We start from the raw sequence: 57,671 nt of genomic DNA on the forward strand, positions 1-57,671 counted from the left end.
CGGCTATATTCCTTACTGTTGCGCTCTCCCCTCAAGGAGAGAGCACGGGATCAATGTTTTTTAAAACTCTGGGCTTATTTGCCGCGAGCTTCGATTACGGCCTGAGCAACGTTGTTTGGCGCATCATCATACTTCAGGAATTCCATGGAGTAAGATGCACGACCTTTGGTCAGTGAACGCAGTTGAGTTGCGTAACCGAACATTTCAGACAACGGAACTTCAGCGTGAATCTGAACGCCAGTAGCGTTAGATTCTTGACCTTTCAGCTGACCACGACGACGGCTAAGGTCACCGATAACGTCACCGGTGTTCTCTTCCGGAGTTTCAACTTCAACCTTCATGATAGGCTCAAGCAGAACTGGTTTCGCTTTCTTAAAGCCATCTTTGAAGGCAATAGAAGCGGCCAGTTTAAACGCCAGTTCAGAGGAGTCAACGTCGTGGTAAGAACCGAAGTGCAGACGCACGCCGAGATCTACTACTGGGTAACCCGCCAGAGGACCAGACTTCAGCTGTTCCTGGATGCCTTTATCAACAGCAGGGATGTATTCCGTTGGGATCACACCACCTTTGATGTCGTTGACGAACTCGTAACCTTTCGGATTCGAGCCCGGCTCCAGTGGGTACATGTCGATAACAACATGACCGTACTGACCACGACCACCAGACTGCTTAGCGTGTTTACCTTCAACATCGGTAACTTTCGCGCGAATCGCTTCACGGTAAGCAACCTGAGGTTTACCAACGTTAGCTTCAACGTTGAATTCACGTTTCATACGGTCAACGATGATGTCGAGGTGAAGCTCACCCATACCAGCGATGATAGTCTGGTTAGTTTCTTCATCAGTCCATACGCGGAATGATGGATCTTCTTTAGCCAGACGACCCAAAGCCAGACCCATTTTTTCTTGGTCAGCTTTGGTTTTCGGTTCAACAGCGATAGAAATTACCGGTTCAGGGAATTCCATACGCTCCAGAATGATCACATTGTCCTGATCACACAGGGTATCACCGGTAGTCACTTCTTTCAGACCAATAGCTGCAGCGATATCGCCCGCGCGAACTTCTTTGATCTCTTCACGTTTGTTAGCGTGCATCTGAACGATACGGCCCAGACGCTCACGTGCTGATTTCACCGGGTTGAACACGGTGTCGCCAGAGTTAACAACGCCAGAGTAAACGCGGAAGAAGGTCAGGTTACCAACAAACGGGTCAGTTGCGATTTTGAACGCCAAAGCAGCAAACGGCTCGTTGTCGTCTGAGTGACGAACAGCCGGAGTGTCTTTACCGTCGTCCAGCATACCGTTAATCACAGTAACGTCAGTTGGAGCTGGCAGATATTCAACAACCGCATCCAGCATCGCCTGAACACCTTTGTTCTTAAATGCAGAACCACAGGTAACCAAGATAATTTCGTTGTTCAGTACGCGCTTACGCAGAGAAGTTTTGATCTCTTCTTCAGTCAGCTCTTCGCCACCAAAGAATTTCTCCATCAGTTCGTCAGAACCTTCAGCAGCGGCTTCAACCAGTTTCTGGCGCCATTCTTCGGCCAGTTCCTGCATATCAGCTGGGATCTCTTCGTATTCGAAGGTCACGCCCTGATCGGCTTCATTCCAGTTGATGGCTTTCATTTTCACCAGGTCAACAACACCGGTGAATTTCTCTTCCGCGCCGATTGCCAGTTGCAGAGGCACCGGAGTTGCGCCCAGACGTTTTTCGATCTGGTCAACAACTTTCAGGAAGTTAGCACCCATACGGTCCATTTTGTTAACGAACGCGATACGTGGAACTTTATATTTGTTTGCCTGACGCCATACGATCTCAGACTGTGGCTGAACACCACCAACAGCACAGTAAACCATTACCGCACCATCAAGAACACGCATGGAACGTTCAACTTCGATGGTGAAGTCAACGTGCCCTGGGGTGTCGATGATGTTGATGTGGTGTGGTTCGAACTGTTTGGCCATACCAGACCAGAAACAGGTGGTCGCAGCAGACGTGATGGTAATACCACGTTCCTGCTCCTGCTCCATCCAGTCCATAGTGGCTGCGCCATCATGAACTTCACCGATTTTGTGGTTTACACCGGTGTAGAACAGAACACGTTCGGTAGTAGTAGTCTTACCGGCGTCGATGTGAGCACTGATACCAATGTTACGGTAACGCTCAATGGGTGTTTTACGAGCCATTTGATTCCTCTATATCCTAGGACGTTCATTTAAGTAACCCAAAGCGGGCAGCTCACATGAAGCGCCCGCTTGGTGACTAACACTCCGAAGGGATTACCAACGGTAGTGAGCGAACGCCTTGTTGGCTTCAGCCATACGGTGAACGTCTTCACGTTTCTTAACTGCAGTACCTTTGTTCTCTGCAGCATCAGAAAGTTCGTTCGCCAGGCGAAGAGCCATGGATTTATCACCGCGTTTACGAGCAGCTTCTACGATCCAACGCATTGCCAGAGCATTACGACGAACCGGACGTACTTCTACTGGAACCTGATAAGTAGAACCACCAACACGGCGGGACTTAACTTCGACAGTCGGACGAACGTTGTCCAGAGCGACTTCGAAAGCTTCCAGTGCTTGTTTACCAGAACGCTGAGCCAGGGTCTCCAGCGCGGTATACACGATAGATTCAGCAGTAGATTTCTTACCATCTACCATCAGAATGTTTACAAATTTGGCCAGCAACTCTGATCCGAACTTAGGATCTGGAAGAATTTTACGTTGACCAATGACGCGACGACGTGGCATGGGAATACTCCGTTGTTAATTCAGGGTTGTCCAAAACTCTATTGAGTTTGACATTTATTTAAAACGTTTGGCCTTACTTAACGGAAACCATTAAGCCTTAGGACGTTTCACGCCATACTTGGAACGAGATTGCTTACGGTCTTTAACGCCGGAGCAGTCAAGTGCACCACGAACGGTGTGGTAACGAACACCTGGCAAGTCTTTTACACGACCACCACGGATCAGGATCACTGAGTGTTCCTGCAGGTTGTGACCTTCACCACCGATGTAGGAGGTAACTTCAAAACCGTTAGTCAAACGCACACGGCATACTTTACGCAGTGCGGAGTTTGGTTTCTTAGGAGTGGTAGTATATACACGAGTACATACGCCACGTTTCTGCGGGCAGGCTTCCAGCGCAGGCACGTTGCTTTTTGCAACTTTGCGAGCGCGTGGTTTGCGTACCAGCTGGTTAACTGTTGCCATTAAATAGCTCCTGGTTTTAGCTTTTGCTTCGTAAACACGTAATAAAACGGCCTCATATAATATGAGGACGCAGAATTTTAGGGCTGAGCCGAAAAGGTGTCAAGAAATATACAACAATCCTGGATTTTACCAGGAAATATGTTGTTCGTGTTTAACCGTCAATGCAACGAAGTCAGTATAGCTGACCTTGCCTACACCGGTTGAAATTTGAGTAGTTAAGCCGCGAGCCTCGATATCTTCCTGCAGAGCATACACAGTAATGGGGGCTGAGAGCAGTAAATCAAGGGCTTTGGTCCCTGAGAGGGCTGCAATGACCGCATCTTGCCGTAATAAAAGTTCATCACCATGCTTCACACAGCGCAGCAACGATTCAAAATCGGTCTGAAAAGGTGAGTGTTGTAAAATATGCAGCATGTCGCCTCAGAAGGTTAGCACCACATCAAATTGATGCAGCATTTCGCACAATGCATCAGGCTCAAGCGGTTTAGCATCGAGAACCCAGTTTCTTTCTGGCGATAACCCTCGTTCACGGATCGAAGTCGCGCAGAGATAACACTGCTCGATATCGTACAACGGCAGCACGCGGAATGTCGCGATGTAGTCTCTGGAGAGGATAAGGCCTGGTTGCTGATCTGGTATCAGTTGCATAACCCCGTCGCCAATGAAAAACACGCCGATGTCTTCGGTTAGTGCTGATGTGGCAAGTAAGGCATCAAGCCCTTCACGCCCGCTGGCGCTTCCATGTGGTGCTGATTGAAATACGAATGCTACACGCTTCATCAGAATTGTACCGTCCGATCACAGCTCAACGAAGCCTGAGCCAGTGCCCCTAACCCACTAAGGGTGAAGCCAGGCTGCATATTATGACAAGGTAAACCGAGCTGTTTAGCTTGCTCTGCGTCAGTAACACCGCGACGCAGCGCCGCTGCAACACAGATATGCAATTCAACACCATGCTGTTCATTGAGTTGCTGCCACGCGCGAACAATATCAAATTCATCATTTGCAGGGGATGTAAGAAGGTTTGCGTTATAAACACCTTCGCGGTAGAAGAACACGCTTTCTAATGTGTGCCCTTGAGCAATAACGGCCTGAGAAAACTGCAACGCACTACTCGCCTGCTGCGTACCATAAGCTGGTCCTGTCACCAGGATGGCAAAACGCATTACTTATCCTGCCCCTGGAAATCACCGTTTTTGAATTGACGGATATAGAGATAAACCGTGTGCTTAGAAATATTCAAACGATCGGCAACCTGGTTAATCGCATCTTTGATATCAAAGATACCTTTCTCGTAAAGGTTCAGCACAATCTGCCGATTCTTGGCGTTGTTGGACACATTGCGATCGGCATTCACTTCTTCAATCGTGAATTCCAGCGCCTGCATAACCAGATCTTCAACTGAGGATGCAAAGTTCACCGATGAAGCCACTTCAGGCGTTTCTGGCGGAATAAACGTCGACATAATTTGCGAGAATGGAACATCAAGATTGATGTTGATACACAATAAGCCGATAACACGTTCATCACGGTTACGAATGGCAATAGTCTCTGACTTCATCAGGACACCGCTTTTTGCACGGGTGAAATAGCATTTGGAAACGCTACTATCCGCACCAGTCATATCATGCAGCATACGTAAGGCAAGATCGGTAATCGGCGAGCCAATTTTGCGCCCAGTGTGTTCACCATTTGCGATGCGAATAGCGGAACACTTCAGATCTTGCAGCGAGTGCAACACAATTTCACAGTGAGAACCAATCAGCATCGCTAACCCGTCCACCACCGCTTCGTAGGATTTTAATATTTCAAAGTCGGTTTGTTCGAAAGGACGCTGGTCCAGTAAATCAAGCTCACTGGTTTCATTGGTTAAAAGCGAATTGGACATTTAAAGATACCACCCTCTACAGAGAGCCTGTCGCGCTTAAATGGTGTCAGGGCAGACTCATACTCGTTGTTGCGCAGCCTGCTAAGGTAATACAGCGTAAGAGGCGCTTTCCAGCTTTTATTATATCCTGCCTCAAATAAAAAACCGCCGCCCCTGAGGACGGCGGTTAATAATGCCTTATTTGCTCTTAGCTGCATCAGCTTCTGGAGCGGCTTCTGGTTTCGCGTCTGCTTTAGGCGCTGGTTTAATATCCAGCAGCTCAACGTCGAATACCAGTGTGGAGTTAGCCGGAATTCCCGGAACGCCAGTTTTACCATAAGCCAGTTCTGGTGGAATAACCAGTTTGATTTTCCCGCCTTTCTTCAGGTTTTTCAGGCCTTCAGTCCAGCCTGGGATAACACCGTCAAGACGGAAAGAGAGTGGCTCGCCACGGGTGTAAGAGTTGTCGAACTCTTTACCGTCGATAAGCGTACCTTTGTAGTTCACAACAACAGTGTCGCTGTCGGTTGGTGCTTCACCTGTACCGGCTTTGTCGATTTTATACATCAGGCCAGTAGAAGAAGTTTTAACACCTTTCTCTTTTGCGAAAGTATCACGGAAGGCTTTGCCTTTATCCGCGTTTTCTTTAGCGTCTTTTTCCATTTTCGCTTGAGCGGAAGACTTCACGCGAGCTTCGAAAGCTTGCAGAGTCTGCTCAATTTCCTGATCGGATAATTTGCTCTTGTCAGCAAATGCATCCTGAACGCCGGCGATAAGCTGGTTCTTGTCCAGCGTGATCCCCAGCTTTTCTTGTTCTTTCAGAGAGTTTTCCATATAACGGCCCAGCGAAGCACCTAATGCGTACGCAGATTTCTGGTCGTCATTTTTGAATGCTGCGTTGCTTGCAGCTGGTGCCGCAGGGGCAGCAGCATCTTTAGCAGCAGCCGGAGTCGCAGGGGCAGCGAACGCCGGAGCGCTCAGGGCAACGGCCATCGTGGTCGCCAGTAGCGTTACTTTAAACAGTGATTTCATCCATTTCTCCAGGGCCGGGGCCTCTAACCCCAAGGTTATTATCAACTAAGAGACGTACTATAACGTCGTGGAAGAAATCTACACAATCTCTCCGCGCCTTATCGAGACAAATTCAGACTCTTTTTGTATAAAGAAGTTTCGTCCTGAGCAAAACGACGCTGTACCGTGCAGAATTTTTCAGTAGAATCGCCAGAAATTGTCCATCCGCAGGCCAGGAGTATTAGCCATGCAACAGAAATCGACCGAACAACGGCTAGAAGAACTTGAGAGTCGTCTTGCTTTCCAGGAGATTACTATAGAAGAGTTAAATCAGACGGTAACGGCTCATGAATTAGAGATGGTCAAACTGCGCGAGCATTTCCGCTTGCTAGTTGAAAAACTAAAAGCCAGCCAGCCTTCGATGGTGGCATCAGAAGCCGAAGAGACTCCACCTCCGCATTACTAGTTACCAAAAGAAAAGGCGTGTCAGTGACACGCCTTTTTTTATCTTTCGCAGATTAGTGGCAACCGCAACCGCCATTACCGCCACAACCGCCTTTACCATGTTCATGTTCATGGTCGTCGCCGTGACCGTGACCACCACAGCAACCACCTTCATGGTCGTGATCGTGGTGATGATCATGTTCGCCGTGAACGTGGCCATGAGCCAGTTCTTCAGCAGTTGCTTCGCGAATTGCGATAACTTCTACGTTGAAGCTCAGGTTTTGACCTGCCAGCATGTGGTTGCCATCAACAACAACGTGCTCATCTTCAACGCCAGTAATTTCAACTGGTACTGGGCCCTGGTCGGTGTCAGCCATAAAGCGCATACCAACTTCCAGCTCATCAACGCCCATGAACACGTCTTTAGGAACGCGTTGCACCAGGTTTTCGTCATACTGGCCGTAAGCGTCATTTGCGCCAACATTCACGTCGAAACGATCACCAACAACGTGACCTTCCAGCGCAGTTTCCAGACCTGAAATCAGGGAGCCGTGACCATGCAGATAGTCCAGCGGCGCACTCACCGGAGACTCATCAACCAACACACCGTCTTCTGTACGTACCTGGTAAGCCAGGCTGACCACCAGGTCTTTTGCTACTTTCATGATATCTCCTGAGCGAGCGTGAGAAAAAAAACTGGCGCCGATTGTAGCGGAATTTAGCGCCGGTGTACCCCTAAGCTTAAAAAAAGCTGGAGCATCTCGCTAGTCCGGATGAAAAATCCCAATGACTTGCTCTTGTTCGCGAACATGCTCACGAACTTGCTTATCCGCCTCACGCATTTGGTGGCCGCACTTAACACACTCAACAATATCGACATTATTCTCACGCCACATCGCGAGGGAATCTCGCTCCTGGCATTCGGGGCAAACAGCCCCGGCAATAAAACGTTTACGCACCGGCATTCGCTTCACCTTATTTATTCAAATTCATCCCAACCATCGAACTGCCGACGCTCTTGCTGCATCTCGCGTTCGAAAATCTCTTCTAACTCACGACGCGCTTCACGCACCCTGGAAATTTGTGCGTTATCAGTATGAATCGGCATTAACTCACGCAGCATGCTCATATCCAGACGGCGGAAATGAAGCTGCGCGCGGTGCGCCTGATGAGGATGCATCCCCAATGTCATCAGCGCCTTGCGACCTAATTCGAGCGCACTGGAGAAAGTTTCACGTGAGAACTGTGTCACTCCAGCTTGCAACAATTCATGCGCTTCTACACGACCACGGGCTCGCGCCAGTATCGCCAGGTGTGGAAAGTGTTGTTGACACAAATGGACGACTTTCATTGTGTCTTCCGGCTCATTACAGGTGATAACGATAGACTTTGCGGTCTCCGCTCCTGCCGAACGCAGCAACTCAAGCTCCGTGGCATCGCCGTAATAGACTTTATAGCCATATTTACGCATCAGACTGACTGAGCTAATGTCTCTCTCAAGAACAGTAATGCGCATTTTGTTCGCCATCAGCAAGCGGCCAATCACCTGCCCAAAACGCCCAAAGCCGACAATAATGACTTGCGGCTGATCGTCTTCAACGTAAGGCTTTTCATCGTTTTCGTCGTCAGCAACATTAAATCGCCGCGCCAGAATGGCATCAACGCCTTTCATCAGCAGTGGCGTGGTCATCATTGAAAGTGTAACCGTCACCAGCAACAGTGGCATTTGGTCACCGCTGAACAGCTTTTGTGATGAAGCCGTAGAGAAAAGTACGAATGCGAACTCCCCGCCTTGGCTTAGCACGCCTGAAAACTGTAGTCGCTCGGAGCTGCGCAAACCGAAAAACCACGACAGGCCATACAGTACGCCGGCTTTAACCGCCACCAACACCACTACGCCTAAAACAACCCAGAAGATATGGGTGTAAAGCACGCCGAGATTTAATGCCATGCCAACGGAGATAAAGAACAAGCCGAGCAATAATCCTTTAAAAGGATCAATCGCGATTTCCAGTTCGTGCCGGTATTCGCTTTCTGCCAATAACACGCCGGCAATAAACGTCCCAAGCGCCATTGAGAAGCCCAGCGCATCCATAAATAATGCTGACCCCAACACCAACAGTAATGCCGCCGCTGTAAAGACTTCGCGCACGCCGGAACCCGCAATAAAGCGAAATACCGGTTTCAGCAGATAACGCCCGCCAACCAACATCCCCGCAAAAGCCAGTACTTTGAAGCCGATCTTTATCCAGTCGGTATGCCCGCCGTCATTACCGGCCAACAACGGCACTAGCGCAATCGCCGGAATGACCGCCAAGTCCTGAAACAGCAACACAGAAAAACCAAGCTGCCCAGACTCGTTGCGATTCATACCTTTATCACGCATCAGCTGTAGCGCCATCGCCGTTGATGACATCGCCAGGCCAATCCCGCCAATTACCGCGGCTTGCCAGGAAAACTGAGTCAACATCAGCAGCCCAGCCAGGATCGTGGCACTGAGTAATACTTGTGCCGCACCGACACCAAATATCGAACGCCGAAGTTGCCAAAGTTTGGAAGGGTTCAGTTCCAGCCCGATGATAAACATCAGGAATACAACGCCCAATTCCGAGAAGTGAAGGATTTCATCTACATCGCTGATAAATCCTAATCCCCACGGCCCAATTGCAATACCTGCCAGCAAATAGCCCAGCACTGCGCCAATCCCTAAACGGGCGGCAATAGGTACGGCAACTACAGCAGCAAACAAAAACAGCACTCCGGCCAGTAATACGTCAGAACCTTCCATCAGCGGCCTCCCGGTAATGTCGGTGAAGCCAACCATTCACCATAAGCTTTCGCATGGCTGGCAAGCTCCTGGGGAGATTGCCGACGTGCCCAGTAAACAATCATCGGGTTCATCCAGTGCATACGGCACATGGCGGCAGTGAGTTCAAAGGGACGTAAAATATCGGTCAGTGGGAAGCGGTTAAAACCATCGTGCCGATAAGCGCCTTCTGGCTCTCCGGTGGTAATCACACTACGCCAATACTTTCCCGCCAGAGCGGTACCTCCGACACCACTTGCGAAGCCACGGCTCAACACGCGATCCAGCCACTCTTTTAGCAATGCGGGGCAGCTATAGGTATAAAGCGGATGTTGAAAGACGATGACATCATGCTCTTGCAGTAATGCCTGCTCGCGATAGATATCAATAAAAAAGTCAGGATAGTGCGCATAAAGATCATGCACAGTGACATTGGCAAGCTGCTGCGCCGGCTGGAGTAAGACGCGGTTTGCGACCGAGTCTTGTGACTCCGGATGGGCATATAGCAGCAAAACTTTCGGCGGCTGCGACATCATTACCCTCCAGGGCGTCGTCATAGTGATTTTTTTGGGCTACCATGCAGCCCGACGCGGTGCCGATAGCATCACGTTACCTTAATATAATGACAATTTAACATACTCTGAACATACGGCGCTTTATGATTGTTTTCTCCTCGTTACAAATTCGTCGCGGTACCCGCGTTCTGCTGGATAACGCCACCGCTACCATCAATCCGGGCCAGAAAGTGGGTCTGGTGGGTAAAAACGGCTGCGGTAAATCCACGCTGCTGGCGCTGCTGAAGAACGAGATCAGCGCCGATGGCGGAAGTATGACCTATCCTGGTAACTGGGCGTTGGCCTGGGTAAACCAGGAAACCCCTGCACTGGCGATGCCAGCCATTGAATATGTTATTGATGGCGACCGTGAATTCCGCCAGCTTGAAGCGGAACTGGCAAAAGCCAATGAGCGCAACGATGGCCATGAAATTGCACTGGTGCACGGCAAGCTCGATGCGGTTGATGCATGGACGATTCGCTCACGTGCGTCGAGCCTTCTGCACGGTTTAGGCTTCAGCAATGAACAACTTGAACGCCCGGTCAGTGATTTTTCCGGTGGCTGGCGTATGCGCCTGAACCTGGCACAAGCACTGATCTGCCGCTCAGATTTACTTCTGCTTGATGAACCAACCAACCACCTGGATTTAGACGCCGTAATCTGGCTTGAGCGCTGGCTGAAAAGTTATCAAGGCACATTGATTCTGATTTCTCACGACCGTGACTTCCTTGACCCGGTGGTGGGCAAAATTATTCATATCGAACAAGAGTCGATGTTTGAATACACCGGCAACTACTCTTCGTTTGAAGGCCAACGCGCGACGCGCCTTGCTCAGCAGCAGTCGATGTATGAAAGCCAGCAGGAGCGTGTTGCTCACTTGCAAAGCTTTATCGATCGTTTCAAAGCCAAAGCCAGCAAAGCAAAACAAGCGCAGAGCCGGGTGAAGATGCTCGAGCGCATGGAATTGATTGCGCCGGCACACGTCGACAACCCGTTCCACTTCAGTTTCCGCGAGCCAGAAAGCTTGCCGAATCCGCTATTGCGAATGGAAAAAGTCAGTGCTGGTTATGGCGAGCGAGTGATCCTTGATTCCATCAAACTGAATCTGGTGCCTGGCTCGCGCATTGGTTTGCTCGGTCGCAACGGTGCTGGTAAATCAACGCTTATCAAACTGCTGGCGGAAGAAATCAAACCGTTGCAGGGTGATATCGGCTTGGCAAAAGGCATCAAGCTAGGCTACTTCGCTCAGCATCAGTTGGAATATTTACGCGCTGACGAATCCCCACTTCAACATCTTGCACGTATCGCACCGAAAGAGTCTGAACAGCAGTTGCGTGATTATCTCGGCGGTTTCGGCTTCCGGGGCGATAAAGTCACCGAGCAAACAGCTCGCTTCTCTGGTGGTGAAAAAGCGCGTCTGGTTCTGGCATTGGTTGTGTGGCAGCGCCCCAACCTGCTGCTGCTCGATGAACCGACCAACCACCTTGATCTCGACATGCGTCAAGCGCTGACCGAAGCGTTGATTGATTTCGAAGGCGCGCTGGTTGTGGTATCGCACGACCGTCACCTGTTGCGTTCAACTACCGACGATCTCTACCTGGTTCACGATGGCAAAGTGGAAGCGTTTGATGGCGATCTGGAGGATTATCAACAGTGGCTTGTGGATCTGCAAAAGCAGGAAAACCAGCCCGACGATTCCGCGAAAGATAACGCCAACAGCGCCCAGGCACGTAAAGACCAAAAACGCCGCGAAGCCGAATTACGCACGCTAACTCAACCATTGCGTAAGCAAATCACCACGCTTGAAAAGCAGATGGAAAAGTTAAATGTGCAGCTTGCTCAAGTCGAAGAAAAGCTGGCTGACAGCGCCATTTACGACCAAAGTCGCAAAGCAGAAATGACCGAATGCCTGCAAACTCAGGTGAAAGTGAAGTCAGCTCTGGAAGAATGTGAGATGGAATGGCTTGATGCGCATGATCAGTTAGAACAGATGATGCAGGCCGAATGACTATTTGGCCTCACTAAAAATGAGGCCAAACGACTCAATGCCAAATCAGCAGCACGCACGCAGCCGTCAGCAATCCCATAAATACGTTGAAGATTGTCCAGGCGCGGCGGCTACGAAGCAATGTGCCAATCATGCTGCCAAAGGCAATCCAGATGATGCCTGCGACAATGTTAACCAGTGCAATACCAATACTGATTAACACAACCGAGTGCAGATACTGGGAACCTGCAAGGCTGAAACTTGCTACTGCGCCTAGCGCCATCAACCATGCTTTAGGGTTGATAACCTGTAATAAACCGCCCTGCCAGAAAGGAATCGGTTCAGGTGGCGGTGCATCCGTTTCCAGTTTTTCATAGGCTGCAGAGCCGATTTTCCAGGCCAGCCATAATAGGTAAGCACTCCCGGCAATCTTCAGGATAAGGTGCAAAGCTGGATATAAAAGGATTAAGCTACCGACGCCAAACGCCACCAGCAATAGAATGCATTGCATTCCCAGCATAATGCCTATCATCAATGGTATGGTGCGCAGGAATCCGTAATTCGCCCCGGATGAAGTGAGTAGCATATTGTTTGGGCCAGGTGTGATAGCAGCAACCCAGAGAAAGCCCAGCATTGAGAAAAAAAGCGTTTCCATGAAATGGGTGTTCCACACCCCGTAAAGTTAATTAGCAAACTAAATGAAACTAACAGTGTGATATGGCTACGACAAGTCCCGCAGTATTGAATTTTAATCACGAAGAAGATGAGCAATTTCGTCCGTTGAAGGGTGTGAGTAATCCACACCTGCAAACCATGCTTCCGCGTTTGATTCGCCGTCGCCTCAATTTCAAACCTCACTGGCAGCGTCTTGACATGCCGGACGGGGATTTTGTCGATCTTGCCTGGAGCGAGGACCCGCGCCAGGCAATGCATAAACCACGGTTAGTCGTTTTTCATGGACTCGAAGGTAGCCTGCACAGCCCATACGCTCACGGTTTAATCGAGGCCGCCAGCAAGCAAGGCTGGTTAGGCGTGGTAATGCATTTCCGTGGTTGCAGTGGTGTACCTAATCGCATGAAGCGTATCTACCACTCCGGTGAAACGGAAGATGGAAGTTACTTCCTTAACTGGCTCAGTACCCGTTATGGCAAAGTGCCAACGGCGGCGGTCGGTTTTTCTCTCGGCGGCAACATGCTCGCCTGCCTGATGGCAAAACAGGGTGCCGATTGTACGCTTCAGGCCGGTGTAGTGGTTTCAGCCCCTCTGATGCTTGAACATTGCAGCGCACATATCGAAAAAGGCTTCTCACGCGTTTATCAGCACTATCTTTTAAATCTGCTGAAGAAGAATGCCGCGCGTAAGTTAAGAAGCTATCCGGGCACACTCCCGGTAGATATGCGTCAGCTTAAAGGAATGCGTCGTCTGCGCGAGTTTGACGATTTGATTACCTCAAAGATTCACGGCTTTGCTGACGCTATCGATTATTACCGCCAGTGCAGCGCTATGCCGCTGCTGCCACAAATCAAAACGCCGACGCTCATCATCCACGCAAAAGATGACCCGTTTATGGATCACCATGTGATCCCCGATAAAGCTATCTTACCTGCCAATATCGAGTATCAACTCACGCGATACGGCGGGCATGTTGGGTTTGTGGGTGGCACGTTACGGCGCCCTGAAATGTGGCTTGAGCAACGTATCCCGCAGTGGCTGTCTCAATTTTTGGACCAGTAATATGATGATTCCCTGGCAAGACTTGCCTCCCGAAACGCTTGATAATCTGATTGAATCCTTTGTATTACGCGAAGGCACAGATTATGGTGAACAAGAGCGTTCACTCGAGCAAAAGGTGGCTGACGTTAAGCGCCAACTGCAAAGCGGTGAGGCCGTGCTGGTATGGTCGGAACTCCATGAAACGGTGAATATTATGGCTCGCGGGCAGTTTCGCGGCTAAGCGTTTAACTTCTATACTGCATAATAAAACCACCCTCACCCAGCTATCTCCCTGAGGGTGAGGGCCAGCCCTTACTTACACACACTTGCTATCACCCATGGAGTTGTTGCCTTATGTCAGCCAAACATCCGGTTATTGCCGTAACAGGTTCCAGCGGCGCGGGAACGACAACAACCAGCCTTGCCTTCCGTAAAATCTTCCAGCAACTCAATTTACGTGCAGCGGAAGTCGAAGGTGACAGTTTCCATCGTTTCACTCGTCCTGAAATGGATATGGCTATTCGTAAAGCACGCGACCTGGGGCGCCATATCAGCTATTTCGGCCCGGAAGCCAATGACTTTGGTTTGCTTGAACAGACGTTCATTGAGTACGGCAGAACCGGGCAGGGTAAGTCACGCAAGTATCTACATACTTACGATGAAGCCGTACCCTGGAACCAAATCCCCGGAACCTTTACGCCATGGCAGCCATTGCCAGAACCCACTGATGTTTTGTTTTATGAAGGTTTGCACGGCGGTGTAGTTACGCCACAGCACGATGTGGCTAAAGCCGTCGACTTGCTGGTTGGTGTAGTACCGATTGTGAACCTGGAGTGGATACAAAAGTTAGTGCGCGATACCAGCGAGCGCGGGCATTCCCGAGAAGCGGTAATGGATTCTGTGGTTCGTTCTATGGACGACTATATCAATTACATCACACCGCAATTCTCCCGCACCCATATCAACTTCCAGCGCGTCCCAACTGTTGATACGTCTAACCCATTTGCGGCTCGCGGCATCCCTTCTCTGGATGAAAGTTTTGTGGTGATTCATTTTCGCGGGCTGGATGACATCGATTTCCCGTATTTGCTTGCCATGCTGCAAGGGTCGTTTATTTCCCACATCAATACTTTGGTGGTGCCGGGCGGCAAAATGGGTCTGGCAATGGAATTAATTATGACGCCGCTCGTTAAGCGACTGGCGGAAGGGCGAAACATTAATCAGGGCGGCTAATCACCGCCCTGTTTTACACACTAAGCATCAATCACTTCATAGCTATGAGTAACGTTGACCGCTTTTTCAAGCATCAGTGCTACAGAGCAGTATTTCTCAGCAGAGAGGTCTACTGCGCGGGAAACTGCAGCATCTTTTAGCTCTTTGCCTGTCACGATGAAATGCAGATTGATGTGCGTAAACAAACGCGGAGCCTCTTCACGGCGCTCAGAGGTCAATTTCACTTCGCAGTCGGTCACGGCGTAGCGGCCTTTTTGCAAAATAGAAACTACGTCAATTGCACTGCAACCGCCAACGGACATCAGCACCATTTCCATTGGGCTTGGTGCTTTATCACCAGAATTGCCATCCATAAGGATCTGGTGCCCTGAAGCGGACTCGCCCAGGAAGGTAAACCCTTCAACCCATTTCACTCGTGCCTGCATGCTGCTTACTCCTGTAGAAAAATTACCTTTCAGAGTACGCAGATTCAGCAAATCTGGCAACGGAAGGCGACATGCGTCAAGCTGAAACGAGACAACAGGAGACACTTGCCAAAAGCTATGCTAAAACAATCCAGATGCTACATCGATACATTGACGTAATGCATGTATGCAGAGGACATCACTAATTACAGGCAGCAAGAATGACTTGCATGCCATCTCCCCAAGGTGGGGAATATTCTAATTACTTGCAACGCCAGACAGGATGTTTAGCGTCCTGTCGTTGGTAGCCAGTTATAAAACAGAGGATAACCGCGCATGGTGCTTGGCAAACCGCAAACAGACCCGACTCTCGAATGGTTCTTGTCCCATTGCCACATTCATAAGTATCCATCGAAGAGCACACTCATTCACCAAGGTGAGAAAGCAGAGACGCTGTATTACATCGTCAAGGGCTCTGTGGCTGTTCTGATTAAAGATGAAGAGGGCAAGGAAATGATCCTCTCCTATCTAAATCAGGGCGATTTCATTGGTGAGTTAGGGCTGTTCGAAGAAGGTCAGGAACGTAGTGCCTGGGTTCGTGCTAAAAGTGCCTGTGAAGTGGCTGAAATTTCTTATAAAAAATTCCGCCAGCTGATCCAGGTCAACCCAGACATTCTGATGCGCCTGTCTTCACAAATGGCTAGCCGTCTGCAAGTTACATCTGAGAAAGTGGGTAACCTGGCATTCCTGGATGTGACTGGTCGTATCGCGCAGACGCTGCTGAACCTGGCTAAACAACCTGATGCAATGACCCACCCAGACGGTATGCAGATTAAAATTACCCGTCAGGAAATCGGTCAGATCGTGGGTTGCTCTCGCGAAACTGTTGGTCGTATCTTGAAAATGCTGGAAGATCAAAATCTGATCTCCGCTCACGGTAAAACGATCGTCGTATACGGCACTCGTTAATCTCCGTCTAAAAAATGGCGTGTTGCTTCATAACACGCCTTTTTTGTCTCTACACTTCCCTCACTTGCTCTAAATAATTCATGTTGCAGGTAGGCGGTAAGCTCAGGAATCCCCAGGAGCTTACTAAAGTGAGTGACTGGTGTGACTGAGTACAACCAACAACCCTGCAACTTGAAGTATGACGAGCAAATGTGGCGACGGCTGATCTACCATCCTGAAGTTAACTACGCACTGCGACAAACGCTGGTGCTGTGCCTTCCGGTGGCAGTAGGTTTGCTCGTCGGCGATCTCCAGTCTGGCCTGCTTTTCTCGTTAGTTCCTGCCTGTTGCAATATTGCGGGCCTTGATACTCCACATAAGCGCTTCTTCAAACGTCTGATTGTTGGCGGCAGCCTTTTTGCCATCAGCAGTCTGATCATGCAGCTTTTATTACTTTATACCTCCGTACCGTTGCCGGTGATATTGGTCGTGATGGCGCTCTTGCTTGGGGTCACGGCAGAAATCAGTTCCTTGCACGCTCGTCTGCTTCCCGCATCACTCATTGCTGCCATATTTACACTCAGCATGGCCGGAAATATGCCGATCTGGAAACCGATGGTGCTGTATGTCTCCGGTACGATTTGGTACGGCGTATTTAACTGGTTTTGGTTCTGGATGTGGCGCGAGCAGCCACTGCGGGAATCATTGAGCCTGCTCTATCGGCAGTTGGCAGATTACTGTGAAGCAAAATACGGCATGCTGACTCAACATACCGATCCGGAAAAAGCGCTCCCTCCTCTGCTGGCTCGTCAGCAAAAAGCGGTGGATCTCATTACCCAGTGCTACCAACAGCTTCATATGCTGGCGGCAAACCAGCAAAACGGCTACAAGCGTTTGCTGCGTGCATTCCAGGTAGCACTGGATTTGCAAGAGCACATCTCGGTAAGCCTTCACCAACCAGCTGAAGTTCAGAAGCTCGTCGAGCAAAGCCATGCAGAAGCGGTTATTAGATGGAATGCTCAGACCATCGCGGCGCGGTTACGCGTACTGGCTGACGACATTCTTTACCATCGTTATCCACAGCGTTTTACGATGGAAAAACAGATCGACGCCCTTGAGAAAATCGCCCGTCAGAATCCAGATAACCCGGTTGGGCAATTTTGCCATTACCACTTCAGCCGTATCGCTCGCGTGCTACGCACCCAACGCCCGCTGTATGTCCGTGATTTAATGGAAGACCGGCAACGCCGTTTGCCACTGTGGGCGGCATTGAAAAGTTATTTATCGTTGAAGTCAGCGGCGCTTCGCAACGCAGCAAGATTGGGTGTGATGCTCACGATAGCCAGTCTGTTGGGTGCATTTTTACATCTGCCCAAGCCCTACTGGATTTTAATGACGGTAATGTTCGTGACGCAAAACGGCTACGGTGCCACACGAGTTCGTATTCTCCACCGTTCGGCGGGCACCATTGCAGGCCTTGCCATCGCAGGTATTGCGCTTCACTTCCACTTCCCGCAAAGCATTGCTCTGGGCGCGATGCTGGTCATTACGCTGGTGAGCTATCTGTTTATTCGCAAAAGCTACGGCTGGGCGACGATAGGCTTTACGGTGACCGCCGTTTATACCCTGCAATTGATAACATTAAGTGCCGAGCAGTATATCGTCCCTCGCCTGATAGATACCTTGCTAGGCTGCTTGATAGCCTTTGGCGGCATGGTGTGGCTGTGGCCACAATGGCAGAGTGGCTTGTTACGCCAGAACGCCCACGATGCGTTGGAAAGGGATCAAAATGCAATTCGCCTGATTCTCAGTAATGACCCCGAACCAACGCCGCTCGCTTATGAACGTATGAAGGTCAACCAGGCACATAACGCGCTGTTTAACTCCCTGAACCAGGCGATGCAGGAACCTGGATTTAATTCGCATTATCTGGCAGATATGAAACTGTGGGTGACGCACAGTCAGTTTATTGTCGAGCATATTAACGCAATGACGACTTTGGCTCGCGAACACAATATGTTGACGCCAGATCTTGCCCAGCGCTATTTGCAGTCATGTGAAATTGCGCTGCAACGATGCCAACAGCGGCTTCAGTATGATGGGCCTGGGGAAACCAATGACGCGAATATTTTGGACCCGCTAGAAGGGCTTCCAAACGGGCCATTAAGTACGATGGAACAACATTTGCAGAGGATACTGGGCCATCTCAGCACCATGCATACCATATCTTCGGTTGCATGGCGTCAACGGCCACATCATGGTATCTGGCTAAGCCGCCTGCGGCGCTCAGATTGATGATTATCCGTTAACGATCTTCGCAACGGCTTTGGCAAAGCGCGCCATACCGTCAGCGATATCGGCACTTTCCACAGTCAACGCCGGGGCAAAACGCATCACATCTGGCCCGGCGTTCAAAACCATCACGCCTTCCTGTGCTGCCGCATACAAAAATTCACGCGCGCGCCCTTTGTATTGTGGCTTTAGCTCGGCACCAATCAATAAACCCATGCCGCGAATATCGCTGAACACGTCGAACTGCTCGTCGATTTGTTGCAAATGCTTGACGAATTGCTGGCGTTTTTCCGTGACGCCATTCAGCACTTCAGGCGTGTTGATGATATCAAACGCCGCGCCCGCGACTGCGCAGGCCAGAGGATTGCCGCCGTAGGTTGAACCGTGTGTACCGACATGAAACGCCGAAGCAATTTCCTGAGTCGTCAGCATCACGCTGACCGGGAAGCCACCGCCAAGAGCCTTCGCGCTGGTCAAAATATCTGGCGTCACACCGTAATGCATATAGGCGAACAACTCGCCGATGCGCCCCATACCACACTGCACTTCATCAAATACCAATAAGGCTTTGTGCTCATCACAAAGGTCACGCAAGCCTTGCAAGAACTCTGGCGTTGCCGCCGTAACGCCACCCTCACCCTGAATCGGCTCGACCACGACCGCGCAGGTATGGTCGTCCATCACGGCTTTTACCGCATGCAAATCATTAAATGGCACATGAATGATGTCAGCTGGTTTCGGGCCAAAACCATCGGAATACTTAGGTTGCCCACCCACTGAAACAGTAAACAGAGAACGACCATGGAAGGCGTTATGGAAAGCGATAATCTTTGTTTTATACGGGCTATGGCGGGTCGAAGCGTAGTAGCGGGCCAATTTAAAGGCTGTTTCATTCGCTTCGGTGCCAGAGTTCATAAACAGCACGCGTTCAGCAAAAGTGGCGTCAATCAGCTTACTACCCAGGCGCAGTGCGGGTTCATTGGTGAAAACATTACTGGTATGCCATAGGGTTTCGCCCTGGCTTTTTAACGCTTCCACTAACGCCGGATGGCAGTGCCCAAGTGCGGTAACCGCGATTCCACCGGCAAAATCAACGTACTCTTTACCTTGTTGATCCCAGACCCGACTGCCCTTCCCTTTCACCGGGATAAACTCCGCCGGTGCATAAATCGGCAAAATCACTTCATCAAAAGTCGCGCGGGTAATTGCTGATTGTTCGGTTGCCATTAATTGCCATCCCATTTTTACGCAAGAACAGACATGAAAATATAATCATGAAATATGCATAAAAAATCATTATCTGGCAATAAAAAATCAACACTTAAGGAAATTGGCTAACAGCTGGTGTCCCTGCTCACTGAGAATACTTTCCGGGTGGAATTGCACACCTTCCAGCTCAAGCTCGCGGTGACGAATCCCCATAATCTCTTGCTTATCCGTCCAGGCGGTCACGTCAAAGCAGTCAGGTAATGTTGCGGGGTCGATAACCAAAGAGTGATAACGCGTGACGGTGAGAGGGTTGTTCAGGCCATTGAAGACGCCAGAATTATTATGCGTAATAGCGGATGTTTTGCCATGCATCACTTTTTCAGCGCGAACAATCTTCGCACCAAACGCCTGAGCAATCGCCTGGTGACCAAGACAGACACCGAGAATCGGTAACTGCCCGGCAAAATGAGTAATCGCCGCAAGTGAAATCCCGGCTTCGGTGGGGGTGCAAGGGCCAGGAGAGATGACCAGTTTTTCTGGTGCCAGGGCACTGATATCAGAAAGAGTCAGCTCATCATTACGTTTCACCACCACTTCTGCGCCTAATTCACAAAAGTATTGATAAAGGTTCCAGGTAAATGAGTCGTAATTGTCGATAAGCAGTAGCATCGCGGCTCCAGGGTAAAAAGAACCGCGCTATTCTATTCGCTTTCGCGCGCTTCACTCACGACTTTAGTGAAAATCTCAGTAAGCGGTGCCAGATCGCCCAACGCTCCCGCCTGATTCGCCGTTGCCCATCCTTCAGGCGAGACGTCTTTCCAATCGAGGATGTAACCGGCATGAATCGCTAACTGCTCGAAAAACACGCGCTGCGCCCGACCACTTCCAACAAAAAACGGATGAAGTACGTTAATTTCACAATAGTAATGCGACAGGCGCTGAACGAACTCAGTTCTGGAAAGACCGACCAGATAATGCTCGTCCTCCATTTCTTGCATCAGATCGTTGCCTTCATTTTCGATGTACTCGAAATGGCAGAACTGTATCTCCCCTTTGGAAATATCAACGTCTCGTAGCTCGCCTGCCCAGTCGAAAATATCCTGAAAAAGCTGCTGATGGATAGCACACAACCAGGGTAATCCGCGATGCAACGGGCCAAGTTCAATCGTTTCTACACGCTGCGCGATAATCTCATCTTGCGCATGAGGCTCAAGAATATCCAGCCGGGAACTAGCCTGAAATGAACGACTACGCAGCTGTTGCCAAAGACGGGACTTTTGTTTGTCGGTCAGTTTCTTTGTCATGGTGCCTCCCTAACATGACCCATAGTTGCCACAAGTATAAGCAGCAATCGGTAGAAGTGCTGGAAGGGAGATTTTGCGCGGGCATGGGGTACCCGCGCAGGAATTTGTTAAGGCAGAACTTTCGCGGAGAGGATAACTACAGGTTTTGACGGCACATTTTGGTATGGGCCAACGTCATGAGTTTGTACCTGAGAGATTTTATCGGCAACGTCCATCCCTTTCACAACTTTACCAAATACTGCATAACCGAAGTCGCGCTGGCCGTGATCGAGGAAGGCGTTATCAGCCACATTGAGGAAGAACTGGCTGGTCGCGCTGTCTTTATCGGCAGTACGCGCCATAGAAATGGTACCGCGAGTATTACGCAAGCCGTTATCGGCTTCATTTTTAATCGGTGGGTTAGGCTGCTTCTGATTCATATCTGCAGTGAAGCCGCCGCCCTGAAGCATGAAGCCCGGGATCACGCGATGGAAAATGGTGTTGTTGTAGAAGCCGCTGTTAACGTAATCCACAAAGTTTTTCACAGAAACTGGGGCTTTCTGGCTATTTAACTCAAGCTCAATTTCACCCGCTGATGTGGTCAACAGGACGTGTGGGTCGCCTTTAGCAGCAAGTGCCGCAGGAGAAAGAGCGGTTAGAGCAAACACAGTTGCTACAGCCGCCAGAGTCGATTTGAGCATGAATAATTCCTTACGAATGCAGTGAATGAGGCAAGTTGCTAGATTGTAAAGACGCACTCAAGTATGCGCCAGCCATTTACGGTTTTTTACTTTCACACAAATCAATAAGTTAAATGAATCAATAATCATATAACGCGATTAATCGTGACACTGGTCACTTTAAACTGAAGTCGTTGCAGCAAATGAATTATAAATTGTATGAATGAGTCACGTTTTTGACTAAAATCCATTCTTCTCGAGTGCTGTCAAAGCACTTTACATTTCTATTCACAGGCTTGTCATGACTAACAGCAACCGCATTAAGCTCACATGGATCAGCTTCTTCTCCTACGCCCTAACTGGTGCGTTGGTGATCGTCACCGGGATGGTGATGGGCAATATCGCAGAATATTTCCACGTCCCTGTTTCCAGCATGAGTAACACCTTTACTTTCCTGAACGTGGGCATTTTGATTTCTATCTTCCTGAATGCCTGGTTAATGGAAATTGTACCGCTCAAAACTCAGCTGCGTTTTGGTTTCATCCTGATGGTGCTGGCCGTTGCCGGGCTTATCTTTGGCGATAACCTGACTATTTTCTCAGTCGCGATGTTTGTGCTTGGGCTGGTCAGTGGTATCACGATGTCCATTGGTACCTTCCTGATTACGCACATGTATGAAGGCCGTGAGCGTGGTTCACGCCTGCTGTTTACCGACTCCTTCTTCAGTATGGCAGGGATGATTTTCCCAATGGTGGCCGCGATTCTGCTGGCTCGTAGCATCAACTGGTATTGGGTTTATGTCTGCATCGGTCTGGTTTATGTCGCTATCTTCATCCTGACCATCGGTTGTGACTTCCCGGCATTGGGTAAACACGCACCGCAACCTGAAAAAGTCGCCGAAAAAGAAAAATGGGGTGTGGGCGTGCTGTTCCTGTCCATCGCGGCTTTATGCTACATCCTCGGCCAGCTGGGCTTTATCTCCTGGGTTCCGGAATATGCCAAAAGCCTGGGTATGAACCTCAATGATGCGGGCCAGTTGGTCAGCGATTTCTGGATGTCTTATATGTTTGGGATGTGGGCGTTCAGCTTTATTCTGCGTTTCTTCGATCTGCAACGTATTCTGACTGTTCTGGCGGGTGCAGCGACTGTTCTGATGTACCTGTTTAACAAAAGCGAACCGGCACATCTGGCATGGTTTATTTTGGCGCTTGGCTTCTTCTCCAGCGCGATTTACACCTCTGTAATCACCCTGGGTTCATTGCAGACCAAAATCGCTTCGCCAAAGCTGGTTAACTTCGTACTGACCTGCGGCACCATCGGCACCATGCTGACTTTTGTGGTTACCGGCCCGATTGTGGCTCACAGCGGCCCGCACGCGGCTCTGCAAACCTCAAACGCCTTGTACGCAGTGGTATTTATCATGTGCCTGATTCTCGGCCTGGTGACGAAACACCGCCAGCATAACGCGGTGGCAGCGGTAAACTAACCGCAGCCGCAAAGCTAACGGCGGGTCTATTTACCCGCCGAATTTTATCTCTTCTGCTTCATCCAGCATCACCCAGGTTTGTGACAATTGCGTGGTCGCAATAACTTTCCCTTCCCGCACTGACCAACGCACCGGCACCTGCCTGCGTATCGCATCAAAGCCATTCTCGGCCGGAAGAATAATCAGGTTCGCCGCATTCCCCTCAGTAATACCGTACTCTTGCACACCAAACGTACGTGCACTGTTATCGGTAATCAGCTTCAAACCTTCGTCGATTTGCTGGTAACCCATCATCTGGCAGACATGCAGCCCCATATGCAGCACCTGCAACATATTGGCGGTGCCGAGCGGGTACCAAGGGTCAAACACATCATCATGCCCAAAGCAGACGTTTATCCCCGCTTCGAGTAACTCTTTCACCCGCGTGATACCACGGCGTTTTGGGTAATCATCAAAGCGCCCTTGCAGATGAATATTTACCAGCGGGTTGGCGACAAAGTTAATCCCGGACATTTTCAACAAGCGGAACAAACGCGAAGTATAAGCACCGTTGTAAGAGTGCATCGCCGTGGTATGGCTGGCGGTTACGCGCTCGCCGATGCCATCGCGCAACGCCAGTGCCGCGACGGTTTCGACAAACCGCGACTGTTCATCGTCAATTTCATCGCAGTGAATATCTAACGGGCGATCGTACTTTTTCGCTAGTGCGAAAGCTTTATGCAGCGATTCAACGCCGTACTCACGGGTGAATTCAAAGTGCGGGATTGCCCCCACCACATCCGCCCCCAGTCGCAGTGCTTCTTCAAGCAGCGCTTCCCCGTTGGGGTACGACATAATCCCTTCTTGCGGGAAGGCGACGATTTGCACCTCAATCCAGGGAGCCGCTTCTTGCTTCACTTCCAGCATCGCTTTTAACGCGGTCAGTGTAGGGTCTGAGACATCAACGTGGGTGCGGACATACTGAATGCCGTTGGCAATCTGCCACTTCAGCGTCTGCCAGGCGCGTTGTTTGACATCTTCATGCGTCAGAAGCGCTTTTCGTTCAGCCCAACGTTCAATGCCTTCGAATAAGGTGCCTGACTGATTCCAGCTCGGTTGCCCGGCGGTCTGCGTGGTATCAAGGTGAATATGAGGCTCAATAAATGGGGGGATAGCAAGACCGCCTCGCCCATCAAGCACCTGCTGGCTTTCGGTTTGGGTTTCACTCATTGGTTTAATGGTGCTGATGCGCCCATTTCCGATAGCTATTTGCCATAAGCCTTCGCGCCCGACCAGACGCACATTTTGAATCAACTCCAACGCCAGATTGCTCATACCCACTCCTTGTTAATTAGCCGCCCCTATTTCATAGCATACAAGGCAAAATGGGGACATTTATTGTCTTCCCGCGAATAGCTAAACATTTCCGCAACTTAGAAAAACCCACTAAAATCAGCAATATACCTATTAAGAGGTATATAAAGGTGTATTTGATTTGTATCAATAATCGCCATTGCTGAATCGTTAAGGTAGGCAGTAATAGAAAAGAAATTGAGGCAATTATGAGCAAAGTCAAAATCGCAATCATCGGTAATGGCATGGTCGGCCATCGCTTTATCGAGGACTTACTTGATAAAGCCCAGCCAGGCCAATTCGACATTACTGTTTTCTGTGAAGAGCCGCGCAAAGCCTACGATCGCGTGCATTTATCTTCCTATTTTTCCCATCATACTGCTGAAGAATTATCCCTGGTTCGTGACGGCTTCTACGAGAAACACGGTGTAAATGTGCTGGTTGGCGAACGCGCTATCACCATTAACCGCCAGGAAAAAGTGATCCACTCGAATACCGGTCGTACCGTGTATTACGACAAACTGGTGATGGCGACCGGTTCTTACCCGTGGATCCCGCCGATTAAAGGTTCTGAAACACAAGACTGTTTCGTCTACCGCACTATCGAAGATTTGAACGCCATCGAAGCATGTGCCCGCCGCAGCAAGCGCGGTGCCGTAGTCGGTGGTGGCTTGCTGGGTCTTGAAGCCGCAGGCGCGCTGAAAAACCTCGGCGTTGAAACGCACGTTATCGAATTCGCACCCATGTTAATGGCCGAGCAGCTCGACCGCATGGGTGGCGAGCAGCTGCGCAATAAAATCGAAAGCATGGGTGTGCGGGTTCATACCAGCAAAAACACCCAGGAAATCGTTCAGGTTGGTAATGAAGCGCGTAAAACCATGCGCTTTGCTGACGGTACGGATCTGGAAGTCGACTTTATCGTCTTCTCAACCGGTATCCGCCCTCGCGATAAACTGGCTACCCAGTGTGGCCTGGCAACAGGTCAACGCGGCGGTATTGCGGTCAATGATACCTGCCAGACTTCTGACCCGGACATTTACGCCATCGGCGAATGTGCCAGCTGGAATAACCGCACATTCGGCCTGGTCGCCCCTGGCTACAAAATGGCGCAGGTTACCGCTGACCACCTGCTCGGTGCAGAAAACGCCTTCGAAGGCGCAGACATGAGCGCCAAGCTAAAACTGCTCGGCGTGGACGTTGGCGGGATTGGTGATGCGCACGGCCGCACGCCAAACTGCCGCAGCTATGTTTATCTCGACGAAAGCAAAGAAGTTTATAAGCGCCTGATTGTTAGTGCCGACAACAAAACCCTGCTCGGTGCGGTTCTGGTGGGCGACACCAGCGATTACGGCAACCTGCTGCAACTGGTGCTCAATAACATCGAGCTGCCAGAAAACCCGGATGCGCTGATTCTGCCAGCCCATGCAAGCTCCGGCAAACCAGCCATTGGTGTTGATAAGCTCCCGGACAGCGCGCAGATCTGTTCCTGCTTCGATGTCACCAAAGGGCATCTGGTTAAAGCCATCAACAACGGCTGCCATACTGTTGCTGCACTGAAGGCGGAAACCAAAGCCGGTACAGGCTGTGGTGGCTGCATCCCATTGATCACTCAGGTATTGAACGCTGAGCTGAGCAAACAAGGTATCGAAGTTAACCATAACCTGTGTGAACACTTCGCGTTTTCACGCCAGGAGCTTTATCACCTTATCCGCGTTGAAGGGATTAAATCCTTCGACGAGTTGCTGCAAAAATACGGCAAAGGTTACGGCTGCGAAGTCTGTAAACCGACCGTCGGTTCCCTGCTGGCTTCTTGCTGGAACGACTATGTGCTGGCACCACAGCACACGCCGCTTCAGGACACCAACGACAACTTCTTGGGCAACATCCAGAAAGACGGCACTTACTCCGTTATTCCACGTTCTGCGGGCGGGGAAATTACCCCAGAAGGTTTGATGGAAGTGGGCCGTATCGCTCGCGAATTCAATCTCTACACCAAAATCACCGGTTCCCAACGTATCGGCCTATTTGGCGCGCAAAAAGATGACTTACCAGAGATCTGGCGTCAGCTGATTGAAGCCGGTTTTGAAACAGGCCACGCGTATGCGAAAGCACTGCGTATGGCTAAAACCTGTGTGGGCAGCACCTGGTGTCGTTATGGCGTTGGCGATAGCGTTGGTTTCGGCGTTGAGCTGGAAAACCGTTATAAAGGCATTCGCACCCCACACAAAATGAAGTTTGGTGTCTCCGGCTGTACTCGCGAATGTGCGGAAGCACAGGGTAAAGACGTCGGGATTATCGCAACCGAAAAAGGCTGGAACCTGTATGTCTGCGGTAACGGCGGGATGAAACCACGCCACGCCGATTTACTGGCTGCTGACTTAGACAATGAAACGCTGATCAAATATCTCGACCGTTTCATGATGTTCTACATCCGCACCGCAGACAAACTGACTCGTACCGCACCATGGCTCGACAGCCTGGAAGGCGGCATTGAGTATCTGAAACAAGTCATCATCGAAGATAAGCTGGGCCTGAACGCTCAACTTGAAGCTGAGTTAGAGCGCCTGCGCGAGAAAGTAATTTGCGAATGGACAGAGACAGTTAACACGCCAGAAGCTCAGGTCCGCTTCAAACACTTTATCAACAGCCCGGTGCGCGACCCGAACGTACAAATTGTACCTGAACGTGAACAGCATCGCCCAGCGACACCATACGAGCGCATCCCGGTTACCCTGGTAGAAGAAGTGGAGGAAAATGTATGAGCCAGTGGACTACTGTTTGCCAGTTAAACGACATCCTGCCTGCTACCGGTGTTTGCGCGTTGGTAGGTAATGAGCAAATTGCAATTTTCCGCCCACGCAATGACGACCAGGTTTTCGCCATCAACAACATTGACCCGTTCTTCGAAGCGAGCGTGTTATCTCGTGGCCTTATCGCTGAACACCAGGGCGAACTTTGGGTCGCCAGTCCATTGAAAAAGCAGCACTTCAGACTGCGAGACGGACTGTGCATGGAAGACGAGAGCCGCTCAATTGCGCACTACCCAGCGCGCGTTCAGGACGGTCAGGTTCAGATTAAAGCTTAAAACAAGTCCTTGAGGCTTCATCGTAGAGCGGAGGACATAAAACTCTTCCCTCTGCGATTTTTTAGATTCTCTTTTTCTTTCAATTTGTTGGGATAACAAAAATGTTCACCGATACCATTAATAAATGTGCGGCGAATGCCGCCCGTATTACCCGATTGTCGCAAAACAACCCGCTTGGTTTCTGGATCAGCTCCGCAATGGCTGGTGCATACGTGGGCCTTGGGATCATTCTAATATTTACCCTCGGTAACCTGGTCGAGCCATCTTTGCGCCCACTAGTGATGGGAGCGACCTTCGGTATCGCCCTGACACTGGTTATCATCGCTGGCTCTGAATTATTCACCGGCCACACTATGTTCCTGACTTTTGGTGTTAAAGCAGGCACCATTTCCCATGGTCAAATGTGGGGCATTTTGCCGCAAACCTGGCTGGGTAACCTGATTGGCTCCGTGTTTGTTGCCCTGCTGTACAAATGGGGCGGCGGTAGTCTGCTGCCGTTAGACACAAGCCTGGTTCACACCGCAGCGCTAGCAAAAACTTCGGCTCCAGCCATGGTGCTGTTCTTTAAAGGTGCGTTATGTAACTGGCTGGTTTGCCTGGCAATCTGGATGGCGGTCCGTACTGAAGGTGCTGCGAAATTCATTGCTATCTGGTGGTGTCTACTGGCATTTATCGCGTCCGGCTATGAACACTCCATCGCCAACATGACGCTGTTTGCTCTGTCCTGGTTTGGTCATCACAGCGATGCATACACTATGGCGGGAATCGGCCACAACCTGCTGTGGGTAACGCTTGGGAATACCCTTTCTGGCGTAGTATTCATGGGTCTGGGTTATTGGTATGCTACTCCAAAAGCCGAGCGTCCCCAGCCTGCGCGTGTCGCCGCGCCGGAGACTGCCCGCAACTAATTTCTTTTGAGGATTGAACGTGGATCACCTGCCTATATTTTGTCAATTGCAAGGTCGTGCCTGCCTACTAGTCGGTGGTGGCGATGTTGCAGAACGTAAAGCGCGTTTGTTGATGGAGGCAGGTGCACAAGTCACTGTAAATGCCCTGGAATTTTCCCCGCAATTTCATGTGTGGGCGGAACAGGGCATGATTACCCTGGTTCAGGGTGAGTTCGACGTCGCACTGCTCGATGGTTGCTGGCTGGCCATCGCCGCGACAGACAACGATGTGGTGAATCAGCAAGTCAGCGATTCGTGCGAATCCCGCCGTATTTTCTGTAATGTCGTCGATGCCCCAAAACAAGCCAGTTTTATTATGCCGTCGATTATCGACCGTTCACCGCTGATGGTAGCTGTTTCATCCGGCGGTACCTCCCCAGTTCTTGCCCGCCTGCTGCGTGAAAAACTCGAAGCCATTCTACCGCTACATTTGGGGAGAATTGCCGCTTATGCTGGGACGCTGCGTGGCCGGGTAAAAGCGAATTTCAAGACCATGGGCGAGCGTCGCCGATTCTGGGAAAAATTCTTCACAAACGACCGCCTGGCACAATATCTGGCAAACGAAGACAAGCAAGCTATCGATAAAGAAACTGAGTCGATGTTTGCCGCGCCTTTAGATCATCGTGGTGAAGTTGTTTTAGTCGGCGCAGGCCCAGGAGATGCGGGTCTGTTGACACTCAAAGGGCTACAGCAAATCCAGCAGGCCGATGTAGTGGTTTATGACCGCCTGGTTTCCGACGACATCATGAACCTGGTGCGCCGTGATGCTGACCGCATATTCGTTGGTAAACGCGCGGGTTATCACTGTGTCCCACAAGAAGAGATTAACCAGATCCTGTTGCGTGAAGCGCAAAGCGGTAAACGTGTGGTACGCCTGAAAGGTGGCGACCCGTTTATCTTTGGACGCGGTGGCGAAGAGTTAGAAACTCTGTGCGATGGGGGCATTCCGTTCTCCGTCATACCAGGAATTACTGCAGCATCCGGCTGTTCAGCTTATTCCGGCATTCCGCTAACTCACCGCGATTATGCGCAAAGCGTGCGTCTCATTACCGGGCACCTGAAAACTGGTGGTGAGTTGGACTGGGAAAACCTGGCTGCAGAAAAACAGACGCTGGTGTTCTATATGGGATTAAACCAGGCTCCTGCTATCCAGGAGAAACTGATTCAATACGGTATGTCCGCGGAAATGCCTGTCGCGTTAGTTGAAAATGGCACTGCGGTCAAACAACGCGTGGTCAGCGGAATATTAAGTGAGCTTGGTGAATTATCGACGCAGGTTGAAAGCCCGGCATTGATTATTGTCGGCAGAGTCGTTGCATTGCGCGATAAGTTAAACTGGTTCTCGAATCACTAATTCTTATTTAAGATAACAAAAAGGCTTGCCCGAGTATTCTGGCAAGCCTTTTTTGTTTACAAGCATTTAATTACTTTACTAATCATCATAAGCAATATTTATTTCATACAATAACGTGTCTGATTTCAGACTTAGTAATACCATGAGTAAACCCTATAATTAACCACCTTTTTGAAAGGTCATTACATATACCCCAAATAATTCGAGCTGCACAAAAGCGGCAAGTGCGCGAATTCCGATAAGCTCACTCTGGTAAGTGATTCGGGTGAACAAACGCAGCCAACGCATATGCAGCTTGAAGGATGACGGGTATACAAATAATTAATGATAGGGAATATCAATGAACAAGTTCGTAAAAGCTGCTTCTGCACTTGCTGTCCTGGCTCTGTTGTCTGGTTGTACAGGCCACATTGAGAACAAAGATAAATCTTGTGGTTATGATTATTTGCTGCACCCAGCAATTTCTATTTCTAAAATCATTGGTGGCTGTGGTCCAGCAACTCCACAATAATAGTTCAGAAGCAAATATAAAAAACCGCCCAAATATAAGAGGGCGGTTTTTTATTATTAGACAGCTACGATATTCTCCCCATTAAGAGAGTATACGAGCCATAAGTCATTAAGGCTGTGCGACAAACCCAATCACTTCATAGACTTTCTTCAGTGTAACGCTGGCGTGTGAACGCGCTTTTTCAGCACCCTCTTTCATCACCTGCTGCAGATAAGCTTCATCGTTACGGAAATTGTGATAACGCTCCTGTAATTCAGTCAACATACCAGATACGGCATCAGCAACTTCACCTTTCAGGTGGCCATACATTTTGCCTTCGAACTGCTGCTCAAGTTCAGGGATAGGCTTACCAGTAACAGCAGAAAGAATATCCAACATATTGGAAACCCCTGCTTTATTCACCGGATCGTAACGCACAACAGGTGGCTCGTCAGAGTCAGTTACCGCGCGTTTGATTTTCTTCACGACCGATTTCGGGTCTTCCAACAGGCCGATAACGTTATTACGGTTATCATCTGATTTAGACATTTTCTTGGTCGGCTCAAGCAGAGACATCACGCGCGCGCCTGATTTCGGGATAAACGGTTCTGGCACTTTAAACACGTCGCCATACAGCGCATTGAAACGTGCTGCGATATCACGACTCAGCTCCAGGTGTTGTTTCTGATCGTCACCAACCGGCACCAGATTGGTCTGGTACAGCAAAATATCTGCTGCCATCAATACCGGGTAGTCAAACAGGCCAGCATTGATGTTCTCAGAATAACGAGAAGACTTATCTTTAAACTGAGTCATACGGCTCAGCTCACCAAAATAGGTGTAGCAGTTCAGTGCCCAGCCCAGCTGTGCATGTTCTGGCACGTGAGACTGTACAAAGATGGTGCTTTTAGCAGGGTCGATACCACAAGCTAGATACAGTGCCAGCGTGTCGAGAGTGCGGCTGCGCAATTGCGTTGCATCCTGACGCGCAGTAATCGCGTGCAGATCAACGATGCAGTAAATGCAGTGGTAATCATCTTGCATGTTGACCCACTGACGCAGCGCACCCATGTAGTTACCAATGGTCAATTCACCTGATGGCTGTGCGCCACTAAAGACGATGGGCTTACTCATGTTCTTATTCCTGATGTTCTTTGTTAGAGAGCCCTAGCGCGGGCAGTAAATCGTTGAAATGGTCAAACACGTAATCGGGTTTGCTCAACTCGATGGACTCACCATAGTTATAACCGTAAGTCAGGCCAATGGAATAGCATCCAGCCGCTTGAGCCGCGAGAATATCGTTGCGGGAGTCGCCCACAAAAAGCAGTTCTTCCGCGCTAAGATTCAACTCTTCCATCACTTTATGCAGCGCTTCGGGATGCGGTTTTTTGTTTTCCACATCATCGCCACCAATAATGACTTTGAAGTACTGCGCAATGCCCAATCTTTCCAGCATCGGTAAGACAAACGGTGTCGGCTTGTTAGTTACCAGCCCCATCGGCAAGCCTTTTTCGGCCAAAACAGCTAACGTATCAGCGACTTCCGGGAACAGGAAGCTGCCCTCTTCTGCTGTTTGCACATAGTAGGCGTCAAACAATTTACGAGCGATGCTGCATCGGTCGGCTTCAGGCTCTTCACCTTTCAGCGCCCAAGTCAGTGCACGCTTAACCAGCACATCTGCACCGTTACCGATCCACTTTTCAACATTGTCTTCACCCGCCGTAGGCAACTCCAGTGCATACAGCGCCTGGTCGATTGCCTGCGTCAGACCCAATGCTGTGTCGACCAGAGTACCGTCTAAATCAAAGGCGATACCGCGAATTTTACTTAACTTATCCATGACTTACCTTTGCTAACTCACTACGCATACGTTCAATAACGGCTTTGTAGTCTGGCTGATTGAAAATTGCCGAACCGGCAACAAACATATCAGCACCTGCCGCAGCAATTTCAGCGATATTGTCGACTTTCACGCCACCGTCTACTTCCAGACGAATATCATAGCCAGAAGCGTCAATGCGCTCACGCACCTGACGCAGTTTTTCCAGCGTATGTGGAATAAATGATTGGCCTCCAAAACCTGGGTTAACGGACATCAGCAAAATCACATCGAGTTTATCCATGACGTGATCAAGCCAACTCAACGATGTCGCTGGGTTAAACACCAGGCCTGCTTTGCAACCGTGCTCTTTGATCAGTTGCAGGGAACGGTCAACATGCTCTGACGCTTCCGGGTGGAAGGTAATGATGTTGGCGCCAGCCGCGGCGAAATCCGGAATGATACGGTCAACGGGCTTCACCATCAGATGCACATCAATAGGGGCAGTAATACCGTAGTCACGCAGGGCTTTTAACACCATCGGACCAATAGTGAGGTTAGGAACGTAATGGTTATCCATAACATCGAAATGGACGACATCCGCACCAGCAGCCAGCACTGCAGCCGTGTCTTCACCCAAACGGGCAAAATCGGCAGAGAGGATTGAGGGGGCAATCAAAAACTGTTTCATCCGCTTCTCCAATAGCAAATCAAAAAAGACTGCGGACGAAACGTCTTAGGCACTGACTTTATACAGCGCCAGCAGTTCGTCCACCTTGTTACGTGCTCCACCATTCCGGCTAATGCTGCGACGCACCTGCACGACATGCAGTTTTGCCTGGTGATACCACAACCGGGTGAGTTCCGTATCATGGTTAGAAATCAGCACCGGAATGCGATTTCCTTGCAAGTTTTCGGCTAACTGCGCGAGATGTTGCTGCTGCACAGCGTTAAAGCTATCGGTGTGATACGCCGTAAAATTAGCCGTTGCCGACAAAGGCGCGTAGGGAGGATCGCAATAGACAACAGACCCTGCACTGACATCCGCCATGCTGACATCATACGACTGACATAAGAATGTGGCGTTCTGCGCTCGTTCGGCAAAATGATACAACTCTTCTTCAGGGAAGTAGGGTTTGATGTAACGGCCAAACGGGACATTGAATTCACCACGTAGGTTATAACGACACAGGCCGTTGTAACAATGGCGGTTCAGATATAAAAACAGCAATGCACGACGAAACTCATCTTTGCACTGGTTAAATTCGGTACGATTGAGATAGAACGCCTGCTCATCGTTTTGCTCGGCAGTAAAGAGTTTACGGGACTCCTGAACGTACTCATCCGTGCGGGTTTTGACGATGTTATAGAGGTTAATCAGATCGCTGTTAATATCTGCGAGGATATAACGAGAGTAATCAGTATTCAGAAAGACTGAGCCGGCGCCGACGAACGGCTCAATCAGACAATCACCTTTCGGCAGATACTTTTTAATGTCTTCGAGCAGGGGGTATTTCCCCCCCGCCCATTTCAGAAAAGCGCGATTTTTTTTCATGCTGCCTAACTATTTACACCTTTTCCTGCTGTGGAAAGGTTCCAACAGCGGCTGCGCTTGTTCATCACTTCAGATCAGACTGAACCTGATGGATAGGTTTTGCCCATGGGTTCTTGGCTTGCACATCAGCTGGCAATGTCGCAACGGCACGTTTTGCCTCATCTTTGTTGGCATAGATACCGCTAACCAACACATACCACGGCTGACCATTTCGCACAGTCTGGTAAACCATATAGTGCTGCAGATTCTCTTTCTTCGCCCATGCATTCAGGTTTGCTGAGTTTGAAGAAGAGCTAAGCTGCAGGGTGTAATGGCTACCCGGCGCACCTTTGATTGCGCCTGCATCACCCGCGACAGCGCCAGTTGCAGCTGTAACCGGTGCTGCTGTCGCTTTTGGTGCAGATGTTGTTGCTGTTGCTTGCGGTGCAGCTGTAGTTTGCTGCGGAGCTGCGGCAGTGATAGGCGCTTTAGCTGGTGCAGTCTGCGCTGGCGCTGTGACAGGTTCGCTGCGTTTAGCTGTAGCAACAGGTTTTGGCTCTGTTACTGTGCTTTTCACGGCAGGCTGTTGCTTCGCTGGTTGAGCTTTGTGTTGCGGTTCAATGACAGCCGTTTTGCGTTCCTGACGTGGCGCTGCAGGTTTCACTGGCTCTGCTTTCGCGACCGGACGTGGTGCCGTTGTTGCACCATTGCTGCCTGCAACTGCCGCGACAGTCGCCGGTGCTGTTGGCAGCGTTGAGCTGGTAACTGCATTGTCAATCTGGCCGGACTGTTGAGTCAGTGCATTATTCAGATCGCCCGGAACTTCAACACGCTGTTGGCCCTGTGGCGCAGGTTGAGTTTGCGCATCAGACGGCGTTGAAGAAATTGCAGGAAGAGTCACTTCTTGCGGGTTACCTGCGGTTTCGGTCTGATTAGCAGCAGATGTGTCACCTGGCTGCGGTTGCGCGCCATTAGCCTGGTCAGCAGCAGAGCCGGACAAATCGATATTCTTTTCAGCGTTCGGATTCTTATTCGCTGTTTCAGTATCAGTAGAAGGGGCTTTCAGGGCCGAACCAATTCCGATGATTAGCAGCAACAGGACAAGAATACCAATGCCCATCATCAGGTGCTGGCGGGAAACCGGGACTTTCTGTTTAGCGGATTTTTTGCGGGTACGTGCCGGGCGACGTTCTTCTGCGTCAACTTGCAGGGAGTCGTCGTTTTCATACTCTTCTTCATCACGAGCACGACGGGTACGCGCTGGACGAGGCTCATCAGAGTCTAACTCAACATCATCGACATTGATTTGCGGCTCATTTTCGCGCTCATCAGCTTTGCGGCTACGGCCTGAACGACGATCGCTAGGATCGGGTTTCAGTTCGTCTTCCGGTTTAAATTCATCCATTTAACACCCCACTCAAAGGCTTGTGCCAGCAATTCAAACTCAGCACATAACCTGAAGTTAAAAATCGCCTGACTTCAGCGACCGAAATTTCTAATAATTAAGCCTGCTGACAATCAGCAATGGCGGACAAAACGATATCGTGTGGAACTCCGCCACGCATTTCACTCTTCCCGATTGCCAGCGGCAGCACTAAGCGCAGCTCACCAGCCAAAACTTTTTTGTCACGCATCATGTGGGGCATATACGCAGCAGCAGACATTTCTTTCGGCCCAGTAACTGGCAGCCCGGCACGTTGCAGCAATTTAATAATGCGCTGCACATCTGCCTCACTGAAGTTCCCTAAACGCTGAGCTGTTCGTGCCGCCATAACCATACCTGCGGAAACAGCTTCACCGTGTAGCCAATTGCCATAGCCCATTTCTGCTTCTATAGCGTGACCAAAGGTGTGGCCCAAATTCAGTAAAGCACGTAAGCCACTTTCGCGCTCGTCAGCGGCAACAACTTCTGCTTTCAGCTCACAACAACGACGAATACACCAGGCCATTGCTTTACCATCCAGCGCAAGCAATGCATCCAGGTTTTCTTCAAGCCAGTTAAAGAAATCGCCGTCGAGAATAATTCCGTACTTAATGACTTCTGCCAGACCAGATGCCAACTCCCGAGCAGGTAAAGTATTCAGACAGTCGAGATCCACCACTACCGAAGCAGGTTGGTAGAACGCGCCAATCATATTTTTACCTAGGGGGTGGTTAACGGCTGTTTTACCGCCAACAGAAGAGTCCACTTGCGAAAGCAAAGTGGTTGGAACTTGAATAAAGCGCACGCCGCGTTGATAACTCGCCGCGGCAAAGCCAGTCAGGTCACCGACGACACCACCGCCCAAGGCAATGAGTGTCGTGTCACGACCATGTGGCTTTTCAAGTAACGCAGTAAAGACAGTGTCTAATACAGCGAGACTCTTAAATTGTTCGCCATCCGGAAGGATGACGGAATCGACTTTAACGCCCGCTTGCTCCAGCACGCCACGCACCTTATCCAGGTAGAGCGGCGCCAGGGTTTCATTGGTCACCAGCATCGTTTGGTCGCCAGCCTTCAGCGGCCCAAAAGATGCCGAGTCACTAAATAACCCAGCAGCAATGGTGATAGGGTAACTACGTTCCCCGAGAGTGACTGTTAACCTCTCCATAACGCGAAGTCCACCTTGATGTTGCTTAGCCCGCAGGCGTTTTTTTCGATTAAGCCAGAATCAGTTGCTTTCCAACATATTAATAATCTGGTTAGCAACCACTTTGGCACTTTGGTCGTCAGTGCGAATCGTCACATCAGCAATCTCTTCATAAAGAGGATTGCGTTCCTGAGCTAAGGCTTCAAGAACTTCACGCGGCGGAGTCTCAACTTGCAGTAGTGGGCGTTTTTTATCACGCTGCGTACGAGCAAGCTGTTTTTCAATTGTGGTTTCAAGATACACCACAACTCCACGGGCTGAGAGACGGTTACGGGTCTCACGAGATTTTACAGAACCGCCGCCAGTTGCCAGCACAATGCCCTGTTTTTCAGTGAGTTCGTTGATGATTTTTTCTTCGCGATCGCGGAAGCCGTCTTCGCCTTCAACGTCGAATACCCAGCCCACATCAGCTCCGGTACGTTTCTCAATCTCTTGATCAGAATCGAAAAATTCCATATTGAGTTGCTGAGCTAACTGACGCCCAATAGTGCTTTTGCCGGCACCCATAGGCCCAACCAGAAAGATATTGCGTTTCTCTGCCATTTTTTCGGTACTACTAAGACAATTCGTTGATGATAAACCCGCCCTGTTACAACCAGGTGCAGCGGGACATGAACTGAAACCTCATAAGCGATAGTGCGAGAGTCAGACTGAAAATTATCTCAATACTCAAGGTGGTTTGGCAACCGATTATATTCCCCAGCCTTCTTATGAAGAAGAAAATGCATGAATCGGGGTTATCTGTCACAAGACTTGAGCAACCAGCCTCTCGAAACGGTACACCTTGTAAGCTAATTCCTCTCTGCCGTCAAACACCTGGGCAACGTTTCAAAGAAAAACTGCACGATGAGGAAAGAAAACGCTACGAAACAGGGATAAGTCGAGGGGTAATAAATACCACTAATTCACGGCGTTGATGATTTTTTGCATCATGGCGAAACAGGCTGCCCACAATAGGTATTGAGCCAAGCAAAGGGACGCTGTCGCTACTGTCAGTGTTGTGTTGCTGGAAGATCCCGCCAAGGGCAAGGGTTTCGCCATTTTTCACCGCAACAACAGTTTCAATTTCTTGCTTGTCTATGGCCAAAACTTCACCATCAGATTGCTGAATGCTACGGCCAGGCATATTTTGGCTAATGCGCAATTTTAGACGAATATTGCCATCTGACTGAATAGTTGGCGTCACTTCCATCCCCAGAACAGCTTCTTTAAACTCTATTGCAGTTGCCCCGCTCTCGCCACTGGATACCTGATAAGGGATCTCCGTACCTTGCTTGATGCTGGCAGGCTGTTGATGTGCCGCCATCAGGCGCGGGCTGGCAATGATTTCAAGCTGTTGCTGTTGTTCCAGAGCAGACAATTCAAGCTCCAGCAGTCGTCCATCTATTCGAGCGATGTTAAAACCAACCTTTGTGGTAGCGTTATTGACAGAAAGATCGGCTGAAAAGCCTGTGGTCTGAGGAAGCTTACTTTCCCCTTTTTGTTCGGCAGTTGACCACTTCACGCCAAGCTCACGTAACTTATCCTGGTTGATAGTGACAATATGGGCTGAAATTTCCACTTGCCCAATTGGCAAATCCATTTCTTTCACCCAGTCAGCAATCTGTTTGAGCACTGCCTTGTTATCTCGCACAATCAGCCGGTTAGTGCGTTTGTCAGCCGTGATATTACCCTGAGCACTCAACAACTTATTTCCACCAGATTTTAGTGATGTCGATAAATCTTCAACATCGGCATGATGAGGAGTAAAGACCTGGTAGAACATAGGTTGATCAAGTGCCTGTTGTTTTCGCTGCTCCACCGCTTGCGCATGTTGCTCACGTAAGCGAGCCTTCGGAAAAATCTGTATTACATTACCTTCCCGCTGCTGGCTAAGCTCCGCACTATTCAATACCAATTCAAATGCTTGTTTCCACGGCACATCGATCAAGTTAAGCGAAAGTACTCCATCCACACCTGGAGCAACCATAAGGTTAACGTTTTGGTGTTCAGCTAATGCCTGTAAAACCTGGGTTACCGGCGCATTGTCCAAGACCAGAGATATGCCTTTACCTGCCTGGCAGGAGAGAGGCAGAGTCAACACCAGAAGAAATACCCGCATCCATGGCATATGTTTTTCCTTTTATTTCCCAACGATAAGAAGAGGGTTTGCAGGCAGGATTAACCCTCGCCACCACATACCCCACCCCGACATTTTCAATGCGTACATCGGGAAAGAGCTCTTTATCTACTTTGATTCGCTGCCCGATACCTTGTGAACTGAGCATCAACGCAGTACTCGCAGTGGGCGAACTGATTACTCCCTGTAATACCCAGGCCGCCAGCTGCTCGGTCAGTTTTTCACAAGGAGAAATATGCTGCTGAAAGGGGTTTGGAGGCATAGCACTCACAGTTGGAATGACCATCAATCCTACCCAAAAAATGCTACGATTCATCGGAAAACTCCATTTTCATCATAAGCTTGAGCAAGCCACCTTGTGCAGTAATGGTGAAAGAGTGCTCCGATACCACTCGATATTCTGCAAGCCTGATAAATAAACTCGGTAGCTCCTCCCATGGCAAAAGAATTTCCAGTGTTCCCTCCTTATTTTCAGGCTGCCATTTCAGCAACTTGCCCCTTGATTCCCCAACGAACTCCGCTATGGAAAATGCCCGTAAATTAGATAAACGCACGTGCAATTCAGAAGGTGAAACTTGAAGGATTTTGCGTTGCAACTCAGCAATGCGTTGAGTTGTCTGCTTGCTGTCTGCTTCTAACTGAGAAAAATGAGAATGATGTGGACGTATAAAACTCATCCAGGCAGCAACTGTGACTAAGCCCGTTACGGCAGCAAATATCGCCACACGCCTCCAGCCTGGGCCACTCAGCCAGCGTTCAATTAACCAGGGCATTTGCCACCTCAGATATCGTTAAGGTGAAAACAAAACCAAAGCCGCCCTGGGCTTCGTGCTGGACCGCACCTGTCCGAACTCTAGAAATACCTTCAAGATGAGCAAGCTCCTTTTCCAGCCCCTGTAAATCGTCAAGAAGGTTGGTGCGGCCCTTTACTATCAATTGCCCTTTTTGCATTGTTAAGGAAGACAGCCAGGCCCCATCTGGCATAATGCTAGCGATACGGATCAAACGTTTTTCCCATATCCGGATAGCTTTTTGCTGCGCTTCACGAATGCGCTGCAAGCGCAGTATTTCTTGGTTCTGCTTCTGCAGAACCAACCGCTGTTGATAGAGATGCTGCAATGCAGATTGCATACTTGTCAGGTAATCTTTTCGTGCCTGCTGTTGGTGAATTTCCCATATGGCAAACTGCCGCCCTCCCATTACAAGCAACGGCACAAGCACCAAAACCAAGCTGAATAACAGGCTCCAGCGGCGTACACGTTGCTGGCGCTGTATCTGGCGCCACGGTAGTAAATTAATCAGGCGCATTAGCTGAATACCCTACCTATCGCCAGCGCTATCGCGACCGTAAATTCAGAGCCATTACGAGGTAATGGAGGCTGTAAACGGTAAAACGCTCGCCAGGCATCCAAAGATAAAATATTCGCCGGAACTGGTGACGATTGCACCTGGCTCAATGCAACCAACTCAGGCTCAGTTTTTAATTGCTGACACAAGTCGAAAATTGTTGGTATTGCATTGGTATCACTCCATCCCCAACGTGGCACTGGCTCATTAGAAGACCATAACCAATGGCCCTGTTCTTGATGAACCAGGTACTGACATTTCTCCAGCCGACACGGAGAAACGAGTGCCGGCAATGCGCTGGCTCCAGGGGTTACTGTCGCCGGATATAGCCTTATCGCGGCCAAACTTTTGAGCAACGCAGCGACATCTGTCTGGCGCGCAGCTACTATCAAATGTGGATCAGCAACATCTTGCGACGGTAAATAATCCCAACACAATTGAGCCGATGTCATCTGCAACTGACGGGCAGTTGCTGAGGCGATATAAGCTTCTCTTGCGGGTTCAGACAAACGTTTATCGGGTGCCGGGACCGGGCGTTGTAATGTCCGTGACCCAGGAAAAGAGATGCGTATCTGGTGACGTAGCGGTAACTCTTTTCGCCACTCCACCAGTGCTTTAGTCAGCGCTTCAGTATTCATTATTAGCCCGTCGCTAAAGGTGCCTTCAGGCAATGGCAATTGCCACCAATGCCGAAGTTGCCACCCTTGCCGTTGGCGCTGAACAGCCACAACCCGAATGCTTTCGTGTTGAATATCCATGCCAATTTGCCAGGTTGTGAATACCATGTTTACGATCTCCTTATCGTCGGTTACGGAAAATGCCATACCAATGCCACTGGCTTGCCTTTATACTACCGCGCGGTTGTTTATAAACTGCCCAATGGAAACGTAATGGGAAATTTAAGGTGAAGTTCGTAAAGTATTTATTAATCCTTGCAGTCTGTTGCATTCTGCTGGGAGCAGGCTCGATCTTCGGGCTCTACAAATTTATTGAGCCGCAGTTGCCTGATGTCGCCACGCTGAAAGACGTGCGACTGCAAATTCCAATGCAGGTTTATACGGCTGATGGCGAGTTAATCGCGCAATATGGTGAGAAGCGCCGTATTCCGGTAACGCTCGATCAAATTCCGCCAGTAATGGTGAAAGCGTTTATTGCGACGGAAGACAGCCGATTTTACGAACACCACGGTGTTGATCCGGTTGGGATATTCCGTGCCGCCAGCGTGGCACTGTTTTCTGGTCATGCATCGCAGGGCGCAAGTACTATCACCCAACAGTTGGCACGTAACTTCTTCTTAAGTCCTGAACGCACGCTGACGCGTAAGATAAAAGAGGTGTTCCTGGCAATTCGTATTGAGCAATTGTTGACCAAAGACGAAATCCTCGAACTGTACCTCAACAAGATTTATCTCGGTTACCGCGCTTATGGCGTGGGTGCTGCAGCACAAGTCTATTTTGGGAAGTCAGTTGACGAGTTAAGCCTGAGTGAAATAGCGGTCATTGCCGGTTTGCCAAAGGCACCGTCAACCTTTAACCCGCTGTACTCGCTTGATCGCGCAACTTCCCGCCGTAATGTGGTGTTATCGCGTATGTTGAGTGAGAACTACATCACTCAGGCGCAATACGATGAAGCGCGAAATCAACCAATCGATGCGAACTACCACGCACCGGAAATCGCGTTCTCCTCACCTTACTTGTCTGAATTAGTCCGCCAGGACATGGTTGCTAAGTATGGTGAGAAGGCCTACGAAGATGGTTATAAGGTTTACACCACCATCACTCGCAAAACTCAGCAAGCCGCGCAACAAGCCGTACGTAACAACGTTATGGCCTATGATATGCGCCACGGCTATCGCGGCCCATCAAACGTGCTGTGGAAAGTAGGTGAAACACCGTGGGACAAAACGAAGATTGTCGATTCGTTAAAGAATCTACCGGTCTACGGCCCACTTTTCCCTGCTGTGATTACGCAAGCATCACCGAATGAAGCTACCGCATTGTTGGCGGATAGCAGCGCCGTTTCCATCAACATGGACGGCATGCGCTGGGCGCGTCCTTATCGTTCAGATACTGCTCAGGGCCCAACGCCACGAAAAGTGACCGATGTAGTACAGGCCGGGCAGCAAATCTGGGTGCGAAAAGTCGATGATAATTGGTGGCTTGGACAAATCCCCGATGTGAACTCCGCCCTGGTTTCCATTAACCCACATGATGGTGCTGTAGTCGCCCTGGTCGGTGGCTTTGATTTCAATCAGAGCAAGTTCAACCGCGCAACGCAGGCATTACGTCAGGTTGGCTCCAACATCAAACCATTCCTCTACACAGCGGCAATGGACAAAGGTTTGACGCTGGCAAGCGTGCTCAATGATGTGCCAATTTCGCGCTGGGATGCTGGTGCGGGTTCCGATTGGCGCCCGAAAAACTCTCCACCAGAATATTCCGGACCAATAAGATTGCGTCAGGGTCTTGGTCAGTCGAAAAACGTGGTAATGGTGCGTGCAATGCGCGCGATGGGCGTGGATTATGCGGCTGAATATCTGCAACGCTTTGGCTTCCCTGCGCAAAACATCGTGCATACCGAATCGCTGGCGTTAGGCTCGGCATCCTTCACACCAATGCAAGTTGCGCGCGGTTACTCGGTGATGGCTAACGGTGGCTTCCTGGTTGACCCGTATTACATCTCTAAAATTGAGAATGAAATCGGTGGGACAATCTTTGAAGCGAAACCGAAAGTGGCTTGCCCGGATTGTGATATCCCGGTGATTTACGGTGAAACGCAAAAGTCTAACGTGCTGGAAAATCAGAATGTCGAAGACGTCGCACAGTCTGAGGAAAAACAGAACGTTAGCGTTCCAATGCCGAAGCTTGAACAAGCGAATACGGAGTTAGTTGCACAGAGCAGTCCGCCTGAATACGCGCCACATGTTATCAACACCCCACTGGCGTTCCTGATTAAGAGTGCGTTGAACTCAAACATCTTTGGCGAACCAGGCTGGCAAGGTACTGGCTGGCGAGCAGGGCGTGATTTGAAACGCAATGATATCGGCGGCAAAACCGGTACGACAAACAGTTCGAAAGATGCATGGTTCTCAGGCTACGGACCGGGCGTGGTGACATCTGTCTGGATTGGCTTTGATGATCATCGTCGCGACCTTGGACGTACATCAGCATCAGGGGCGATTAAGGACCAAATTTCAGGTTATGAAGGTGGGGCGAAGAGCGCTCAACCAGCCTGGGATGAGTTTATGAAAGCCGCACTGGAAGGTGTTCCGGAAGAGCCGTTAACGCCGCCACCAGGCATTGTTACGGTCAATATCGATCGCAGCACCGGGCAACTTGCTAATGGCGGGAATAGCCGTCCTGAATTCTTTATTGAAGGCACCCAACCGACGCAGCAGGCTGTGCATGAAGTAGGGACTACGATAATTGATAACGGCGAGACCCACGAGCTGTTCTAGGTAGTGTTAAAGCCCGTTTCACCTTGAAACGGGCTTTAAGAGAAAAAGTTACAAACGCCCCTGCTCTTTCAACCATTCACGCACGAGGAAAAGCGCACTCACATTTCGCGCTTCGCTAAAATCTTCCTCATTTAGCAGATCAAGCATTGATTCTATCGGCCAAAGCACTTGCGGTAGTTCTTCTGGCTCATCACCTTCCAGAGATTCTGGATAGAGATTCTCAGCAATCACGATGTTCATTTTGCTGGAGAAATAGGACGGTGCCATTGTCAATTTTTTCAAGAATGTCAGCTGATTAGCTCCTAAGCCAACCTCTTCTTTCAACTCGCGGTTCGCTGCTTCAAAGACAGTCTCGCCCGGGTCAATTAACCCTTTAGAGAAGCCAAGTTCATATGATTCCGTACCAACGGCGTATTCGCGAATCAAAATCAAATGGTTATCAACGATAGGGACTATCATTACAGCTTCGCGGGCAGATGGGCGCATACGCTCATAGACTCGGCGCACACCGTTGCTGAACTCCAGGTCCACCGTTTCGACATTAAACAGCCGTGAACGAGCTACGGTTTCAACATGTAAAATGGTCGGTTTTTGTAATGGTTTGCTCATCGTTGCTGGGCTAACAGTAAATGCAGGTGCTCCATTGTGCGTTATGCCACATATCTCACGCAACGGACATTAGTTATTATTTACATTTTTGCAACTTTAGGTGATTTTTCAAGACCTCTGCCACGTGTCAATAGACGACAAATGAAATAGGAATTTGCTGATATTTCTCGTAAAGTCGCTTTGCTAACATTATGTTACAGCAGGCTATACATACAAAAATGCCTCAAGATTGAGGCCGTACCTGCCGATAACGTTTTTTACACCCAAATGCTATAAAGGGTGCAACTTGCTGCGTTTTAATAAGAAAACGAGTGTTTGATGGGGAAGGCATGAGCACCTTATTACTTCTTTTAGCTGCTATGCTGGCCTGCATCTTAATTGCGGGGTGGCTTATCTGGCGCAGCCTGCGTTTACGCGCTCGTGCTTCACAAGCCCCATCGTTTAGCGGTGCAACTTCACGCAAGTTGACCACAGACGAACGCAATGCCGTTGAAAACTATATTGAATCATTGGACCGCACGCAGGATATCGTGGGGCCTTCAGGTGCCAGTGCTGCACCGACAAAACTAGTATTAAATTCCCTGAGCAACACAGCACTTGCTCTCACACGCTCCATCACCCGCTATGGCTTATCAACTGACGACCCGAATAAGTGGCGCTATTACCTTGATTCAGTAGAGGTGCATCTTCCACCATTCTGGGAACAGTACATTAGTAACGATAACTACGTTGAGTTGATTCGTACTGAAACCATGCCGTTGGTTATCTCCCTTAACGGGCACACGCTTATCGACTACAGCAGCGAAAATCGTGGTTTTGCACTGGAACAAACGCCCCATAGTCAGGCATCTATTCGTGGCGAAGAAAGCGAACAAATTGAGCTGCTCAATATCCGCCAGGAAACACCTGAAGAGTATGCACTGAGCCGTCCCGATGGGTTACGCGAAGCCATTCTTATTTGTGTCGCCTTTGTAATGCTGTTTTTGTGCCTGGTTACACCTGAAGTTGTGTTGCCATGGCTAGTCGGTGGTGCATTTATGCTACTGGCTGCGAGCCTTTGGGGCCTGTTTGCTCCTCCGGCAAAAAATGCTCTACGTGAGGTCCACTGTTTACGCGGTACACCTAAGCGCTGGGGGCTTTTTGGGGAATCGAATCAGGATCAGATTAACAATATCTCTTTGGGGATAATTGACCTGATCTACCCTGCGCACTGGCAACCATATGTTGCTCAGGACCTTGGGCAAAAAACCGATATTGATATTTATCTCGACAGGCATGTGATTCGCCAGGGTCGATTCCTGTCACTGCATGACGAAGTATGCAACTTCCCTATTCAGCATTGGGTTCGCAATCTGGTGATTGCCATTGGAAGCCTGGCCGTTTTGATCATGCTGACAATTTGGGTGCCGCTGGAGATGCCTTTAAAACTGAGTATCTCCAAGCTAAAAGGCGCGCAAACTATCGAAGCAACCACCGTAGCAGACCTCGATAAAACGACACTCCGTGTTGGTGATACGCTGAAAGTAAACGGTACTGGCATGTGCAATATCCACACGCCTAGTAATTATACCAATCGACAATCTTATCCGTTTACCCCCTTCGACTGTTCGCAAATCATCTGGAATAACGCGCAGGCGTTGCCGTTGCCTGAATCCGATATTATGGATAAAGCCACAGCACTGACTCAAGCGGTGAGTGGGCAAATTCATCCGCAAACCAGTGACGATTCGAAAGTAAACCCGCAGCTACGTAGTGCTATTCAAAAATCAGGCATGGTGTTGTTGGATGATTTCGCCGGTATTGTGCTGAAAACGCAGGCGCTATGTACCGCAGAAGATGAATGTGTTCGCCTCAAAAATGCGCTAGTCAATCTGGGTAATACCAAGGATTGGGATACGCTGACCAAAAAGGCAGATTCAGGAAAACTCACAGGCGTAAATGTTCTGCTGCGACCGGTCAGTGCCGAGTCACTAGATAACCTGGTCACCACCTCGACAGCGCCATTCTTTATTCGTGAAACAGCACGTGCCGCACAGTCTCTGAACAGTCCTGCTCCTGCTGGGTATGTGATTATTAGCGATGAAGGAAGTGATCTCGTAGACCAGCCTTTGCCACCGGTTCCGTTGTATGACATTCCGGCCCAGGAGCAGTGGAGTGAATTCCAGCGTCTAGCCGATATGCTGCTTAAAACGCCGTTTAGTGCCGAGGGTATTATTACCGGCATCTATCAGGATGCAAACGGTACGCAGCACATCACCCTGCATAAAATCCCGGATAGCAGCAGCCTGTGGCGCTACATCAGTACTACACTGTTGCTTATCGGCATGATTGCCTGTCTGCTCATTAACGGCGTGCTGGCGATTCGCCGCTACCGCCGCAGCCGCAATCGCCTGGCGCAAATCCAGCAGTACTACGATAACTGTATAAATCCATCTTTAACCACGATCTCCGCTGTACGCCCGCTGTTCTAAACGTCACGCGGCAGGTTGTGCTAACCTGTCGCGCAGTTTCCTCTAATCAGGTCCGAACCTATGCATATTGATATTGCCTGGCAGGATGTCGATACCGTATTGCTCGATATGGACGGCACATTGCTGGATCTCGCGTTCGATAGCCACTTCTGGCAAAAATTGGTGCCAGAAACAGTCAGTGAGCAAAGAAACATTCCACTGGATGAAGCCCATCAGTTGATTGCCCGCGAATATCACGACGTGCAACATACGCTAAACTGGTACTGTCTGGATTACTGGAGCGAGCGTCTGGGGTTGGATATTTGTGCAATGACCACCACGCAAGGGCCAAATGCCGTGCTGCGTGAAGATACCGTCCCGTTCCTTAATGCCCTGAAAGACTGCGGCAAGCGGCGTATCTTACTGACGAATGCCCATCCACATAATCTGGCCGTCAAACTTGAACATACCGGTTTAGGCCAACACCTTGATTTATTGCTTTCCACCCACACATTTGGTTATCCGAAAGAAGATCAGCGGTTGTGGCAAGCCGTTGCCGAGCATACCGGGCTGGAACCCGCCAGAACGCTATTTATTGACGATAGCGAAGCTATTCTGGACTCCGCCGCGAAGTTTGGTATTCGTTATTGCCTGGGCGTGACCAATCCCGATTCTGGCCAGGCTGACAAAACTTACCAGCATCATCCGGCATTGAACGACTATCGCCGACTACTCCCGAAGTTGATATCTAAGGAGTCGTGATGAAAGAAAAATCGTCTGAAGGTGTGCGTCTCGACAAATGGCTGTGGGCTGCACGTTTTTATAAAACGCGAGCTATTGCTCGGGAAATGGTTGAAGGCGGTAAGGTGCATTACAACGGGCAACGCAGCAAACCGAGTAAAATCGTTGAGCTGAATGCCATGTTGACGCTACGCCAGGGCAATGACGAGAAAACCGTTAAAGTGCTGGCGCTAACTGAACAGCGCCGCCCGGCCACCGATGCCTCGCAGCTTTATGAAGAGACAGCGGAAAGTATCACTAAGCGGGAAAAAGTAGCGCTGGCACGCAAAATGAACGCGCTGACCATGCCCCACCCCGACCGACGCCCGGATAAAAAAGAGCGTCGTGATTTGATGAAATTTAAACACGGTGGCAACGAATAAAAGATGTCATCCGAATGAGAGAAAATTATGACCCAACACGACCAACTACATCGTTACCTGTTTGAAAACTTTGCCGTTCGCGGTGAACTGGTAACGGTTTCCGACACCTGGCAGCAAATCATGCAAAACCATGATTACCCAGCCCCGGTAAAAACCATTCTTGGTGAATTGCTTGTCGCAACCAGTCTACTGACTGCAACGCTGAAGTTTGATGGTGATATTACTGTGCAATTGCAGGGTGATGGTCCTATGACCCTCGCAGTGATTAACGGCAACAATAACCAGCAAATGCGTGGTGTTGCGCGTTTTAAAGGTGATATCCCTGCCGATGCGGATCTAAAAACGTTGGTTGGCAATGGCTATCTGGTCATTACTATCACCCCGGCTCAAGGAGAGCGCTACCAGGGTGTTGTTGGGCTTGAAGGTGATACTCTGGCGGCATGTCTGGAAGATTACTTCTTACGTTCCGAGCAGTTGCCAACGCGTCTGTTTATCCGCACTGGTGATGTTGAAGGCAAACCAGCAGCGGGTGGCATGTTGTTGCAAGTTCTGCCAGCGCAAGACGCACAGGCTGACGATTTCAACCACCTGGCGGCACTGACTGAAACCATCAAGGCTGAAGAGTTGTTGACCCTACCAGCTAATGACGTGCTGTGGCGTTTGTACCACGAAGAAGAAGTGACACTTTACGATCCTCAAAACGTTGAATTTAAGTGTACCTGTTCACGCGAACGCTGTGCCGATGCACTAAGAACTCTGCCTGATGAAGAAGTGAATAGCATCATTGCAGAAGAAGGCGAAATCGACATGAACTGTGACTACTGCGGTAATCACTACGTGTTCAACGCCATGGACATTGCAGAGATCCGCAACAACGCATCCCCAGCAGATCCGCAAGTGCATTAATGTCTTTTGCCCTTCCATTTATGGAAGGGCAAATCTTCGTTTCATAGAATTGAGTGCTTAATCACACCTCGTCCGTTAATCGCACTATTTTTTAACATATTCAGAATATTTTCCCTGCCGTACTAGCATTTCCTGCCATACTCTCACCCCGTTGTGACTCGCTTCACAGCGTTTTCCGCTATACCCAAGCTATTCAAAATGCAGGTAGGCGGCAATCGAATGAATCCCGATGAGCTTACTCAAGTAAGTGATTAGGGTAAATGAGAGCAGCCAATACCCCCGTATTTTGAAGGGCGAAGGGTATATATGGATTCGAGTGGATGCTCAAATCTATGATAGGTGTCGCGGTTAACAACCAATAAACAACCCTACAATCTCAGGCAGTACAAATTGGCTAAGGAGCAGTGAAATGCGAGTTAAAGGCATAACCCCGCAAGATCTCAAGGCTTATGGAATTCATGACGCAAGTGAAGTGGTTTACAACCCCGATTACGACACTCTGTATCACGAAGAACTCAACCCCAATCTGGAAGGTTTTGAGCGCGGCATTGAAACCAATCTCGGTGCAATAGCCGTAGATACCGGCATATTTACCGGCCGTTCCCCAAAAGATAAATACATCGTCCGTGACGACACCACCCGCGACACGCTGTGGTGGGCAGATAACGGCAAAGGTAAAAACGACAATAAACCGCTTAGTGAAGAAACCTGGCAGCATCTGAAAGGTCTGGTCACTAACCAACTCTCTGGCAAACGCCTCTTTATTATTGATGCTTACTGCGGTGCGAATGCAGACACCCGTCTGTCGGTGCGTTTTATTACCGAAGTGGCCTGGCAGGCTCATTTCGTTAAGAACATGTTCATCCGTCCAACCGAAGAAGAGCTTGAAACTTTCGAAGCAGATTTTGTGGTGATGAATGGCGCCAAGTGCACCAACCCACAATGGAAAGAGCAGGGTTTGAACTCTGAAAACTTCATCGCGTTTAACCTTACCGAGCGCGTGCAACTGATTGGCGGCACCTGGTACGGCGGCGAAATGAAGAAAGGGATGTTCTCAATCATGAACTACCTGCTGCCGCTAAAAGGCATCGCTTCAATGCACTGTTCGGCAAACGTCGGCGAAAAAGGCGATGTTGCTGTGTTCTTTGGCCTGTCTGGCACAGGTAAAACAACGCTTTCTACCGATCCGAAACGCCGCCTGATTGGTGATGACGAACACGGATGGGACGATGACGGCGTGTTCAACTTCGAAGGCGGTTGCTACGCAAAAACGATTCGTTTATCCCAGGAAGCAGAGCCAGAAATTTATAATGCGATTCGTCGTGACGCGCTGCTGGAAAACGTAACGGTACGTGCCGATGGTTCAATTGATTTTGACGACGGTTCGAAAACTGAGAACACTCGAGTTTCTTACCCGATTTACCACATCGAAAACATCGTTCAGCCGGTTTCGAAAGCTGGGCATGCCAAGAAAGTTATCTTCCTGACTGCTGATGCTTTTGGTGTATTGCCACCGGTTTCGCGCCTGACGGCCAACCAAACCCAGTATCACTTCCTGTCAGGCTTCACGGCCAAACTGGCGGGTACTGAACGTGGTGTCACCGAGCCGACGCCAACATTCTCTGCTTGCTTTGGCGCAGCATTCCTTTCTTTGCACCCAACGCAATATGCCGAAGTGCTGGTGAAACGCATGCAGGCGGCAGGTGCACAGGCCTATCTGGTTAACACTGGCTGGAATGGCACAGGTAAGCGTATCTCCATTAAAGACACGCGCGCAATTATCGACGCTATTCTCAACGGTTCTCTGGACGATACCGAAACGTTCACCTTACCAATCTTTGGTCTTGCTGTTCCAACAGCACTGGCAGGCGTGGAAGGCAATATTCTGGACCCGCGTAAAACGTACGCATCACCAGAACAGTGGCAGGAAAAATCGGAGCAACTGGCTAAGTTGTTTATCGAGAACTTCGAAAAATATACCGACACTCCAGCGGGTACAGCACTTGTAAGCGCAGGGCCGAAGATTTAATTTTCGAATAGCGAATGAGTTTGTATGGGGGATTAGCACAAGTAACATCCACCATCTATGCTAACCCGAGCTACAAAAAAGCGAACCTTAAAGGTTCGCTTTTTTATTTATCACTCAGCTTTCTTTTAACTGGCTGACCGTTTTGTTCATCGGTAACGGTAAATAAGCCCGTATCCGCAAACCGCCCCGCTCACTAACGCCGATATCCAACAGGCCGTTATGGTTGTCGATAATACGCTGCACAATCGCCAGCCCTAAACCGGTGCCGCTGGTGCTCCGCGCACTATCACCACGCACGAAAGGTTGGAACAGATGCTTGAGCTGGTCAGGTTTAATCCCTGGGCCGTCATCTTCCACCTGGAACCAGGCACGGTTTAACTCGCCGCCACTGCTGACCTTAATCCAACCATTTCCGTAACGCGCTGCGTTCACCACCATATTGGCCGCGGCACGTTTAATGGATAACGGGTGGATGTTGACCAGCAATTCGCCGGCTTGCAGATCGGTGTCGATTTCTCGCTCGTATCCACTTTCCGCTGCCACCACTTCGCCCAACACTGTGTTGAGATCGGCGGTTTCCAGCGGCATCTCTTGCCCGGTACGCAGGTAATCGATGAACTGCTCGATTATCGCATTACACTCTTCGATATCTTTATTAATCGATTCAGACAGATAGCCATCTTCTTCACTCATCATTTCTGTTGCCAGACGAATACGAGTGAGTGGTGTACGCAAATCGTGACTAACACCCGCCATTAGCAGCGTGCGGTCATCGGCGAGTTGCTTCACACCAGCAGCCATATGGTTGAACGCCCGGGTAACAGAGCGCACCTCAGACGCGCCATATTCACGAAGCGGTGGCGGAATGATCCCCTTACCTACTTGCAAAGCAGCATGTTCAAGGTCAACCAAGGGTCGGTTCTGAATACGAATAAACAGCCAAGCGCCGCCGATCGCCAGCAGCATTATCGCAAGCGTATAGCGGAACAGTGGTGAGAAGTCGCCCTGATGAATTTCAGTCAGAGGAACGCGAACCCAGATATTCGGTGACAGCCACGTCTTCAGCCAGACAACCGGCGAGCTTTTGTTAACCTCAACCCGAACTTCGGTTGGGCCACCCAACTGCTGCGCCATTTGATGACTGAGGAATTCGTAATGCTGAGCCCAGCGTAAACCCGCGTCTTCCGCCGCTTCATTGGAATAAAGAGAGATACCCAATTCACGGTAGATTTCACGCCGAAATGCAGGCGGAACCACCAGTTGCGTGCCATCTTCCAATTGCAGCTTATCGGTCATCAGCATACGGACTTCGTAAGCCAGTACCTTATTAAACTGCTGCAAACTCGGCAAAATGGCGAAGTTCAGCACCACAAGATAGGTCGTCACCAGGCTGACGAACAGCAAGGTGACGATCAGTAACAGCGTGCGTGCAAACGAGCTTCTGGGGGAGAAGCGGACTCGCCTCATGCCTTGGAACCGTCCGGCACGAATACGTAGCCCAGGCCCCATACGGTCTGGATATAGCGTGGATGCGCAGGGTCTTCTTCAACCATGCGGCGCAGGCGGGAGATCTGCACGTCAATAGAACGTTCCATCGCACTGTATTCACGGCCACGGGCCAGGTTCATCAGCTTATCGCGTGATAATGGCTCACGAGGGTGGCTCACCAGTGCTTTCAGCACTGCGAACTCGCCGCTGGTTAATGGCATAGGCTCATCTTCACGGAACATCTCACGGGTACCGAGGTTCAGTTTAAACTTACCAAAGGCAATCACCGCCTCTTCCTGAGAAGGAGCGCCCGGCAGTTCATTGGCCTGGCGGCGCAGAACAGCACGGATACGCGCAAGCAGTTCGCGCGGGTTGAATGGTTTTGGAATGTAGTCATCGGCACCAATTTCCAGACCAACAATTCGGTCAACTTCTTCGCCTTTCGCGGTGACCATAATGATTGGCATTGGATTACTTTGACTGCGCAGACGGCGACAAATAGACAAGCCATCTTCACCTGGTAGCATCAGATCAAGCACCATCAGGTGGAAGGACTCACGGGTTAGCAGGCGATCCATCTGTTCTGCGTTAGCAACGCTACGGACCTGGAAGCCTTGTTCGGTGAGATAACGTTCTAACAGCGCGCGAAGGCGCATGTCGTCATCCACGACCAGAATCTTATAATTCTCTTGCATTCTTATACTCCCAAAGGCACGAACAGTGAGTGCGTATTCTTAAAAAACTGGAGCGTTACGACCAGTCAATTCTGGTATATATTCTAGTCGAAATTGTTACAAAGCATATTAAACAGATGGTTATGGGCACTTTTTAACACAGAATAATGACTTACTTCGCAAATCTCTGGGATTGCCATCACCCTGATATTTCGGTTTAAATCACCTTTAATTGTTTCACCCATGCAAGGCTTGCTGATGAAAACGCCATTAATTACCCGCGAAGGCTATGAAAAGCTCAAACAAGAAAAGGACTACTTGTGGCGTGAAGAGCGTCCAGAGGTGACAAAAAAGGTCACCTGGGCGGCAAGCCTTGGCGATCGCAGTGAAAATGCCGACTACCAGTACAACAAAAAACGTCTGCGAGAAATAGATCGTAGAGTGCGTTATCTCACGAAATGCCTCGAACAGTTGAAGATTGTCGACTATTCACCGCAACAAGAAGGCAAAGTGTTCTTCGGCGCGTGGGTGGAAATTGAAAATGACGCAGGAAACCAGATGCGTTTTCGCATTGTGGGCTATGACGAAATTTTTGGCCGCAGAGATTACATCTCTATTGATTCTCCAATGGCACGCGCCCTGCTGAAAAAAGAAGTGGGTGACCTCGCCATCGTGCAAACGCCCGCCGGTGAAGCGCAGTGGTACGTCAATGAAATCGAGTATGTGAAATAAGCACAAGCCAGCCGCAGAACTGTCCGATTCATCACCACTCAGGCGCTGTGGCTGGCATTTTCACCCTCCAATCCGTATAACTATCCCCAATAATTTCGACTCAAACAGATGAAAAAACCATGATGAATGATTCACTCTGCCGCATTATTGCCAGCGAACTAAAGGCCCGCAACGAACAGGTTGATGCCGCCGTTCGCCTGCTGGACGAAGGGAATACCGTGCCATTTATTGCGCGTTATCGTAAGGAAGTCACCGGCGGTCTGGATGACACGCAACTGCGTCAGTTAGAAACCCGTCTTGGCTATCTGCGCGAGCTGGAAGACCGCCGCCAGACCATCCTGAAATCCATTACCGACCAGGGTAAATTGACCGACGAACTCGCATCAGCCATTAATGGCACGCTGAGCAAAACCGAGCTTGAAGACCTCTATTTGCCGTATAAGCAAAAGCGCCGTACGCGGGGGCAAATTGCTATCGAAGCCGGTCTGGAGCCTCTGGCTGAGTTGCTGTGGAATGACCCGTCCCACACGCCGGAAGAAGCCGCTGCAAGTTACGTTGACGCCGATAAAGGCGTTGCCGACACCAAAGCCGCACTCGATGGCGCACGCTACATTCTGATGGAGCGATTTGCCGAAGACGCCGCACTGCTAGCAAAAGTGCGTAACTACTTGTGGAAAAATGCGCATCTGGTTGCCAATGTCGTGGCTGGCAAAGAAGAGGAAGGCGCAAAATTCCGTGACTACTTCGACCATCACGAACCGATTGCTACCGCTCCCTCACACCGTGCACTCGCAATGTTCCGTGGCCGCAACGAAGGCATTTTACAGCTTGCGCTCAATGCCGATCCGCAACACGATGAACCACCGCGTGAAAGCTATTGCGAACAAATCATTATCGACCATCTCGGCCTGCGGCTGAACAACGCACCAGCAGATGCCTGGCGCCGTGCCGTGGTGAGTTGGACCTGGCGCATCAAGGTGCTGATGCACCTCGAAACCGAGCTGATGGGTACCGTGCGTGAACGCGCCGAAGACGAAGCGATCAACGTTTTCGCCCGCAACCTGCATGATTTATTGATGGCCGCTCCGGCTGGCCTGCGCGCTACCATGGGCCTCGATCCAGGCCTGCGTACCGGCGTGAAAGTCGCGGTTGTTGATTCAACCGGCAAACTGGTCGCCACCGATACCATTTACCCACACACCGGCCAAGCCGCGAAAGCGGCTGTTGCCGTCGCCGCGCTTTGTCAGAAGCACAACGTCGAACTTGTAGCGATCGGCAACGGCACTGCATCACGCGAAACCGAGCGTTTCTTCCTCGACGTTCAAGAGCAATTCCCGAAAGTCACCGCGCAGAAAGTGATTGTCAGCGAAGCAGGCGCATCGGTTTATTCGGCATCTGAACTGGCAGCACTGGAATTCCCGGATCTCGATGTTTCGATTCGCGGTGCGGTTTCTATTGCTCGCCGCCTGCAAGATCCCCTGGCGGAGCTGGTGAAAATCGACCCGAAATCTATCGGTGTGGGCCAGTATCAACACGATGTCAGCCAGTCACAGCTGGCGAAGAAACTGGATGCGGTCGTCGAAGACTGTGTAAACGCCGTTGGCGTGGACTTGAATACCGCGTCGGTGCCATTACTGACTCGCGTGGCAGGTTTAACCCGCATGATGGCGCAGAACATCGTTAACTGGCGTGATGAAAATGGCCGTTTCCAGAACCGCCAGCAGTTGCTGAAAGTGAGCCGTCTGGGGCCAAAAGCCTTCGAACAGTGCGCAGGTTTCTTGCGTATTAACCACGGTGATAACCCGCTGGATGCCTCCACCGTTCACCCGGAAGCGTATCCGATTGTTGAGCGCATTCTGGCTGCGACCGAACAAGCGCTACAGGATTTGATGGGCAACGGCGAAGCGTTACGCGGCCTGAGTCCGCGCGATTTCACCGATGAACGCTTTGGTGTGCCGACAGTGACCGACATCATCAAAGAGCTGGAAAAACCAGGCCGTGACCCGCGCCCTGAGTTCAAAACAGCGAAGTTTGCTGATGGCGTTGAAACCATGAACGACCTTCAGCCTGGCATGGTGCTGGAAGGGGCTGTCACCAATGTGACTAACTTCGGTGCGTTTGTAGATATCGGCGTGCATCAGGATGGTTTAGTCCACATTTCCTCACTTTCCGACAAATTCATCGACGACCCGCATAAAGTGGTGAAAGCTGGTGATATCGTCAAAGTGAAAGTGATGGAAGTGGATCTGGCGCGCAAACGTATTGCGCTCACCATGCGTCTGGATGAGCAGCCAGGTGAGTCCAACCGCCGTGGTTCCGCACCGCGTGAGCAAACCGAACGCCGCCCGGCACAGCCGCAAAAACCTCGCGGGCGTGATAATGCCGGCAGCAGCGCCGGTAACAGTGCGATGAGTGATGCACTGGCAGCGGCATTGGGTAAGAAACGTTAATCCTTAATGCTGATTTCCCCCTCTCCTTTCATCAGGAGGGGGCGGAATAACCCCCATCTATGTTCCCCAGAGTTAAATTCAGCACAATTTGCCTCTTTCATGCCCGGTAGCGAATGAATAACATTTCTTTAGCATCCGCAGTAATTCGTCAGAAAATAGAGTGAGTTTGCTATAGATCAATTTTCGCAAAAATATAAAAACACCACTAACATTTATCAAACATGTAACACCTGAAATATCATGACAACATTAGTAGAGATAAAATAATAAAATTATCATTTTAAAATAAATGCAACTTATTGTTATTAATGATTTTTATATATAAATAGCTTGTTCGCCCCACATTTATAATTAATAAAACCTCCCTGAAAAAATAAATTCAAACGAGTCATTCACCACAAAAATAATTATTGAAGACAGAAACCATTCTCATTATCATTGATTTGTTCGTTATTTCTCCTCAATACCCAACGATATTTTTAAATACCCGAGCCCAGCTCTAAGTAGGTCTTATGCGTTTCTTACCAAGTAGTGCGTGGAAGATTACCGGCTTTTCCAGCGAAATTAGTCCGTCATACCGCCAAAAATTATTATCACTCGGTATGTTGCCTGGCTCTTCATTCAACGTTGTACGTGTTGCGCCGTTAGGCGACCCAATTCATATCGAAACACGTCGCGTCAGCCTGGTACTACGTAAAAAAGATCTCGAATTACTGCACGTTGAAGCCATTGCCTGATTGGCGGGGTGAGCGCTCGCGCTCGTTGCTATTTTCTTTAAGTTCACGAAAAAAATGAAAAAATTAACTATCGGCTTAATCGGTAACCCTAACTCCGGGAAAACCACGTTATTCAACCAGCTCACCGGTTCACGCCAGCGAGTGGGTAACTGGGCGGGCGTTACCGTAGAACGAAAAGAAGGTCAGTTTTCAACGCTTGCGCATCAGGTCACACTTGTTGATCTGCCGGGTACCTACTCGCTGACCACCATTTCATCGCAAACTTCTCTGGATGAACAAATTGCCTGCCACTACATCTTGAGTGGTGATGCAGACTTACTGATAAATGTCGTCGATGCGTCCAACCTTGAGCGCAATTTGTATCTGACGCTGCAATTGCTCGAACTCGGCATTCCGTGTGTCGTCGCGCTTAACATGCTCGATATCGCCGAGAAGCAGGCCATTCGCATTGATATCGACGCGCTGGCTGCACGCCTGGGCTGCCCGGTCGTTCCACTGGTTTCCACTCGTGGCCGTGGCATGGAAGGCCTGAAACTGGCAATCGACCGCCGCCAACCAAACACGCACAGCGATTTAGTGCTTTATCCACCACGTCTGCTTGAAGAAGCCGATAAGCTGGCGGCAGAAATGCCTGCGGATATGCCAGAGCAGCAACGCCGTTGGTTAGCGCTGCAAATGCTCGAAGGCGATATCTACAGCCTTGAATATGCCGGTCATGCCGCGGACAAACTGGACGCGGTACGTGCACAACTGGCAGAAGAGAACGAAGATCCGGCACTGCTGATTGCCGATGCGCGTTATCAAACCATCGCCGCCATCTGTGATTCCATCAGTAATAGCCTGACCGCCGAACCGCATCGCTTAACGGCAATGATGGATAAAATCATTCTTAACCGTTTCCTCGGCTTGCCTGTTTTCTTGCTGGTGATGTACCTGATGTTCTTGCTGGCGATTAACATCGGCGGCGCATTACAACCCATTTTTGACGGCGGTTCTGCGGCCATCTTTATCCACGGTATTCAGTGGATTGGCGCCACACTTCACTTCCCAAGCTGGCTGACGATTTTCCTCGCCCAGGGTATCGGCGGTGGTATCAACACCGTGCTGCCACTGGTGCCGCAAATCGGCATGATGTACCTGTTTCTCTCGTTCCTTGAAGACTCCGGCTACATGGCGCGTGCGG

General features: G+C 49.9%; 57 protein-coding genes (1 of these 57 running past the window's edge). 23 read left to right on the forward strand and 34 right to left on the reverse strand.

What is annotated here, in order from left to right:
- Positions 1-74: 74 nt before the first annotated feature.
- From fusA to fkpA, 8 genes are all read right to left on the reverse strand, one after another.
- Complete coding sequence (gene fusA, locus M977_RS09245) at positions 75-2,189, reverse strand: elongation factor G (RefSeq protein ID WP_064514257.1); 2,115 nt, start codon at positions 2,187-2,189, stop codon at positions 75-77.
- Positions 2,190-2,282: 93 nt separating this feature from the next.
- A complete protein-coding gene (gene rpsG, locus M977_RS09250; protein WP_034499040.1) occupies positions 2,283-2,753 on the reverse strand; it encodes a 30S ribosomal protein S7 in 471 nt (156 codons plus the stop codon).
- A 90-nt stretch (positions 2,754-2,843) separates the two neighbouring features.
- A complete protein-coding gene (gene rpsL, locus M977_RS09255; protein WP_003023654.1) occupies positions 2,844-3,218 on the reverse strand; it encodes a 30S ribosomal protein S12 in 375 nt (124 codons plus the stop codon).
- Between the two features lie 126 nt (positions 3,219-3,344).
- A complete protein-coding gene (gene tusB, locus M977_RS09260) occupies positions 3,345-3,632 on the reverse strand; it encodes a sulfurtransferase complex subunit TusB (RefSeq protein WP_064514259.1) in 288 nt (95 codons plus the stop codon).
- A 6-nt stretch (positions 3,633-3,638) separates the two neighbouring features.
- Positions 3,639-3,998, reverse strand: coding sequence for a sulfurtransferase complex subunit TusC (tusC, locus tag M977_RS09265; protein ID WP_064514261.1), 360 nt, complete (start codon positions 3,996-3,998; stop codon positions 3,639-3,641).
- A complete protein-coding gene (gene tusD / locus M977_RS09270) occupies positions 3,998-4,384 on the reverse strand; it encodes a sulfurtransferase complex subunit TusD (RefSeq protein ID WP_064514263.1) in 387 nt (128 codons plus the stop codon). Before tusD ends, tusC begins: the two co-directional genes overlap by 1 nt.
- The gene (locus M977_RS09275) at positions 4,384-5,106 is read right to left on the reverse strand and encodes a helix-turn-helix transcriptional regulator (RefSeq protein WP_034460202.1); all 723 of its coding nucleotides are present in this window, start codon (positions 5,104-5,106) and stop codon (positions 4,384-4,386) included. Before M977_RS09275 ends, tusD begins: the two co-directional genes overlap by 1 nt.
- Before the next feature lie 177 nt (positions 5,107-5,283).
- The gene (gene fkpA / locus M977_RS09280; protein ID WP_064514265.1) at positions 5,284-6,117 is read right to left on the reverse strand and encodes an FKBP-type peptidyl-prolyl cis-trans isomerase; all 834 of its coding nucleotides are present in this window, start codon (positions 6,115-6,117) and stop codon (positions 5,284-5,286) included.
- Positions 6,118-6,343: 226 nt separating this feature from the next.
- On the opposite strand from fkpA, the gene M977_RS09285 reads away from it, so the two are divergent.
- Positions 6,344-6,562, forward strand: a complete 219-nt coding sequence (locus M977_RS09285; protein WP_034460204.1) for a protein SlyX — start codon at positions 6,344-6,346, stop codon at positions 6,560-6,562.
- Positions 6,563-6,614: 52 nt separating this feature from the next.
- On the opposite strand, the gene slyD is transcribed toward M977_RS09285, so the two are convergent.
- The 4 genes from slyD to kefG all read right to left on the reverse strand — a co-directional run bounded on the left by slyD (position 6,615) and on the right by kefG (position 9,879).
- Entirely contained in the window at positions 6,615-7,205 is a 591-nt protein-coding gene (gene slyD, locus M977_RS09290; protein ID WP_064514268.1) for a peptidylprolyl isomerase, read from the reverse strand.
- Between the two features lie 99 nt (positions 7,206-7,304).
- Complete coding sequence (locus M977_RS09295) at positions 7,305-7,505, reverse strand: YheV family putative zinc ribbon protein (protein ID WP_064514270.1); 201 nt, start codon at positions 7,503-7,505, stop codon at positions 7,305-7,307.
- A gap of 14 nt (positions 7,506-7,519) precedes the next feature.
- On the reverse strand, positions 7,520-9,328 hold the full coding sequence (kefB, locus tag M977_RS09300) for a glutathione-regulated potassium-efflux system protein KefB (RefSeq protein ID WP_064514272.1): 1,809 nt from the start codon (positions 9,326-9,328) through the stop codon (positions 7,520-7,522).
- Entirely contained in the window at positions 9,328-9,879 is a 552-nt protein-coding gene (kefG, locus tag M977_RS09305; RefSeq protein ID WP_064514274.1) for a glutathione-regulated potassium-efflux system ancillary protein KefG, read from the reverse strand. The genes kefB and kefG overlap by 1 nt, the downstream gene beginning before the upstream one ends.
- Positions 9,880-10,004: 125 nt before the next feature.
- Here kefG and M977_RS09310 point away from each other — a divergent pair, with 125 nt between their 5' ends.
- Positions 10,005-11,909 (forward strand): ABC transporter ATP-binding protein, encoded by a 1,905-nt coding sequence (locus M977_RS09310; RefSeq protein ID WP_064514276.1) that lies wholly within the window; start codon positions 10,005-10,007, stop codon positions 11,907-11,909.
- A 34-nt stretch (positions 11,910-11,943) separates the two neighbouring features.
- Here the strand turns inward: M977_RS09310 and M977_RS09315 are convergent, their stop codons facing one another.
- Positions 11,944-12,543, reverse strand: coding sequence for a LysE family translocator (locus M977_RS09315; RefSeq protein WP_064514278.1), 600 nt, complete (start codon positions 12,541-12,543; stop codon positions 11,944-11,946).
- A gap of 62 nt (positions 12,544-12,605) precedes the next feature.
- Between M977_RS09315 and M977_RS09320 the strand changes: the two genes are divergently transcribed.
- The 3 genes from M977_RS09320 (at position 12,606) to M977_RS09330 (ending at position 14,834) form a co-directional block, all read left to right on the forward strand.
- Entirely contained in the window at positions 12,606-13,622 is a 1,017-nt protein-coding gene (locus tag M977_RS09320) for a hydrolase (RefSeq protein WP_064514280.1), read from the forward strand.
- 1 nt (position 13,623) lies between these two features.
- On the forward strand, positions 13,624-13,842 hold the full coding sequence (locus M977_RS09325; protein WP_034460225.1) for a YheU family protein: 219 nt from the start codon (positions 13,624-13,626) through the stop codon (positions 13,840-13,842).
- Positions 13,843-13,955: 113 nt separating this feature from the next.
- Positions 13,956-14,834, forward strand: coding sequence for a phosphoribulokinase (locus M977_RS09330; protein ID WP_064514282.1), 879 nt, complete (start codon positions 13,956-13,958; stop codon positions 14,832-14,834).
- 20 nt (positions 14,835-14,854) lie between these two features.
- On the opposite strand, the gene M977_RS09335 is transcribed toward M977_RS09330, so the two are convergent.
- Positions 14,855-15,259, reverse strand: a complete 405-nt coding sequence (locus tag M977_RS09335; protein WP_064514284.1) for an OsmC family protein — start codon at positions 15,257-15,259, stop codon at positions 14,855-14,857.
- A gap of 315 nt (positions 15,260-15,574) precedes the next feature.
- On the opposite strand from M977_RS09335, the gene crp reads away from it, so the two are divergent.
- Positions 15,575-16,207 carry a cAMP-activated global transcriptional regulator CRP gene (crp, locus tag M977_RS09340; RefSeq protein ID WP_034499073.1) on the forward strand — a complete coding sequence of 211 codons (633 nt, stop codon included), beginning with the start codon at positions 15,575-15,577 and terminating at the stop codon, positions 16,205-16,207.
- Positions 16,208-16,396: 189 nt separating this feature from the next.
- Positions 16,397-18,481, forward strand: a complete 2,085-nt coding sequence (locus tag M977_RS09345; RefSeq protein ID WP_064514520.1) for a YccS/YhfK family putative transporter — start codon at positions 16,397-16,399, stop codon at positions 18,479-18,481.
- Between the two features lie 3 nt (positions 18,482-18,484).
- Here the strand turns inward: M977_RS09345 and argD are convergent, their stop codons facing one another.
- From argD to ppiA, 4 genes are all read right to left on the reverse strand, one after another.
- Positions 18,485-19,705, reverse strand: coding sequence for a bifunctional acetylornithine/succinyldiaminopimelate transaminase (gene argD / locus M977_RS09350; RefSeq protein ID WP_157092059.1), 1,221 nt, complete (start codon positions 19,703-19,705; stop codon positions 18,485-18,487).
- 87 nt (positions 19,706-19,792) lie between these two features.
- Entirely contained in the window at positions 19,793-20,356 is a 564-nt protein-coding gene (pabA, locus tag M977_RS09355) for an aminodeoxychorismate synthase component 2 (protein ID WP_064514288.1), read from the reverse strand.
- Positions 20,357-20,388: 32 nt separating this feature from the next.
- Complete coding sequence (locus M977_RS09360) at positions 20,389-20,991, reverse strand: putative adenosine monophosphate-protein transferase Fic (RefSeq protein ID WP_064514290.1); 603 nt, start codon at positions 20,989-20,991, stop codon at positions 20,389-20,391.
- A gap of 107 nt (positions 20,992-21,098) precedes the next feature.
- Positions 21,099-21,671, reverse strand: coding sequence for a peptidylprolyl isomerase A (gene ppiA, locus M977_RS09365; protein WP_064514292.1), 573 nt, complete (start codon positions 21,669-21,671; stop codon positions 21,099-21,101).
- 280 nt (positions 21,672-21,951) lie between these two features.
- Between ppiA and tsgA the strand changes: the two genes are divergently transcribed.
- Positions 21,952-23,136, forward strand: coding sequence for an MFS transporter TsgA (tsgA, locus tag M977_RS09370; protein WP_064514295.1), 1,185 nt, complete (start codon positions 21,952-21,954; stop codon positions 23,134-23,136).
- A gap of 30 nt (positions 23,137-23,166) precedes the next feature.
- On the opposite strand, the gene M977_RS09375 is transcribed toward tsgA, so the two are convergent.
- Positions 23,167-24,450 (reverse strand): cytosine deaminase, encoded by a 1,284-nt coding sequence (locus tag M977_RS09375; RefSeq protein ID WP_064514297.1) that lies wholly within the window; start codon positions 24,448-24,450, stop codon positions 23,167-23,169.
- A gap of 227 nt (positions 24,451-24,677) precedes the next feature.
- Between M977_RS09375 and nirB the strand changes: the two genes are divergently transcribed.
- The 5 genes from nirB to M977_RS09400 all read left to right on the forward strand — a co-directional run bounded on the left by nirB (position 24,678) and on the right by M977_RS09400 (position 30,365).
- Positions 24,678-27,230 carry a nitrite reductase large subunit NirB gene (nirB, locus tag M977_RS09380; protein WP_064514299.1) on the forward strand — a complete coding sequence of 851 codons (2,553 nt, stop codon included), beginning with the start codon at positions 24,678-24,680 and terminating at the stop codon, positions 27,228-27,230.
- Entirely contained in the window at positions 27,227-27,553 is a 327-nt protein-coding gene (gene nirD / locus M977_RS09385) for a nitrite reductase small subunit NirD (RefSeq protein ID WP_064514301.1), read from the forward strand. Before nirB ends, nirD begins: the two co-directional genes overlap by 4 nt.
- Before the next feature lie 101 nt (positions 27,554-27,654).
- A complete protein-coding gene (gene nirC / locus M977_RS09390; protein ID WP_064514303.1) occupies positions 27,655-28,461 on the forward strand; it encodes a nitrite transporter NirC in 807 nt (268 codons plus the stop codon).
- 19 nt (positions 28,462-28,480) lie between these two features.
- On the forward strand, positions 28,481-29,854 hold the full coding sequence (gene cysG / locus M977_RS09395; RefSeq protein ID WP_064514305.1) for a siroheme synthase CysG: 1,374 nt from the start codon (positions 28,481-28,483) through the stop codon (positions 29,852-29,854).
- A 340-nt stretch (positions 29,855-30,194) separates the two neighbouring features.
- A complete protein-coding gene (locus M977_RS09400; protein ID WP_064514307.1) occupies positions 30,195-30,365 on the forward strand; it encodes a DUF4223 family protein in 171 nt (56 codons plus the stop codon).
- Between the two features lie 108 nt (positions 30,366-30,473).
- Here the strand turns inward: M977_RS09400 and trpS are convergent, their stop codons facing one another.
- From trpS to pilM, 12 genes are all read right to left on the reverse strand, one after another.
- Positions 30,474-31,478 carry a tryptophan--tRNA ligase gene (gene trpS / locus M977_RS09405; RefSeq protein ID WP_064514309.1) on the reverse strand — a complete coding sequence of 335 codons (1,005 nt, stop codon included), beginning with the start codon at positions 31,476-31,478 and terminating at the stop codon, positions 30,474-30,476.
- A gap of 4 nt (positions 31,479-31,482) precedes the next feature.
- Positions 31,483-32,184 (reverse strand): phosphoglycolate phosphatase, encoded by a 702-nt coding sequence (locus tag M977_RS09410; protein ID WP_064514311.1) that lies wholly within the window; start codon positions 32,182-32,184, stop codon positions 31,483-31,485.
- On the reverse strand, positions 32,177-32,854 hold the full coding sequence (rpe, locus tag M977_RS09415; RefSeq protein WP_064514313.1) for a ribulose-phosphate 3-epimerase: 678 nt from the start codon (positions 32,852-32,854) through the stop codon (positions 32,177-32,179). Before rpe ends, M977_RS09410 begins: the two co-directional genes overlap by 8 nt.
- A 45-nt stretch (positions 32,855-32,899) precedes the next feature.
- The gene (gene dam, locus M977_RS09420) at positions 32,900-33,718 is read right to left on the reverse strand and encodes an adenine-specific DNA-methyltransferase (RefSeq protein WP_064514315.1); all 819 of its coding nucleotides are present in this window, start codon (positions 33,716-33,718) and stop codon (positions 32,900-32,902) included.
- Positions 33,719-33,782: 64 nt separating this feature from the next.
- Positions 33,783-35,102: a cell division protein DamX gene (damX, locus tag M977_RS09425; RefSeq protein ID WP_064514317.1), complete on the reverse strand. Its 1,320-nt coding sequence runs from the start codon at positions 35,100-35,102 to the stop codon at positions 33,783-33,785.
- A gap of 97 nt (positions 35,103-35,199) precedes the next feature.
- Positions 35,200-36,288, reverse strand: a complete 1,089-nt coding sequence (aroB, locus tag M977_RS09430; RefSeq protein ID WP_064514320.1) for a 3-dehydroquinate synthase — start codon at positions 36,286-36,288, stop codon at positions 35,200-35,202.
- Between the two features lie 60 nt (positions 36,289-36,348).
- Positions 36,349-36,870 (reverse strand): shikimate kinase AroK, encoded by a 522-nt coding sequence (gene aroK, locus M977_RS09435; protein WP_034460280.1) that lies wholly within the window; start codon positions 36,868-36,870, stop codon positions 36,349-36,351.
- 319 nt (positions 36,871-37,189) lie between these two features.
- On the reverse strand, positions 37,190-38,437 hold the full coding sequence (gene hofQ, locus M977_RS09440) for a DNA uptake porin HofQ (protein ID WP_074392014.1): 1,248 nt from the start codon (positions 38,435-38,437) through the stop codon (positions 37,190-37,192).
- On the reverse strand, positions 38,376-38,762 hold the full coding sequence (locus M977_RS25245) for a hypothetical protein (protein ID WP_064514322.1): 387 nt from the start codon (positions 38,760-38,762) through the stop codon (positions 38,376-38,378). The genes hofQ and M977_RS25245 overlap by 62 nt, the downstream gene beginning before the upstream one ends.
- Positions 38,752-39,219, reverse strand: a complete 468-nt coding sequence (locus M977_RS09450; protein WP_064514324.1) for a HofO family protein — start codon at positions 39,217-39,219, stop codon at positions 38,752-38,754. Before M977_RS09450 ends, M977_RS25245 begins: the two co-directional genes overlap by 11 nt.
- Entirely contained in the window at positions 39,203-39,754 is a 552-nt protein-coding gene (locus tag M977_RS09455; RefSeq protein WP_064514326.1) for a PilN domain-containing protein, read from the reverse strand. Before M977_RS09455 ends, M977_RS09450 begins: the two co-directional genes overlap by 17 nt.
- Positions 39,754-40,578: a type IV pilus biogenesis protein PilM gene (gene pilM, locus M977_RS09460; protein ID WP_064514328.1), complete on the reverse strand. Its 825-nt coding sequence runs from the start codon at positions 40,576-40,578 to the stop codon at positions 39,754-39,756. Before pilM ends, M977_RS09455 begins: the two co-directional genes overlap by 1 nt.
- A 119-nt stretch (positions 40,579-40,697) precedes the next feature.
- Between pilM and mrcA the strand changes: the two genes are divergently transcribed.
- Positions 40,698-43,250: a peptidoglycan glycosyltransferase/peptidoglycan DD-transpeptidase MrcA gene (mrcA, locus tag M977_RS09465; RefSeq protein WP_064514330.1), complete on the forward strand. Its 2,553-nt coding sequence runs from the start codon at positions 40,698-40,700 to the stop codon at positions 43,248-43,250.
- Between the two features lie 48 nt (positions 43,251-43,298).
- On the opposite strand, the gene nudE is transcribed toward mrcA, so the two are convergent.
- A complete protein-coding gene (nudE, locus tag M977_RS09470; protein WP_064514332.1) occupies positions 43,299-43,859 on the reverse strand; it encodes an ADP compounds hydrolase NudE in 561 nt (186 codons plus the stop codon).
- Positions 43,860-44,188: 329 nt separating this feature from the next.
- On the opposite strand from nudE, the gene M977_RS09475 reads away from it, so the two are divergent.
- The 5 genes from M977_RS09475 (at position 44,189) to pckA (ending at position 50,407) form a co-directional block, all read left to right on the forward strand.
- Positions 44,189-46,330 carry an intracellular growth attenuator family protein gene (locus M977_RS09475; RefSeq protein ID WP_064514334.1) on the forward strand — a complete coding sequence of 714 codons (2,142 nt, stop codon included), beginning with the start codon at positions 44,189-44,191 and terminating at the stop codon, positions 46,328-46,330.
- A gap of 60 nt (positions 46,331-46,390) precedes the next feature.
- Entirely contained in the window at positions 46,391-47,071 is a 681-nt protein-coding gene (yrfG, locus tag M977_RS09480; protein ID WP_064514335.1) for a GMP/IMP nucleotidase, read from the forward strand.
- Complete coding sequence (gene hslR, locus M977_RS09485) at positions 47,071-47,472, forward strand: ribosome-associated heat shock protein Hsp15 (RefSeq protein ID WP_064514338.1); 402 nt, start codon at positions 47,071-47,073, stop codon at positions 47,470-47,472. The genes yrfG and hslR overlap by 1 nt, the downstream gene beginning before the upstream one ends.
- A gap of 27 nt (positions 47,473-47,499) precedes the next feature.
- Entirely contained in the window at positions 47,500-48,378 is an 879-nt protein-coding gene (gene hslO, locus M977_RS09490) for an Hsp33 family molecular chaperone HslO (RefSeq protein ID WP_064514340.1), read from the forward strand.
- A 409-nt stretch (positions 48,379-48,787) separates the two neighbouring features.
- Entirely contained in the window at positions 48,788-50,407 is a 1,620-nt protein-coding gene (pckA, locus tag M977_RS09495) for a phosphoenolpyruvate carboxykinase (ATP) (protein ID WP_064514342.1), read from the forward strand.
- A gap of 114 nt (positions 50,408-50,521) precedes the next feature.
- Here pckA and envZ read toward each other — a convergent pair whose 3' ends face one another.
- Positions 50,522-51,874 carry a two-component system sensor histidine kinase EnvZ gene (gene envZ, locus M977_RS09500; RefSeq protein WP_034460303.1) on the reverse strand — a complete coding sequence of 451 codons (1,353 nt, stop codon included), beginning with the start codon at positions 51,872-51,874 and terminating at the stop codon, positions 50,522-50,524.
- Entirely contained in the window at positions 51,871-52,590 is a 720-nt protein-coding gene (gene ompR / locus M977_RS09505; RefSeq protein WP_001157751.1) for an osmolarity response regulator transcription factor OmpR, read from the reverse strand. The genes envZ and ompR overlap by 4 nt, the downstream gene beginning before the upstream one ends.
- Positions 52,591-52,827: 237 nt before the next feature.
- Between ompR and greB the strand changes: the two genes are divergently transcribed.
- The 4 genes from greB to feoB form a co-directional block, all read left to right on the forward strand.
- On the forward strand, positions 52,828-53,301 hold the full coding sequence (gene greB, locus M977_RS09510; RefSeq protein WP_064514344.1) for a transcription elongation factor GreB: 474 nt from the start codon (positions 52,828-52,830) through the stop codon (positions 53,299-53,301).
- A gap of 119 nt (positions 53,302-53,420) precedes the next feature.
- On the forward strand, positions 53,421-55,751 hold the full coding sequence (locus M977_RS09515) for a Tex family protein (protein ID WP_064514346.1): 2,331 nt from the start codon (positions 53,421-53,423) through the stop codon (positions 55,749-55,751).
- A 512-nt stretch (positions 55,752-56,263) separates the two neighbouring features.
- Positions 56,264-56,488 carry a ferrous iron transporter A gene (gene feoA, locus M977_RS09520; RefSeq protein WP_064514348.1) on the forward strand — a complete coding sequence of 75 codons (225 nt, stop codon included), beginning with the start codon at positions 56,264-56,266 and terminating at the stop codon, positions 56,486-56,488.
- A gap of 54 nt (positions 56,489-56,542) precedes the next feature.
- Positions 56,543-57,671: the 5' portion of a Fe(2+) transporter permease subunit FeoB gene (gene feoB, locus M977_RS09525; protein WP_064514350.1), read on the forward strand. 1,193 nt of this gene lie beyond the right edge of the window; 1,129 of the gene's 2,322 nt are visible here — the first part of the coding sequence; it begins with the start codon at positions 56,543-56,545; its stop codon lies beyond the right edge, outside the window.

Origin of the sequence: Buttiauxella gaviniae ATCC 51604, assembly GCF_001654835.1 — a bacterium.
Classification (GTDB): Bacteria; Pseudomonadota; Gammaproteobacteria; order Enterobacterales; family Enterobacteriaceae; genus Buttiauxella; species Buttiauxella gaviniae.

Excerpts from the sequence above, each read along its gene's own strand:
- tusB (WP_064514259.1), bottom strand. The coding sequence starts at position 3,632 with ATGCTGCATATTTTACAACACTCACCTTTTCAGACCGATTTTGAATCG.
- fkpA (WP_064514265.1), bottom strand. The coding sequence starts at position 6,117 with ATGAAATCACTGTTTAAAGTAACGCTACTGGCGACCACGATGGCCGTT.
- envZ (WP_034460303.1), bottom strand. The coding sequence starts at position 51,874 with ATGAGGCGAGTCCGCTTCTCCCCCAGAAGCTCGTTTGCACGCACGCTG.
- M977_RS09345 (WP_064514520.1), top strand. The coding sequence starts at position 16,397 with ATGTGGCGACGGCTGATCTACCATCCTGAAGTTAACTACGCACTGCGA.
- hslR (WP_064514338.1), top strand. The coding sequence starts at position 47,071 with ATGAAAGAAAAATCGTCTGAAGGTGTGCGTCTCGACAAATGGCTGTGG.
- rpe (WP_064514313.1), bottom strand. The coding sequence starts at position 32,854 with ATGAAACAGTTTTTGATTGCCCCCTCAATCCTCTCTGCCGATTTTGCC.
- trpS (WP_064514309.1), bottom strand. The coding sequence starts at position 31,478 with ATGAGTAAGCCCATCGTCTTTAGTGGCGCACAGCCATCAGGTGAATTG.
- hslO (WP_064514340.1), top strand. The coding sequence starts at position 47,500 with ATGACCCAACACGACCAACTACATCGTTACCTGTTTGAAAACTTTGCC.
- M977_RS09515 (WP_064514346.1), top strand. The coding sequence starts at position 53,421 with ATGATGAATGATTCACTCTGCCGCATTATTGCCAGCGAACTAAAGGCC.
- M977_RS09360 (WP_064514290.1), bottom strand. The coding sequence starts at position 20,991 with ATGACAAAGAAACTGACCGACAAACAAAAGTCCCGTCTTTGGCAACAG.
- kefG (WP_064514274.1), bottom strand. The coding sequence starts at position 9,879 with ATGTCGCAGCCGCCGAAAGTTTTGCTGCTATATGCCCATCCGGAGTCA.
- nudE (WP_064514332.1), bottom strand. The coding sequence starts at position 43,859 with ATGAGCAAACCATTACAAAAACCGACCATTTTACATGTTGAAACCGTA.
- nirB (WP_064514299.1), top strand. The coding sequence starts at position 24,678 with ATGAGCAAAGTCAAAATCGCAATCATCGGTAATGGCATGGTCGGCCAT.
- aroB (WP_064514320.1), bottom strand. The coding sequence starts at position 36,288 with ATGGAGAGGTTAACAGTCACTCTCGGGGAACGTAGTTACCCTATCACC.
- pabA (WP_064514288.1), bottom strand. The coding sequence starts at position 20,356 with ATGCTACTGCTTATCGACAATTACGACTCATTTACCTGGAACCTTTAT.
- nirD (WP_064514301.1), top strand. The coding sequence starts at position 27,227 with ATGAGCCAGTGGACTACTGTTTGCCAGTTAAACGACATCCTGCCTGCT.
- damX (WP_064514317.1), bottom strand. The coding sequence starts at position 35,102 with ATGGATGAATTTAAACCGGAAGACGAACTGAAACCCGATCCTAGCGAT.
- M977_RS09325 (WP_034460225.1), top strand. The coding sequence starts at position 13,624 with ATGATGATTCCCTGGCAAGACTTGCCTCCCGAAACGCTTGATAATCTG.
- M977_RS09375 (WP_064514297.1), bottom strand. The coding sequence starts at position 24,450 with ATGAGCAATCTGGCGTTGGAGTTGATTCAAAATGTGCGTCTGGTCGGG.
- M977_RS09450 (WP_064514324.1), bottom strand. The coding sequence starts at position 39,219 with ATGCCCTGGTTAATTGAACGCTGGCTGAGTGGCCCAGGCTGGAGGCGT.
- rpsG (WP_034499040.1), bottom strand. The coding sequence starts at position 2,753 with ATGCCACGTCGTCGCGTCATTGGTCAACGTAAAATTCTTCCAGATCCT.
- M977_RS09330 (WP_064514282.1), top strand. The coding sequence starts at position 13,956 with ATGTCAGCCAAACATCCGGTTATTGCCGTAACAGGTTCCAGCGGCGCG.
- ppiA (WP_064514292.1), bottom strand. The coding sequence starts at position 21,671 with ATGCTCAAATCGACTCTGGCGGCTGTAGCAACTGTGTTTGCTCTAACC.
- slyD (WP_064514268.1), bottom strand. The coding sequence starts at position 7,205 with ATGAAAGTAGCAAAAGACCTGGTGGTCAGCCTGGCTTACCAGGTACGT.
- M977_RS09475 (WP_064514334.1), top strand. The coding sequence starts at position 44,189 with ATGAGCACCTTATTACTTCTTTTAGCTGCTATGCTGGCCTGCATCTTA.
- M977_RS09410 (WP_064514311.1), bottom strand. The coding sequence starts at position 32,184 with ATGGATAAGTTAAGTAAAATTCGCGGTATCGCCTTTGATTTAGACGGT.
- M977_RS09315 (WP_064514278.1), bottom strand. The coding sequence starts at position 12,543 with ATGGAAACGCTTTTTTTCTCAATGCTGGGCTTTCTCTGGGTTGCTGCT.
- aroK (WP_034460280.1), bottom strand. The coding sequence starts at position 36,870 with ATGGCAGAGAAACGCAATATCTTTCTGGTTGGGCCTATGGGTGCCGGC.
- hofQ (WP_074392014.1), bottom strand. The coding sequence starts at position 38,437 with ATGCCATGGATGCGGGTATTTCTTCTGGTGTTGACTCTGCCTCTCTCC.
- greB (WP_064514344.1), top strand. The coding sequence starts at position 52,828 with ATGAAAACGCCATTAATTACCCGCGAAGGCTATGAAAAGCTCAAACAA.
- kefB (WP_064514272.1), bottom strand. The coding sequence starts at position 9,328 with ATGGAAGGTTCTGACGTATTACTGGCCGGAGTGCTGTTTTTGTTTGCT.
- crp (WP_034499073.1), top strand. The coding sequence starts at position 15,575 with ATGGTGCTTGGCAAACCGCAAACAGACCCGACTCTCGAATGGTTCTTG.
- M977_RS09285 (WP_034460204.1), top strand. The coding sequence starts at position 6,344 with ATGCAACAGAAATCGACCGAACAACGGCTAGAAGAACTTGAGAGTCGT.
- yrfG (WP_064514335.1), top strand. The coding sequence starts at position 46,391 with ATGCATATTGATATTGCCTGGCAGGATGTCGATACCGTATTGCTCGAT.
- dam (WP_064514315.1), bottom strand. The coding sequence starts at position 33,718 with ATGAAAAAAAATCGCGCTTTTCTGAAATGGGCGGGGGGGAAATACCCC.
- tsgA (WP_064514295.1), top strand. The coding sequence starts at position 21,952 with ATGACTAACAGCAACCGCATTAAGCTCACATGGATCAGCTTCTTCTCC.
- rpsL (WP_003023654.1), bottom strand. The coding sequence starts at position 3,218 with ATGGCAACAGTTAACCAGCTGGTACGCAAACCACGCGCTCGCAAAGTT.
- nirC (WP_064514303.1), top strand. The coding sequence starts at position 27,655 with ATGTTCACCGATACCATTAATAAATGTGCGGCGAATGCCGCCCGTATT.
- M977_RS09295 (WP_064514270.1), bottom strand. The coding sequence starts at position 7,505 with ATGCCGGTGCGTAAACGTTTTATTGCCGGGGCTGTTTGCCCCGAATGC.
- M977_RS09310 (WP_064514276.1), top strand. The coding sequence starts at position 10,005 with ATGATTGTTTTCTCCTCGTTACAAATTCGTCGCGGTACCCGCGTTCTG.
- M977_RS09400 (WP_064514307.1), top strand. The coding sequence starts at position 30,195 with ATGAACAAGTTCGTAAAAGCTGCTTCTGCACTTGCTGTCCTGGCTCTG.
- feoA (WP_064514348.1), top strand. The coding sequence starts at position 56,264 with ATGCGTTTCTTACCAAGTAGTGCGTGGAAGATTACCGGCTTTTCCAGC.
- tusC (WP_064514261.1), bottom strand. The coding sequence starts at position 3,998 with ATGAAGCGTGTAGCATTCGTATTTCAATCAGCACCACATGGAAGCGCC.
- M977_RS25245 (WP_064514322.1), bottom strand. The coding sequence starts at position 38,762 with ATGAATCGTAGCATTTTTTGGGTAGGATTGATGGTCATTCCAACTGTG.
- fusA (WP_064514257.1), bottom strand. The coding sequence starts at position 2,189 with ATGGCTCGTAAAACACCCATTGAGCGTTACCGTAACATTGGTATCAGT.
- M977_RS09455 (WP_064514326.1), bottom strand. The coding sequence starts at position 39,754 with ATGCGCCTGATTAATTTACTACCGTGGCGCCAGATACAGCGCCAGCAA.
- tusD (WP_064514263.1), bottom strand. The coding sequence starts at position 4,384 with ATGCGTTTTGCCATCCTGGTGACAGGACCAGCTTATGGTACGCAGCAG.
- pckA (WP_064514342.1), top strand. The coding sequence starts at position 48,788 with ATGCGAGTTAAAGGCATAACCCCGCAAGATCTCAAGGCTTATGGAATT.
- pilM (WP_064514328.1), bottom strand. The coding sequence starts at position 40,578 with ATGGTATTCACAACCTGGCAAATTGGCATGGATATTCAACACGAAAGC.
- argD (WP_157092059.1), bottom strand. The coding sequence starts at position 19,705 with ATGGCAACCGAACAATCAGCAATTACCCGCGCGACTTTTGATGAAGTG.
- ompR (WP_001157751.1), bottom strand. The coding sequence starts at position 52,590 with ATGCAAGAGAATTATAAGATTCTGGTCGTGGATGACGACATGCGCCTT.
- M977_RS09335 (WP_064514284.1), bottom strand. The coding sequence starts at position 15,259 with ATGCAGGCACGAGTGAAATGGGTTGAAGGGTTTACCTTCCTGGGCGAG.
- M977_RS09275 (WP_034460202.1), bottom strand. The coding sequence starts at position 5,106 with ATGTCCAATTCGCTTTTAACCAATGAAACCAGTGAGCTTGATTTACTG.
- M977_RS09320 (WP_064514280.1), top strand. The coding sequence starts at position 12,606 with ATGGCTACGACAAGTCCCGCAGTATTGAATTTTAATCACGAAGAAGAT.